The sequence below is a fragment of the Palleronia abyssalis genome (genome assembly GCF_900302445.1).
GTDB classification, from domain to species: domain Bacteria; phylum Pseudomonadota; class Alphaproteobacteria; order Rhodobacterales; family Rhodobacteraceae; genus Palleronia; species Palleronia abyssalis.
Window position 1 is genome coordinate 224,117 of record NZ_ONZF01000001.1, and the last position, 55,169, is coordinate 279,285.

Here is a 55,169-nt window from a genome sequence, read left to right on the forward strand (position 1 = left end):
AAGCTCGGCCACCGTTCCATCCATGAAATCCGCCGCCTTCAGTGCTTCGACGATCTGCCACGACGTCACGCCCTCGGCCACGGCCACGCGATACCGGGTGTCGGACTGATCGCGCACCTGCGTGTAGGCTTCGGGAACCTCAACCTCTTCGGCCATCGGATCGAAGGCCGCTTCTTCGACAAAGCGCCCCGTCGCCGGATCCAGCTCGCGGATTTCGACTTCGGCGCTACGCACGCCGATGCGATAGACCACCTCGGTCCCGCAGGTCGATTGCCCACCGCGGGTCACGATGTCCACGATCTCTTCCATCGAGGCTTCTTCGGGCACCAGGAACGACCCGGCCTTCAGCGCACCGGATTTCTTGGTGTAATCCGCCCCCATCCGCAGGATCTGCGCAGACCCGACGGCACCCTGGCTCTCCAAGTCGCGCGATACCGCGTTGAACGAGGTTCCGGGCTCCACTCGCAGACAGATCGCCTGCGACAGCGGCCCAGGTTCGCGATACTGGTTCACACCCCATCCGATCACCCCGGCCACCGCGACCAGCGCGACGACCAACATGGTCAGTCCGTTCGAGGCGAGATGTTTCCACATCAGCCTTCGACCTTGCGCAGCAGAAGCGCCGCGTTGGTGCCCCCGAACCCGAACGAGTTGGACAACGCCACGTCGATCTTCCGTTCGACCTTCTTCAGGGGGGCCAAGTCGATCACTGCATCGTCGGGCGGGGTTTCAAGGTTCAGCGTCGGCGGCGCCACCTGATCGCGGATCGCGAGGATCGAGAAGATCGCCTCGATCGCCCCCGCGGCCCCCAGAAGGTGCCCGGTGGCGGACTTGGTCGAGCTCATCGTCGCCTTCGCGGCCGCATCGCCCAAAAGCCGCTGCACCGCTCCCATTTCGATCGTGTCGGCCATGGTCGAGGTGCCGTGCGCGTTCACATAGTCGATCTCCGACACGTCGATCCCGGCGCGCTTGACGGCCGCGCGCATCGCGCGCTCTGCCCCCTCATGGTCGGGGGGCGGGGCGGTGATGTGATGCGCGTCACCCGACAGACCATAGCCGATCACCTCGGCATAGATCGTGGCGCCGCGCGCCTTCGCCCGCTCGTAATTTTCCAGAACGACGACGCCGGCGCCCTCGCCCATCACGAAGCCGTCCCGATCGGCATCCCAGGGGCGCGATGCAGCCTGGGGGTCGTCGCGATGCTTGGTGGACAGCGCCTTGCACGCGTTGAAGCCGGCGATCCCGATCTCGCAGATCGCGGCCTCGGCGCCGCCGGCAACCATCACGTCCGCGTCGCCCCACTGAATCAGACGCGAGGCGTCGCCAATGGCGTGTGCGCCCGTCGAACAGGCCGTGACTGGCGCGTGGTTGGGTCCTTTGTAGCCATAGCGGATCGACACCTGCCCCGAGATCAGGTTGATCAGCGATCCGGGAATGAAGAACGGCGATACGCGCCGCGGCCCCTTTTCCTTGATCATTACGGCGGTATCGGCGATCGAACTCAGGCCCCCGATCCCCGAGCCGATCATGACGCCGATGCGCTCAAGCTCCTCGGGGCTTTCGCCACCCAGCCCCGCGTCGCGGATCGCCTGGTCGGCGGCGGCCATGCCGAACAGGATGAACTGGTCCACCTTGCGTTGTTCCTTCGGCTCCATCCAGTCGTCGGCGTTGAACGTGCCCTCGGACCCGTCGCCCTTTGGCACTTCGCAGGCATAGTTGGTCGTCAGGTGATCCGCGTCGAATTGCGTGATGGTACCGGCCCCTGACACACCGTCCAGAAGGCGGCTCCAGCTTGCCTCGACGCCGCTCGCCAGCGGCGAGACCATGCCCATTCCCGTGATGACTACCCGCCGCATCTTCATTCCCCGCTCGGTGTTCTGCTCAAATCGGTGTTCTGCTCATGGACCGTTGACCCGCAGGCCTGATACACAAGCCGCCCCCCGGTTGAAAGAGGGACGCGGCCGTTCGGCGGTCCTTCGCGGCGCGCCAAACGGAACGGGCGCACCCCCGGCAAGGAGGCACGCCCGAACGTCGTCCTGATGGGACGGAAAAGCGGCCTCAGACGGCCTGCTTGATATAGGACACGGCATCGCCGAAGGTCTGGATGTTCTCGGCGGCATCGTCGGGGATCTCGATCCCGAACTCTTCCTCGAAGGCCATGACCAGCTCGACCGTGTCGAGGCTGTCTGCGCCGAGATCGTCGATGAACGAGGCGTTCTCGGTCACCTTCTCCTCTTCGACGCCCAGATGCTCGACGACCTTGTTCCGGACGCGCTTTTCGATGTCGTTGTCGCTCATGGTCTTTCCTTCTCTAGCTTCGGGCAGGCCCGAAAAACCGTGCCCCTCTGGGCGAAATCTGATCCGTCGCCGTGTCATTTACAAGGCATCGCCGCGCAGGCGACCGGCGCGGCGAGCAATAAAGTTCGCCGCCTATAGCATACAGCCCCGGCACCGCAAACGAAAACGCCGCACCCCTCAGAGCATTGCCATACCGCCATTCACATGAAGCGTCGTGCCGGTGACGTAGGATGCCTCGCGGCTGGCCAGATAGACCACGGCGGCCGCAACCTCGTCGGCTTCGCCCATGCGACCGACCGGAATCTTGTTCAGAAGCTGGGTCTTCTGGTCGTCGGTCAGCTTGTCGGTCATGGCCGTGGCGATGAAGCCCGGCGCCACGCAGTTGACGGTGATTCCGCGACTGGCCACCTCTTGCGCAAGCGACTTGGAAAAGCCGACCATCCCCGCCTTGGCAGCCGCGTAATTCGCCTGCCCGGGGTTGCCGATGGCGCCCACGACGGACGAGATATTGACGATCCGCCCCCATTTCGCCTTCATCATCGACCGCAGGACCGCTTGGCTGAGCTTGGCGACCGCACCGAGGTTCACGTCCAGGACCGCCTGCCAATCGTCGTCCGACATGCGCAGCATCAGCTGATCGCGCGTGATCCCGGCATTGTTCACCAGGATATCCAGAGACCCCATCGCCTCGACCGCCTGTTTGGGCAGTGCCTTCAGCGCTTCGGAATCGCCAAGGTTGCACGGCAGAACATGAGCACGCTCGCCCAGTTCCTCGGCCAGCGCCCGCAGCGGATCCTCGCGCGTGCCCGACAGGCCGACCGTCGCGCCCGACTCGTGCAGCGCCCGTGCGATATCGGCCCCAAGTCCCCCCGACGCGCCCGTTACGAGGGCCGCCTTTCCCGTCAAATCGAACATCTCACTCTCCCTTGCCCAAAGCTGCCTTGACGTCGGACGACGTGCCCACGGCGCGCAGCGCGATGCTGCGGTCGATCCGTTTGACCATGCCAGACAACGCCTTGCCGGCGCCCACCTCCCAGATCTCGGTAACACCTGCGGCCGCCATCGCCGCGACCGACTCGCGCCAGCGGACCGCGCCGGTGACCTGTTGCACCAGCAGGCGCTTGATCTCCTCAGGGTCGCTTTGAGGCGCGGCGGTCACGTTGGTCACCACCGGCACCCGGGGCCGTCCGATGCGCACATCGGCGATCGCCTCTGCCATGCGGTCGGCGGCAGGCTGCATCAATGCGCAGTGGAACGGGGCGCTGACGGGCAGCATGACCGCCCGCTTGGCACCCGCCTCCTTGGCCAGTTCCACCGCCCGCTCGACCGCCGCGCGGTGACCCGAGACGACGACCTGCGAGGGATCGTTGTCATTCGCCGCCTGACACACCTGATCGCCGGCGGCCTTCTTCGCCACCGCATCCGCCTGGGCGAAATCCAGCCCCAGCAACGCCGCCATGGCCCCTTCGCCCACCGGAACGGCCTCTTGCATCGCCTGCCCGCGCAGGCGCAGCAGCCGGGCGGCGTCGGGGATCGACAGCGCCCCTGCGGCGGCCAGTGCGGAATATTCACCCAGCGAATGGCCCGCCACGAATTCGATACGGTCGATATCGAAGCCCTCGGCCTCGAGCGCGCGCAGCGCGGCCAGCGACGTTGCCATCAGCGCAGGTTGCGCGTTCGCGGTCAGGGTCAGCGTCTCCTGGTCGCCCTCCCAGATCGTGCGCGACAGATCCTCACCCAGGGCCGCATCGACCTCGTCGAAGACCCCTTTTGCCTCGGGATAGGCGTCCGCCAGATCGCGTCCCATGCCGATCGTCTGCGCCCCCTGCCCGGGAAACACCAATGCCAACGCCATTCCAACCTCCGCTTTTTCGTTCCGACGGTCCATATAACCCGCGACAGCGACTGGCAAACAGCGCACAAAATCTGCGCGGCCCCGCGCGTATCGGCCGCGGCGATCCCGCCGTAGGGTAAATACGACGAACCGGAGGATCCCGACGTGCCGATGACGAACACTGCCCGCCGCTACGGCACCGTGACGAAGACGTTCCACTGGCTGACCGCCCTGCTGATCTTCGCCAACATCGCGTTGGGCCTGATCGCACAGGATCTTTCGCCCGAGACGCAACTGGCGCTGAAGGCGCAGGTCTTCACCATCCACAAGACGCTGGGCCTCGCGATCTTCGCAGTCGCGATCCTGCGCATCCTCTGGGCCGTGACGCAGCAGAAACCGGCCCATCTGCATCCCGACCGCACGGCCGAGACCTTCGCCGCCGAGCTTGTGCATTGGGTCCTCTACGCCTCGCTTGTGGTGATCCCGTTGTCGGGCTGGATCACCCATGCGGCCACCGAAGGGTTCGCGCCGATCTGGTGGCCATTCCCGCAGAACCTGCCCGGCCTGGTCGAGAATGAGGCCGTCGCCGCCATCGCCTCGACCGCGCATTGGCTGGCGAACTGGATGCTGGCCATCGCAATTGTCCTCCATATCGCGGGCGCGCTGAAGCACCACGTCCTCGACCGCGACCCCACGCTGAGACGCATGTGGTTCGGCCGGACGGAGGCCGGCGGCGCCGCGCCTCATCGCACCGGGCCCGCCCTGCCCGCGGCGGCGGCCCTCTATACCCTGGCGGCCGTCGCGGTGGTGGGTCTGTCGGCCGATTCGCTGGTCCGGCCCGAGGCGCAAGCGTCCGGCCCCACGGCCGGAGCGGGCAACTGGACCGTGCAATCGGGGTCGTTGGCGATCGAGGTCATGCAGTTTGGCAATGCCGTCGACGGCGGCTTCGGCCAATGGTCCGCCGATATCGATTTCTCCGAGGAAACCGGCGAAGGGCAGGTCACGGTGCGGGTCGATGTCTTCTCCCTCACGCTGGGGTCGGCCACCGAACAAGCGCTGGGTCCGGCGTATTTCGCGGCCGAAGACCACCCGGAAGCTGTGTTCGAGGGGGCGATAACGCCAGACGGTGACGGATACGTGGCCACCGGCCCCCTGTCCCTCGCCGGGGAAAGCACCGACGTCACCCTGCCCTTCACCCTGACCATCGACGGCGACACCGCCCGGATGGAGGGGGAGACGACCCTCGACCGCCTGTCCTTCGGCATTGGCGAGTCGCAGGATGCCGGTACGCTGGGGCTGGACGTGCCGGTGCGGGTCACCCTGACGGCCACGCGCGCCGAGTGACACCCTGGCGGACGATCGCTTCCATTGCCCGCCCCCCGGTGAGACCGTACCGGCTTCCGGGACTTCTGGTTCAAGAGCTGTTGTGCTGCCTCCCCGCGCTAGAACCAGTCGTCTGGATCAATGGCGTTCGGCCAGGCCGTCTCCCTCCTCGTGAAAACAGTGACAGTCTGATGGGCTTTGGGTCCGGAAACACCGAAGAGGCGGAAGGTGAACAAGCTGAAGATCCTGCATTCCGCAGCATGTCAGGGCTTTCCAAGGTCAAGGCCCGGTCATATCAGTCCGGCCGAGAACCTCCTGCACCCAGGCTTCGGCCTCATAGCCACGGGATGACGATTGCTGCCAGAACGGTCGGAGAGAAGACTACCTTTGTGCAGCGGCCATAACGGCTCGCCAACCGTCACCAGTCCCCCAAACGACCCCACACGGTCTCGATGCGCCGCGCCGTTTGTATCCGCGTTTGTCGTATTTCAGGGCTGTCTTGCGTTGCTATCGGCCGGGGATGCAGGCGGAACCGTAGATACGGTCTCCGACAGTTATTCGACATTTGGTGGGCTACTGAGTGTGCGCTCTAATGGGAGTGCTGCCCTGCCTGGCGGTAACAAACAGGTCAAACGGACGCCCCTGGCTGCCGATGATAGCATGAAGTTTGGTGTTCAAGCCGCCCTCGGCTCTGCCGATCAGGCGGTCACTGCCCCTTTACGAAGCCCATGCTGGACGCCGTTCGGTGGGCCTTCAGGTGGGCGGCGTCGATCATGACCGTCTTTCGGCGGACCAAACAACCATCCCGACCAGCATCGGGATGAAAACGCCCTCTTCAGAAAAGCGCTTCCGGCGGGTGTCGAGCTTTCTGTGCGGTCCGCAGTACGAAGGCGCATTCCGTCGAAGCAGGCCATTGCGGTCGTCACGGCAATTCTGTTCAGGGCACATCGGGTATCACGATCAGGTCCCCCGTCGGCCTTCAGAAAATATGGCTTCAGACGCCCCATCCGTGTGTCCCTCAGACAGACAGATCAGATACGCCGCCGCTTTGATTTTCCCGCGGTGAATCATTCCCTCAGATCGTTGGATCCTGAGGCCAGAGTTACGAAAGAACCGCCTACGCGATCCACCGTGTAATATCTGCAGATCGCGCCTAGCGGGTGATGTCGAGGATAAGCAGGACGCTCCCCGGCACGCCAGGCAGAATCCGACCCGTTCCGAAGCCCGGATCTTATCGCGGACGACGCGCAAATGGGCCCGCAATGTCCACGCGGGAAAAAGTGCTGAATTATTATCTGAAGTAAAGCAGTCCCGCGGTGCGAGCCCGGGTTGGGCGCCGTCGGTCATGACAATCTGACCGCATTTTACATCGGTCGTACAAGGGTCAGGGGTTCGGGCGGCCGGCCATCCGGCGGCCGCCCGTCCGAAATCAACCGTCGGCCTGCGTGGCCTCTCCAGCCTCGATCGAGATGTCGATTTGCACCTCGTCCGATACGGCGGGTGCGAAGCCGCCGACGTTGAAGTCCGAGCGCAGGACGGTGGTCGTCGCCGTCAGGCCGATCCAGGGCTTGCCTTCCATCGGGTGCTGCGCGTCCTGAAGGAGGGTGGCGTCCAGAACGACTTCCTGAGTGACGTCGTTCATCGACAGATCGCCGGTGATCAGCGCCGTGTCTTCGCCCGTCACTTCGATCCCGGTAGAGGTGAAGGTGACCATGTCATCCTCGGACGCGCCGAAGAAATCGTCGGACATGAAATGTTCGAACCTGGCTTCCCAGCCTGTCAGCATGGAGCGGACGGGAAACGCGACTTCGACGGAGGAGGCCGCCGGATCCTCGGCGTCGTATTCGATGGTGCCGTCGAAGCCGGAAAACATGCCGTATCCGGTCGAGAAGCCCAAGTGGTTGTAGGAGAACACGATCTGGGTGTGGCTCTCGTCCACGTCATAGGTGACGGGGTCGGCAGTGGCGGGCAGTGCAAGGGCCAGCGTTCCGGCAAGTGCTGCGGCGATGGTCAGGCGGGTCATGGGCAATTTCCTGGAGTTGGTTGCATTGCCCAATGGTTTAGTTGACTGGTACCGTGCGTAAATCGCAAGCCACCGAACAGGATTGGTGCGCAATCGAACAGTCAGGCCCCCACCACGTCACGATTGCGGTGCGCAGCCCGATTTGGCCGGCGGGGCATGACTTGGGGCGAGGGGATATGGCTGATGGCGGCCACGATCTGGGCATGGACACGCTCCAGCACAACAGGCGGGGCCGTCCCGATCTCCACGCAGGTGCCATTGGGCAGCCGCGCCATCAGGTGGGCGGCGACACCCTCCGCGCCGCGCTTGATGAACACGCTTTCGATCCCGTCCATGGGAATGCGGCGTATGACACTGACCCGACCGCGCGCGGTCACCCGATGCTGTCGCAATTCCCGGTCGAGGGAATCTATGACCGTCTCGCGGCGCATCCCGAGGTAGCCGATCCGCGCCAACACCGCCGCACCGGCAAAGCTGCACAAGCCCACCGACAGGATCATGCCCGGATCAAGGGCACGCCCCCCACCGGACAGCATTACGGCGATCAGGCCGGCCCCCGACACCATCGCGGTAGCGCCCACAAGGCATCCCCCTTCGATCACGCGTGCCATCGCCCCGGACGGACCACCGCTGCCGATGACGATAAGCCCCGGCATCTGGGTCATGCGCCGAACCTTCGGCGCCCGGAACGCGTCCGTCAAATGCTGGAACACGCCCATGGAAATCCCCTAAATCAATGTAGGACCAACTCTCGACGATGATCTTGGCGCAATCGGGGCGGCCCCGGGACGGTTTGCGGCCCATTTCCGGGCGGCTTGCATGCCAGCGCGATAGACTGTATGGCCCGCCCACTTCCGCGACGCATCTTCGAACGGCGCAGACTCTCGTGACCGGGACGCGGAAGATCACGCCCGGTCTTTGAAATGCGCCCTGAACATAAGGAAAAGCCATGCCGCTTTACGAGCATGTCTTCATTTCCCGCCAGGACCTGTCGAACACGCAGGCCGAGGGACTGATCGAACATTTCGGCGCCATCCTGACCGACAACGGCGGCAAGCTGGTCGAGCAGGAATACTGGGGCGTCAAGACGATGGCCTACAAGATCAACAAGAACCGCAAGGGCCACTATGCCTTTCTGCGCACCGACGCCCCTGCCCCCGCGGTGCAGGAGATGGAGCGCCTGATGCGCCTGCATGACGACGTCATGCGCGTCATGACCATCAAGGTCGATGAGCACGAGGAAGGCCCCTCGGTGCAGATGCAAAAGCGCGACGATCGTGACGATCGCCGTCCCCGCCGCTAAGAAGGAGACCCCGAAATGGCCGCAAAACCGTTTTTCCGCCGTCGCAAGGTCTGTCCCTTCTCGGGCGACAACGCGCCGAAGATCGACTACAAGGACACCCGTCTGCTGCAGCGCTACATCTCCGAGCGTGGCAAGATCGTGCCCTCCCGTATCACCGCCGTGTCGGCGAAGAAGCAGCGTGAACTCGCCCGTGCCATCAAGCGCGCCCGGTTCCTCGCCCTTCTTCCCTATGCCGTGAAGTAAGGAGTCAGACCAATGGCAATGAACGTCATCCTACTGGAACGCGTCTCCAAGCTTGGCAACATGGGCGAAGTCGTCACCGTCAAGGAAGGCTACGCGCGCAACTATCTGCTGCCGCAGAAAAAGGCGCTGTGGGCCTCGAAGGCCAACGTCGACGCTTTCGAAGCGCAGAAAGCCAACCTCGAGGCTCGCAACGAAGAGACCAAGCAGGAAGCGCAGGCCCTGGCCGAGCAGCTTGAAGGTCAGCAGTTCGTCGTGATCCGCGCCGCCTCCGATGGCGGGGCGCTCTACGGCTCCGTGTCGACCCGCGACGTGGCCGAGGCCGCGCAGGAGCAGGGCTTCGACGTGGACCGCCGCCAGGTGGCGCTGGGCGCACCGATCAAGGATCTGGGCCTGCACAAGGCGACCGTGACCCTGCACCCCGAGGTCGAGGTCGAGATCGAGCTGAACGTCGCTCGGTCCCCCGAAGAGGCCGAGCTTCAGAAGCAGGGCAAATCCATCCAGGAGCTTGCCGCCGAGGAAGAAGCCGCGGCAGAGTTCGAGATCCAGGAACTGTTCGACGATATCGGGGCCGCCCAGCTGGACGAAACCGAGACCGAGGTCGAACAGCGGACCGACCAGCCCGCCGTTCAGGAAAAGTCCGACCTTCAGGACTGATCCCGGATAAGGGATCATGGTTCAGGCCCCGCTTCGGCGGGGCCTTCTTCGTCTTTGACGTATGGCAATGCGGCCGAACCGCACAGGTCGAGCACCGCGGTTTGCATGCCCCGCCATGCTTTGAGATACTGTTAATCATTGCTAGTCCTGACCTTTCTCAGACCCGGAGCGCGAAATTTGCGTGCCAATGCCCCTTCCGACGAATACACCACGCCATCCGATGTCGAGGACATCCAGTCGATCGCGCAGGTCCCGCGCCTGCTGCAGGTGTGCATCGCCACGACTGGCATGAAATTCGCCGCCATCGCGCGCGTGACCGATACACGCTGGGTCGCCTGCGCCACCCAGGACGAGACCGGCATCGGCCCCAGCACCGGCGACGCCCTGGATCTGCGCGAAACGATCTGCGAGGACGTGGACCGTTCGGGCAAGACCATCGTCATCGACGACATACGCGACCACCCCGACAAGGCCAGCAAGGCTGTGGTCGGGACCCACGGCTTCCGCAGCTTCATCTCGGTTCCGATCACCATGTCGGACGGATCGCTTTTCGGCACGCTATGCCTGATGGATCCCCAGGCGCGCGCACTTTCGGACGGGCCGTTCGCGGATATGCTCGGTCTGTTCACCGACCTCATCGCTTCAGAGATCGGCGCCAATCGCCGCGCCCGTGCGAACGAAAGCGAGATGTCGCAAGTGGTCGAATCCAGCCGCCTGCGCGAGGAGTTCATCGGCGTCATCGGCCACGACCTGAGGAACCCGGTCTCCGCCCTATCCGCGGGTCTGCGCATGCTGCCCCGCGCCGACGCGGCCCGTCAGGAACAGATCATCGCCGAGATGCAGAAATCCGTGCTGCGGATGTCGGCCCTGATCCAGAACCTCATGGATTTCACCCGGGGTCGCCTTGGCGGGCGAATCCAGCTGGAGCGGACCCCGGAAGTGGACTTGGCCGAAATGCTGACCGATCTGGCGCACGAGATCGAGATCGGGATGTCACGCCGAATCGAGACATCCATCGACATCCCCCAGAAGGTCCATTGCGATCCGGGCCGGATCGGGCAACTGGTCTCGAACCTGCTGGCCAACGCAACCACCCATGGTGCGTCCGACTCGCCCGTTCGTCTGATGGCCCATACCGTCGACGGTATGCTCCGGATCGAGGTCGGCAACAGCGGCGAGCCGATCCCGGAACACCGGATACAGCGCCTTTTCGAACCCTACAGCCGCGGCGGAGAAACCACGCGCAGCCAGGGCCTTGGCCTGGGTCTGCATATCGCGTCGCGCATCGCAGAGGCGCATGACGGCAGCCTCACCGCGCGCTCCTCGCCGGCCGAGACGGTCTTCACCTTCGAGATGCCGCTTGCCCGGGTCTGAGCCCCCTCGGCATTTGTGGCAAAATTGCGACGACGCGATGTGAATTGACGGGGCCACTTCGGTTTCCCGCAGAAGAGGCGCACGATGGGGCTGTCCATTTGGACAGTTCTCCGATTCCCCAAGGTAAGTTCCATGTCACGCATTCATTCAGTTCTCCGCACGACCGCTCTTCTGGGGGCTTCGGCTGCCGCGCTGCCTGCTCTGGCCCAGGAAGAACCCTTGTCCTTCAGCAACGGGTCCGGCACCACGATCGAGCTTTACGGCTATTTCAAGCTGGACGCGGTCCTCGATTTCGGGGCCGAACTGGGCAACACCACCTTCCCGCTGGTCGGCATCACCGACGATGACGGTGACACCTACTTCAACGCCACCGCGCAGCAGACGCGGATCGGCGTGCGCTCGACCACGGAAACGAGCCTTGGCGATTTCGGCACCCAGATCGAGGTCGACTTCTACGGCGGCGCCGGAGCCTTCGGCACGGAAAACCCGTTCGAGCCGCGCGTGCGCCACGCCAACTTCACCTATCTGGGGTTCCTCGTCGGCAAGGACTGGACGACGTTCATGCCGATCAGCTCGTACCCCATTACGCTTGACTTCCAGGGCGTCGCCGGAATCCCCTTCGCCCGGCAGGAACAGATCCGCTATACCCACGAGTTCGGCAACTACCAGCTGCAACTGGCGCTGGAGGAGCACAACGACGAGGTTTCGAACGATCCGGTCGCCATTGCCGCCATCGCCTACGACACCGACCCGCTTCTGCTGCGCCTGTCGGGACTGTACGGCAGTGTCGAGACCGGGGATGACGACGATGAGGACATCTACGGCTTCAACCTCTCGACCACCGTTCAGCTGTGGGAAGGTGCGACGCTGGACGCCGCGTATACCTACGGCGAGGGGATCGCGTCCTACCTGGTCTTCCTGGGCGCGGACGTTGATTCCGACGGCGATGCAATCGAACAGCAATCCGCCTATGTGGGCTTGGCCCAAAGCATCGGCGACAAGCTGACCGTGCGCGCGATCTACGGCTGGCGCGACAACGAGCGTGGGGGCGATGCGGATACCGAGAACCTGAGCTCGCTCCACCTGAACGCCGATTACGAAGTGGTCGAGGATACGGTGATCGGCCTGGAATACTTCCACGGCACCCGCGACACCTTCGGCAACGGCGATTTTGACGTGGACCGCCTGCAAGCCTCGGTAACGTATACGTTCTGAATACTGGTCGGGCGGCTTCGGCCGCCCTACCCTTGCGCCCATGCGCGCGCTTCTTCTTCTGTTTCTCGTTCTGTCCCAGGCCGCTGTCGCGACCGAGCGACCGCGCGCCCGACCGCCGCAGGAACGCTGCGCCGCCGACGGCAGCGCCTGCATTCGCCTCGACAGCTATACCGACGACGTCTGCCGCGAGATCGAAGGCGCCGCCGACAGTGCCGATATCGACCCTGGGTGGTTTGCGCGCTTGTTGTGGCAGGAAAGCCTGTTCGATGCGGCGGCGGTCAGCCCGGCGGGAGCGCAAGGCATCGCGCAGTTCATGCCCGGCACGGCGGATCTGCGCGGGCTGAAGGATCCGTTCAACCCGGTGGACGCCATCCGGGCCTCGGCCGACTACCTGGCGGACTTGACACGGATGTACGGAAACGAAGGGTTGGCCGCGGCCGCCTACAACGCGGGCGAGGCGCGTGCGGCCGATTTCGTCGCGGACGACCGCCCCCTGCCGGGGGAGACGCGGGCCTATGTCCAGATCATCACCGGCCACCCTGCGCGTAGCTGGCGCGACAGCCCGCCCGAGGATGTGGACTATGCCCTGGCCCCCGACACGCAATTCGGAGAGGCCTGCCGCGCCCAGGCCGCAACCCGCACCTTCAAAAGCTTCGCCCCTGCTGTCCCGCCGCCGCCGGAATGGGGCGTCATCGTCGCCGCCGGCCGCCGCCGCGCAACGGTCGAGAATTTCGTCGACAAGGTCCGGCGTGAAAATGGCGGTGTGATCGGTACCCGCCGGATCGAGATCGTCGAGAAGACCCTGCCCGGCTTTGCCAGCCGCGCCCGTCTGTCGGCCCTGATCGTCACCGCCGACGGCGCCGAAGCGCGCGCGCTGTGCCGCCAGTTGCAGGCCCGCAGCGCGTTCTGCCGGGTGACCGGACCGGGCACCTAGAACAGCGAAACGCCGCGCGCGGCCCGCCTTCATCAGCATGCATGGATCAAGCCGATCGGACTTGAGGCTCGAACGGCCCTTGATCTCATGCGCCTGTGTCCCATACTGCGCATGCCGTGACGATTCTTCCGAAAGTACGGAAATTATGCAAGATCTTGCAGAGTCTCTCTCGCTGGCGATCGCACTAGTTTTGTCGGGCGACGCAGATCTGATCGAGATCGTGGCCCTGTCGCTGCGCGTCAGCCTGTCGGCCACGATGCTGGCCTGCGTGCTGGGCCTGCCCCTGGGTGCGCTGGTGGCTATCGGACGTTTCCCGGGCCGCGGGGCCGTGTTGGTCGCGATGAACGCCCTGATGGGGCTGCCCCCCGTGGTCGTGGGGCTTCTGGTCTATCTGCATCTGTCGCGTTCCGGGCCGCTGGGATTCCTTGGCCTGCTTTATACCCCCACGGCAATGATCATCGCGCAGACGATCCTGATCACCCCCATCGTCGCAGCGCTGGCCCGGCAGGCGTTGGAGGATCTGCACAGCGAATATGCCGAACAATTCCGGTCCCTGTGCCTGACGCGGATGCAGACAGTGGGCGCACTTCTGTGGGATGGACGTTTCACCCTTCTGACCGTGGGTCTGGCGGGGTTCGGCCGCGCCGTGGCCGAGGTCGGCGCGGTCATCATCGTTGGCGGCAATATCGACCACCTGACGCGGGTGATGACCACAGCCATTGCCCTGGAAACCTCGAAGGGAGAACTGGCGCTGGCCCTGGCGCTGGGGATCGTGCTGCTGGCGCTGTCTTTCGCCGTGAATGCGGGGGTGCAGGGACTGCGCGTTTCGGCCGCTGCGCGGGGGGCCCATGTCTGACCTCACCATGGACATGGCCGGCATCAGCGACGCGCCCCGGCCCCTGCTGCCCCTGTCGGTCACCGGCCTGCGCCTGTCGCTGGGCGGGGACGCCGTGCTGGACGGGATCGACCTGCGCCTGACGGCGGGCGGATGCACCGTGGTGATGGGACCCAACGGGGCCGGCAAAAGCCTGCTTCTGAAGGCTTTGCACGGGCTGTTGACGCCCGACGCGGGCGAAGTTTCGTGGAACGGCACCCGTGCCCCGGCAGCCACGGCGCGCCAAGCGCTGGTGTTCCAGACGCCGGTGCTTCTGCGCCGGTCGGCTGCGCAGAACCTGGACTTCGTGCTGCGCGCCCGGGGCGGGGATCGAGGCCGCGTGGTCGAGCTGCTGGATCATGTGGGCCTTGCCGACAAGGCACGCACCCCCGCACGGCGGCTATCCGGGGGCGAGCGGCAGCGGCTGGCGCTGGCCCGCGCTCTGGCTACGGACCCCGAGGTGCTGCTGCTGGACGAGCCGACGGCCAGCCTCGATCCCGCATCGACCCTGGCGATCGAGCGGATCGTGGCGGAAGCCCGCGATCGCGGCATGCGCATCCTCTTCGTTACCCACGACACAGGCCAGGCCCGGCGCATGGCCGATGACGTGGTGTTCCTGCATCGCGGCCGCGTGGCCGAACACGCCCCCGCCGACCGCTTCTTTCCCACCCCAAGCTCACAGCCCGCGCGGGATTTCCTCGCCGGGCGGATCGTCGTCTGACCCCCAAAGGAGGAACGCATGTCCCTGAAACTGGTCCCCGCCCTGATCCTGATGGCCGCGCCTGCAATGGCGCAGGAGGGGTCCATTATCGTGCAATCGACCACCTCGACCGCCAATTCCGGCCTTTACGACTACTTGCTGCCGATGTTCGAGGAGCAGACCGGGATCGACGTGAACGTCGTCGCCGTGGGCACGGGCCAGGCGATCCAGAACGCGCGCAACTGCGACGGCGACGTGCTTCTGGTTCACGCGAAACCGGCCGAGGAGGCGTTCGTCGCCGACGGGTTCGGGACCGAACGGACGGACCTGATGTATAACGATTTCATCATTGTAGGCCCTGCTGACGATCCCGCTGGCGTGGCGGGGATGACCGACGCGCAAGACGCGATGACGCAGATCGCCGAAGAGAACGCGATGTTCGCCTCGCGCGGCGACGATTCCGGCACCCACAAGAAGGAACTGGCGCTGTGGTCCGACACCGGCGTCGACCCCGCCGCCGCCTCGGGTCAGTGGTACCGCGAGACCGGGTCGGGCATGGGCGCGACGTTGAACGCGGGGATCGGCATGGGCGCATACGTGATGACAGACCGCGCGACGTGGATCAGCTTCGGCAACAAGCAGGACTACGAGATCGCGGTCGAGGACGATGAGGATCTGTTCAACCAGTACGGCGTGATCCCCGTCAGCTCCGAGGCCTGCCCCAGCGTGAATGCCGACGCGGCCCAGACCTTCACGGACTGGCTTCTGTCGGCCGAGGGACAGGAGGCCATCGGCGCCTACCAAGTCGACGGGCAACAACTGTTCTTTCCAAACGCCACGGACTCCAATGCCCCCGACGACAATGGCTGATGCCCCCGAATTCCTGACCGTCAAGGAACTGGCCGAGCTTCTGCGTGTGAAGGAGCGCAAGGTCTATGACATGGCCGCGAACGGGTCCGTCCCCTGTTCGCGCGCCACCGGAAAGCTTCTGTTCCCCCGGGCCGAAATCCGGGCCTGGATCGAAGGGGCCAGCAGCGGTGCGCCCGCCCCTGCGCCAACTGCCGCGCGGCCCCCGATCGTGCTGGGCAGTCACGATCCGCTTCTGGACTGGGCGATCCGGGCCTCGGGGTCGGGGCTGGCCACGTTCTTCGATGGCTCGGGCGACGGGCTGGCGCGGTTCGTGCAGGGCGAAGGCGTGGCGGCGGGGCTGCATCTTTACGACCAGGACAGCGACGACTGGAACGTGCCGTCGGTCGCGCAGGCCTGCGCCGGGGCCAACGCGGTCCTCGTTGGGTTCGCGCGGCGCAGCAAGGGGTTGGTGATCCCGAAGGGATCGGGGATCGCGGGCATGGCCGACCTGGCCGGCAAACGCGTCGCCCCCCGGCAGGACGGGTCCGGAACAGCCCTTCTGTTCGCCGCGCTGGCGGCGCGCGACGGGCTGGCCCCAGACGCGCCGATCCTGACCGATACCGCAAGGACCGAGACCGAGGCGGTCGAGGCCGTCGCGCGAGGTGACGCCGATGCCACGCTGGGTCTGGCCGCGATCGCGCAGCTTCACGATCTGTCCTTTGTGCCCCTGACCGAGGAGCGGTTCGATCTTCTGGTCGACCGCCGCGCCTGGTTCGACGCGCCGATGCAGGCTTTCATGGCCTTCTGCCGCGGCCCCGTCTTCCGCGACCGGGCCAAGGCGATGGGGGGCTATGACGTCGCGGGCGTCGGGTCGGTGCGCTGGAACGCTTGATGTGCGTCGCGGATCCCGTCAGCCAGTGTGGATAGCTGACCGGCCAGCGGGGTGCTACGCCGCCAGATCATGCCGATGGTGCGCGTGGGCTCGGGCGGGGCGAACCGGGCGACGGCGATGGGGGCGCTGCGGGTTTCGACCCCGACCGCCATTTCGGGGATCAACGTCACCCCCATCCCCGCGCCGACCATCTGGACCAGAGTCGACAGCGATGTTGCATCCAGCCCCCGGGTCGAGCTTCCGGCGTCGATCTCGCAAAAGGACAGCGCCTGATCGCGAAAGCAGTGGCCTTCCTCCAGCAGCAGAAGCCGCATTTCTCTTAAGGTAGCCCGGTCTGGCATGGGCCGATCCGCGTCGGCCTCGGGGCGGACGAGGACGAAGGATTCCGAGAACAGCTCGACCTCCTCGATCGCGGGTTCCGACACCGGAAGCGCCACGATGGCGGTGTCGATCCGCCCCTCTTTCAACTCGTCCAGAAGCTGAGCGGTCGTGGTTTCGCGGATATCGACCTCGATCTGGGGGAAATGGCGCGACAGGTACCGCATGATGTGCGGCAGAATGTAAGGCGCGACCGTTGGGATGATACCCAGCCGCAGGCTTCCCTGAAGCCCGCCCTTCGCGACGCGGGCCAGATCCGCAAGATCGTCCACCGCGCGCAGGATCTCGGCCACGCGGGGGCGGAAGGCTTCGCCGAAGGCCGTCAGACGCAGCGTGCGCGGCCCCCGCTCGAACAGCGGGGTGCCGAGGGTCGCCTCAAGCTCCTTGATCTGCACGGAAAGCGCGGGCTGAGAGATCGCCGAGACCTCTGCCGCGCGACCGAAATGCCCGTGCCGGGCCAGCGCCTCGAAATAGCGCATCTGCTTCAATGTGGGTGTCGCCATAACCTTTGATTATCGCAATCATAGGCAGACGCAACTTAAACTGATCGCACTCACAGGTTATAACGATTCCAAACCGGCCACGACCGTGGCCTCATACCTTGGGAGAACGAACATGATGGACGGATCCGACAATCCCGGCGGCTGCCCCGTGATGCATGGCGCGACCAGCCACGTGACCAATCGCGGCCGGTCCAACCGCGAATGGTGGCCGAACCAGTTGAACCTGAAGATCCTGCACCAGAACCTGCCGCAGACGCAGCCGATGGACCCGGACTTCAACTATCGCGAGGCGTTCTCGAAACTGGACCTGAAGGCCATGAAGGCCGACCTTGCCCAGCTGATGACCGACAGCCAGGACTGGTGGCCGGCCGATTACGGGCATTACGGCCCCTTCTTCGTGCGCATGGCGTGGCACAGCGCGGGCACCTACCGCACGGCCGACGGGCGCGGCGGCTCGTCCAGCGGCTCGCAGCGCTTCGCGCCGCTGAACTCTTGGCCCGACAACGGCAACCTGGACAAGGCGCGTCGCCTGCTGTGGCCGATCAAGAAGAAATACGGTGATTCCATCAGCTGGGCCGACCTGTTCATCCTGACCGGTAACGTCGCGATGGAGACGATGGGCTTCAAGACCTTCGGCTATGGCGGCGGTCGCGAGGACATCTTCGAGCCCGAGGAAGACATCTACTGGGGCATGGAAGACACCTGGCTGGACGGCAAGGCGCGTTATGGCGACCAGTCCGAGGGACGGTACCTGGAAAACCCCCTGGCCGCGGTGCAGATGGGCCTGATCTACGTGAACCCCGAAGGCCCGGACGGCGATCCGAACCCCGAGAAGTCGGCGCATGACATCCGCGAGACCTTCGGCCGGATGGCCATGGGCGACGAGGAGACCGTCGCGCTGATCGCCGGTGGCCACACCTTTGGCAAGGCCCACGGCAACGGCGACGCCACTATCCTGGGCGCCGAGCCCGAGGGCGGCGCGATGGAAGACATGGGCTTCGGCTGGAAGAACCCCTACGAGACCGGGCATGGCGAACACACCGTGACCTCGGGGCTTGAGGGTGCGTGGACGGAAAAGCCCACCGCGTGGGACAACGGCTATTTCGCGACCCTGTTCAAGTACGAATGGGAGCAGACGAAATCCCCCGCCGGCGCCGTGCAGTGGAAGCCCAAGGGCGATGCGGGTGCGGGTACCGTGCCGGACGCGCACAACCCCGGCAAGTCGCATCAACCGATGATGTTCACCACCGACCTCGCGCTGCTGGCCGATCCGATCTATCGCGAGATTTCCGAGCGGTTCCGCGACGACCCACAGGCCTTCGCCGACGCCTATGCCCGCGCGTGGTTCAAGCTGACCCACCGCGACATGGGGCCCAAGGTTCGCTATCTGGGCGACGAGGTGCCGTCCGAGGACCTGATCTGGCAAGACCCCGTTCCCGCGTGGGAGCACGAGGTGATCGGAGACGCCGACGTGAAGGAGCTGGCTGACCAGATCCTGTCCAGCGGGCTGCCGCTGAAGGATCTCGTCCACGCCGCGTGGTCCTCGGCCTCGACCTTCCGCGGGTCGGACAAGCGGGGCGGTGCCAACGGCGCGCGCATCCGTCTGGCCCCCCAGAAGGATTGGGAGGTGAACGATCCCCAACGCCTGGCGAACACGCTTCAGGTTCTGGACGGCATCCGGTCGAAATTCGGCAAGCCGGTTTCGCTTGCCGATATGATCGTGCTGGGCGGCACCGCCGCGGTCGAGAAGGCCGCGAAGGACGCCGGGTATGACATCGAGGTGCCCTTCACCCCGGGCCGTGCCGACGCCACCGAGGCGCAGACCGATGCCGAAAGCTTCGAGCCGTTGGAGCCGAAATCCGACGGGTTCCGCAACTATCAGGACAAAAGCTACACGGTCTCGCCCGAGGAGCTTCTGGTCGACCGCGCGCATCTTCTGACGCTGACCGCGCCCGAGATGACGGTGCTGGTGGGCGGTCTGCGTGCGTTGGACGCGAACACGGATCATTCGCAATACGGCGTGTTGACGGATCGTCCGGGGCAGCTGACGAACGACTTCTTCGTCAACCTCTTGGACATGGGGATCGAGTGGAAGCCCGAATCCGAAGGCGCCACCACCTATGTCGCGCGCGACCGCAAGACCGGCGAAGAGAAATGGCGCGGCACCCGCTGCGACCTGGTCTTCGGCTCGAACTCGCAACTTCGGGCGATCTCGGAGGTCTATGCGCAGGACGGCCATGGCGAGAAATTCGTCCGCGACTTCGTCGCCGCTTGGACCAAGGTCATGAACGCCGATCGGTTCGACCTGATTTAAGGGCATCCGGTCCATCCACGGCCCCCGCCACCCTGACGTGGTGGGGGCCTTTTTTTATTGGCCAAAACGCACGCGCGGTGTTGTCGCACCCGTAGCCGTTCCAGCCATTTGACCTAGTTTGAAAGCCAATGCCAATCGGGATGAACGCACGTCCCCTCCGGCCCTGACCTGACCAATCCAAGGACATTTCCGACATGAAAGATCATGCAGCTACACCGGGCGCGTGCCCGTTCCGCGGCACGCGCATCGGTGGGGCTCTGGGCTCCGAGCCGCAGCTGGACCATTGGTGGCCGAACCGCCTGAAGGTCGAGCTTCTGCACCAGAACCCTGCGCAAGCGAACCCGTTCGGGCCGCATTTCGACTACTCGAAAGAGTTCGAGAAGGTTGATTTCGACGCGCTGTGGGAAGACATGCGCGCGCTTCTGCACACCCCCATCGATTGGTGGCCTGCCGACTACGACGATTACGGCCCGCAGATGGTGCGGATGTCGTGGCACTCGGCCGGGACCTACCGGATCGCCGACGGGCGCGGCGGCTCGGGCGAAGGGATGCAGCGCTTCGCGCCGATCAACTCGTGGTGGGACAACGGCAACACCGACAAATCGCGCCGCCTGCTGGTGCCCCTGAAGCAGAAATACGGCGCGGGCGTCAGCTGGGCCGACCTGATGATGCTGGCCGGCACCGTCGCGCTGGAGGACATGGGTCTGCCGATCCAGGGCTTCGCGTTCGGCCGCCTCGACGCTTGGGAGCCTGACCGCGCCACCTATTGGGGGCCCGAGGGCTGGATGGGCGAGCTGCCCACCGAAACGCCAGCCGATCCCCGCGCCGGCCACCCCGAGGAGATGGTCAATCGCGGCATCCGCTGGGAAGGCGACGTACAGGAGGAATACTACGACCTCGAGAATCCCCTGGGCGCGTCCCATCAGTCGATCATCTATGTTGACCCCGAAGGCCCGAACGGCAACGGAAACCCCTACGACAGCGCCCGCGACATCCGCGAGACATTCTCGCGCATGGCGATGAACGACGTGGAAACCGTTGCCCTGATCGCCGGAGGGCACGCCTTCGGCAAGTCGCACGGTGCGGTATCCGCCGACAAGATCGGCGCGGCGCCGGAAGGTGCCAAGATGTCCGAGCAGGGCCTGGGCTGGCACAATCCCGAAGGTCCCGGCAATGCCGAGTTCACCATGACCAACGGGATCGAGGGCTCGTGGACGCCGAACCCGACGCGCTGGGACAACGACTATCTGGAAAACCTGTTCAAGTTCGAATGGGAGAAGACCGAAAGCCCCGCCGGATCGGTTCAGTGGCAGCCCACCGACCCGAACGCCCCCAAGACACCCGACGCCCATGTCGAGGGGAAGATGAACCCCCTGATGATGATGACTTCGGATATCGCGTTCAAGGTCGACCCCAAATACCGCGAGATCTGCGAGGCGTTTTTGAAGGACTTCGACTACTTCACCGAGGAATTCTCGAAAGCGTGGCACAAGCTGATCCACCGCGACATGGGACCGACCGATCGCTGGATGGGTCCGCGCAAGGGCGGCACCTTCATCTGGCAGGATCCCGTGCCCGACGTGGACCACCCGCCGGTCGACGACGCGCAGGTGGCCGAGCTGAAGCGCGCGTGTCTCGACACCGGTCTGCCCGCGCGCGAGCTGATCGCGGTGGCTTGGGCCTCGGCCTCGACCTATCGCGATTCCGACAAGCGCGGCGGGGCCAACGGTGCGCGCATTCGTTTCGCGCCGCAGAAGGACTGGGACGTGAACGACCCCGCCATGACCGCCCGCGTTCTGGAAACGCTGGGCCGAGTGAAGTCCGACTTCGACGCCAAGGGGGCTGCGAAGATCTCGCTGGCCGACCTGATCGTGCTGGCGGGTTGCGCAGGAGTCGAGGCGTCCGCGAAGCCCGCCGGGTACGACGTCACCGTGCCCTTCATCCCCGGGCGCACCGACGCCAGCGAAGAATGGACCGATGCCGAAAGCTTCAACTGGCTGAAGCCCGTGTCGGACGGCTTCCGCAACTATCACGACACCCGTGTCGGATATAACGTGGCGCCCGAGCACATCTTCCTCGACCGGGCGGCGCTGTTGAAGCTGAACGCGCCGGAATGGACCGCGCTGACCGGTGGCCTGCGCGTGCTGAACCAGAACTACGACGGCGGCGCGCATGGCGTCTTCACCGACCGTCCAGGCACCCTGTCGAACGACTTCTTCAAGGTGCTGGTCAGCATGGATTACGAATGGGCGCCGCAGGACGCGCGCGAGATGCTGTTCGACATCAAGGACCGTAACACGGGTCAGGTGAAGTTCACCGCCACGCGCTGCGACTTGGTGTTCGGGGCCAATTCCCAGCTGCGCCAGATCGCCGAGGTCTATTCCGCGGCCGATGGCGAGGAACGCCTGGTCAAGGATTTTGTCGCCGCGTGGCACAAAGTGATGATGCTGGACCGGTACGACGTGGCCGAGGACCGCGCGAAGGTGATGTCGATCTGCTGATCGGACCTCCATGCGTCTTACGAAGGGCGTCCCCACCGGGGCGCCCTTTTTTCGTTCCCGGGGCGGCGGGTTTCAAAACGGGGGGGGGGAAATACAGTTCAGTTCGGGTAGTTCCGCCCTGCATGGCAGGTCGTCAGATCAACCCGCGGAATTGGACCGTAAAACTGGCCTGCCCTTTGGATCGCCTCATCCCGCGCGATTTCAGTCAAGGCGCGGTTGGCCAAAAAAAAGGGGGCCCCGCGAAGGGGCCCCTTTCAGTTTAGCCGGTCGAGCTTCCATTGGTTCACTGCTCGGGAAAACTGTCTCTGCCTGTGTCTCGACCAGCACCTGGAGCGGGCGCACCCGCTCCGGGACTCTTGGAACAGTCCGCATGAACCGTTCCAATTAAAAAACTTCGATTACTTCTTGTTCGGCCTTTGGGTCAGGGCCGAAGCGGCAGCGGACATTGCTGCTTTTGAAGATCGAGGGTTAGATAACACTTTGGACGCTGCCGAGGCGGCCTTCGCGCCTATAACTTCACCATTGGTCTTCCTAGCCACAAAGTTCTCCTTTGGGTTATCCACCCTTTATCCCCATGATCGAGATTAGCTGTGGACGGTCAGAAGCGCCGTATTGGTAAGCGCTCAAGTTCACCTAAGCCTTTTCAGCGTCCGCAATATTCCTTCGAAAGCTTCGCCTCAAGTTGCGCTATCAGCTTGAGGCTTGCGGGGGCCGGTGCTGGAACACCGGTCCCCAACCTTCAATCTCTCAGCTACACCCGGACGTCCCGCCGCAGGTGTTGCACTTCATGCAGGTGCCGTTGCGGACCAGCGTGTAGTTGCCGCATTCGCCGCAGGGATCGCCCTCGTAACCCTGCATCTTCGCCTTGCTGCGGGCATCCGCCACCGGCGCGGGCGTGTCCACGGTCTGGACGGCCACCGCGTCGGACTGGCTGACCGTCACGGTCTCGGACTTGTGGCCCTGCAAGATGACCAGCTCTTTCGGGGCGCGGCCGCGCAGATAGCCGGTGGAGGCCACCTGACGCAGCACGTCCAGCGGGGACGAACCGCCGCTGTCGGGCAGGTCGCGGAAGTTGCGCTTGCCCTCTTCCTCGCCCCGCCCAAGGTCGTCGAAGGCCTGACCTTCGGGCTTCACATGGGCAAGGTCGCTGCGGTCCAAGTACGACACGGCCAGTTCGCGGAAGATGTAGTCGAGGATCGAGGTCGCGTTCTTGATCGCCTCGTTGCCCTGCACCATGCCCGCGGGTTCGAAGCGGGTGAAGGTGAAGGCGTCCACGAACTCTTCCAGCGGCACGCCATATTGCAGGCCCACCGACACCGCGATGGCGAAGTTGTTCATCATCGCGCGGAAGCCGGCGCCTTCCTTATGCATGTCGATGAAGATCTCGCCCAGGCGACCGTCGCGGTATTCGCCGGTGCGCAGATAGACCTTGTGGCCGCCGACGATGGCCTTCTGGGTATAGCCGCGGCGGCGTTCGGGCATCTTCTCGCGACCCTTGGCGACCTCTTTCAGGACGATCTTCTCGATCACCTTCTCGGCCAGGACCTGCGCCTTTTCGTGCGAGGACCCGGAGGCGAGGATTTCCTCTGCCTCGTCGTCATCCTCGATCAGGGCGGAGGCCAGTGGCTGCGACAGCTTCGAGCCGTCTCGATACAGCGCGTTGGCCTTGGTCCCCAGCGACCACGACAGTTCGTAGGCGCGCTGGCAATCCTCGACCGTGGCGGTGTTGGGCATGTTGATCGTCTTCGAGATCGCGCCCGAGATGAAGCTTTGCGCCGCCGCCATCATGTGGATGTGGCTGCCGACCGACAGGTAGCGCTTGCCCAGCTTGCCGCAGGCGTTGGCGCAGTCGAACACGTGATAGTGCTTGGGGTCCAGGTGCGGGGCCCCTTCCAGGGTCATGGTCCCGCAGACATGGGCGTTGGCGGCCTCGATCTCCTTGCGGGTGAAGCCCAGGTGACGCAGCAGGTCGAAGCTGGGATCGTTCAGCTTGGCCGCCGGGATGCCCAGCGTGCCGGTGCAGAACGCCTCGCCCAAGGTCCACTGGTTGAAGACGAAGCGGATGTCGAAGGCCGAGGGAAGCGCGGCCTCGATCTTGCGGATCTCCTCGTCGCCGAAGCCGTGGCCGATCAGGGCCGAATGGGTGATCCCCGGTGCGTTGCCAAGGCTGCCGTGGCCGACGGCATAGGCCACGATCTCCTCGACCTGGGCAGAGGTATAGCCCAGGTTCTCCAGCGCGGCGGGGACAGAGCGGTTGATGATCTTGAAGTAGCCGCCACCCGCGAGCTTCTTGAACTTCACCAGGGCGAAGTCCGGCTCGATCCCGGTGGTGTCGCAATCCATGACCAGGCCGATGGTGCCCGTGGGGGCGATCACGCTGACCTGCGCGTTGCGATAACCGTGGCGTTCACCCAGACGCAGCGCCTCGTTCCAGCTTTGCACGGCCATCTCAACCAGCTGCTGGTCGGGGCAGTTCGCGTGGTCGAGGGCGACAGGCTTGACCGCCAGCCCCTCGTAGCCGTCGGTCTGCCCCATGGCGGCCGTGCGGTGATTGCGGATGACCCGCAGCATGTGGCTGGCGTTTTTCTCGTAGCCCGGGAAGGCACCCAGCTCGCCCGCCATCTCGGCCGAGGTGGCATAGCTGACGCCCGTCATCAGCGCGGTCAGCGCACCGCAGAGCGACCGGCCCTCGTCGCTGTCGTAGCCGATTCCGAGGGTCATAAGAAGGCCGCCGATATTGGCATAGCCCAGACCCAGCGTCCGGAAGTCATAGCTGCGTTGCGCGATCTCCTTCGAGGGGAACTGCGCCATCATCACGCTGATCTCGAGCGTGACGGTCCACAGGCGCGTGGCGTGCATGTAGTCCTGGGCCTGGAACTGGCCGTCCTTGAGGAAGGTCAGCAGGTTCATGGAGGCCAGGTTACAGGCCGTGTCGTCGAGGAACATGTATTCCGAGCACGGGTTCGAGCCGCGGATCGGGCCGTCCTCGGGGCAGGTGTGCCACGCGTTGACAGTGTCGTGGAACTGGATGCCGGGATCGGCACAGGCCCAGGCGGCATGGCCCACCTGATCCCAAAGGTCGCGGGCCTTGATCGTCTTGGCGACGCCACCGTCCGTGCGGCGGATCAGCTCCCAATCGGCATCGTCCTTGACGGCCTTCAGGAACGCGTCGGTCACGCGGATCGAGTTGTTCGAGTTCTGCCCGGAGACCGAGCTGTAGGCTTCGGAATCCCAGTCGGTGTCGTAGGTCGGGAACTCGATCGAGGTGTAGCCCTGCCGCGCATAGTCGAGGACGCGCTTGATATAGGTTTCCGGGATGGCGACGGATTTCGCGGATTTCACGGCTGCCTTCAGGCCAGCGTTCACCGTGGGATCGCAGGCGTGCTGGATGTCGCCCTCATAGGCGGCGATGGCGGCGAAGATCGCGTTCAGCTCACGCTCGTGCAGCTTCGAGCCGGCCACGAGGGAGGCGACCTTCTGCTCTTCGATGACCTTCCAGTTGATGAAGTTCTCGATATCGGGGTGGTCGGCGTCGCAGATCACCATCTTGGCCGCGCGGCGCGTGGTGCCGCCCGACTTGATCGCGCCCGCCGCGCGGTCGCCGATCTTGAGGAATCCCATCAGGCCCGACGACTTGCCGCCGCCCGACAACGGCTCGCCCTCGCCGCGCAGCTGGCTGAAGTTGGATCCGGTGCCCGAGCCGTACTTGAACAGCCGTGCCTCGCGGACCCACAGATCCATGATGCCGCCGTCGTTCACCAGGTCGTCCGAGACGGACTGGATGAAGCAGGCGTGGGGCTGGGGATGCTCGTAGGCGCTGTCGGACTTGGTCAGCTTGGCCGTTTCCGGGTCGACGTAGAAATGGCCCTGACTGGGGCCGTCGATGCCGTACGCCCAGTGAAGGCCGGTGTTGAACCATTGCGGGCTGTTCGGTGCGGCCATCTGGGTGGCCAGCATGAAGCGCATCTCGTCGAAATAGGCTCGGGCGTCTTCTTCAGAGGTGAAGTAGCCGCCCTTCCAGCCCCAGTAGGCCCAGGCGCCGGCAAGACGATTGAAGACCTGCTTGGCGCTGGTCTCGCCCACTTTCTCGCACTGACCGTCGGGGACCGAGCGCCACAGGAACTCGGGCACGCCTTTTTCCTTCACGCGCTTGAGCTTGGCGGGCACGCCGGCCTTGCGGAAGTATTTCTGGGCGATGACGTCGCTGGCGACCTGGCTCCAGATGCGGGGGACTTCGACCTGATCGTTACGGAAGACCACGGTACCGTCGGGATTGCGAATCTCGCTGACCGTCGTGGTGAAGGCGAGATCGGCATAGGCGTCCTGCCCGGCCTTGGTAAACTTGCGATCGATCTTCATCTGCGTGCCCTTAACATCAATTGAGTGGCTCCGGTGCCGCGTGGGGACCGGAGGGGGCCGTCTGCTTCGGCCCGAACTCGGCTACAAGATATGGTGTTGCACCCTTGGTGCGCCCACAAAATAGAAGCGCAATCGCGGCCATCGTCAACAATCTCTTTAGACTTGACGGCGAATTTCCGGACCTGCCCGGGGGCAGATTTCCGAACACACTGATTTTTAGGGGTTTCCCGCTTGGGTTGCGAATCGGCGCTGGGGGCGGAGTACGAAAAAGATGCGGCAGATGCACACCATGTGGGCGGAAAGCTCCACAAGATATCAACATCTGGGCACGAAAGCTGTGGGTATCTTTTTGATGGTCGGGGCGAGAGGATTCGAACCTCCGACCCTCTGCTCCCAAAGCAGATGCGCTACCAGGCTGCGCTACACCCCGACTGGGGCCTTCCTATCGCGCGACGGATCGGATGGGAAGGGCGACCATCACCGCCCGGTTCGCTTACTCCGCGCAGGGCCAAGCCGCGAGGCTTTGTGGGAGGCTCGGATGGCGCAGCACAGTCCCCTCGTCGATGCCAAGCCGGGCGGCCATACCGCCATTGATTTCGAGCACCGCGCGCACCGAATCCCCGCCGGGGATCGGCGTCTCGTCCAGGGGAACGGCGTTCTCGTGGATGCGGGTGACGGTTCCGGTCTGATCAAGGAACAGCATGTCGAGGGGGATCAGGGTGTTGCGCATCCAGAAACTGGCCGGTTGGGAGCGTTCATAGATGAACAGCATCCCCTCCATCGTCGGCATGTCCTCGACGAACATCAGGCCCTGGGCACGTTCGGCGGGGTCATCGGCAACCTCTACCGCAAACCGCGCCCTGCCCCAGTCGCCCCGCATCTCGACACTCGTGTCTGCGCAGTCGGCCCATGCAGGAACCGCACCGAGCAAGAGGAAAAGCGCTACTCGGCCGCTTCCTTGGTATCCCATGATGGCACCAGTTCAATGTTGCTGCGGTCGTCATCCGCCGCGCGGGGCGCGCCGGTATCCGCAACAGCAGTTTCCCAGAGGAGAACCTGCGTTGCAAGCCGCCCCCGCGCGCCTTCGGCAACCCGAATGGCGATCGCCTCGCCCGGTTGAAGATCGGCCAGTGCGGACCGACGCAGAACCTCGACATGAATGAACACGTCGTCAGCCAGGCCGAAGACATTCGCAAACCCGAATCCCTTGGACCGATCGAACCACTTCACGCGCGCCGGCTCGAGATCTCCTCCGACGACATCCTCGTCGAACGGAAGCGCACGCATGCCATCCTCGTCGCCACCAATCTCGGGCGGCAGAATCTCCAGGACCTCCTGGGCCTGTATCCCGCGATCCGTCTCGATCACGCGGATACGGATACGGCTGCCGTCGGCGACGCTGTTCTGCCCGTAATTGCGCAGCACGTTGGCGTGCAGAAGGATGTCGCGCGGAACGCTCGATACAACGACGAAGCCGTAGCCCTTCGCAGTATCGAACCACTTCACCTGACCGGTAAAGACTTGGTGCGTGTCTTCATCCTTGTCGAACATGTATCCCCTGGCCAGGCTTTCTTCACCCGCTTTGCCGTATCCCATTTTTTCGCCTCGGCTTCGGAACCGATCCAGACATCCAACGTTTCACGCGTTGGATCCGGTCGCACAATACCCATAAGGCATAGGCGGCTACGGAGAAAGTCTTTTTACATCCCATTCACGCGATCCACCTGAGTGTGTCCAGATTTCCCGGTCATGCAACCGGTGCGCTCCGTCTTGCCAGAACTCGATGGACACGGGCGTCAGGCGGAACCCGCCCCAGAACGGTGGGCGCGGCGGAGCATCTCCGAAGCGATCCCTCATCTGCTCGACCTGCGCCTCTAGGGTTGCGCGATCCTTCAAGGGGCGAGACTGCCGGGACGCCCACGCGCCCAAGCGAGATCCCAGGTCGCGCGAGGCGTAATAGGCATCCGCCTGCGGACCGTCCTCGCGCCGGACCGACCCGCGCACGCGGACCTGACGGCGCAGGGACTTCCAGTGCAGCGCGAAGGCCGCCTTGCCGGATTGCGTCAGCTCGACACCCTTGGTGCTGTCGTAGTTCGTATAGAAAACAAAGGCGTCTTCCTCGATCTCTTTCAGAAGGACGATCCTGACATTCGGCATCCCGTCCGGATCGACCGTCGCCAGCGAGATGGCGTTGGGATCGTTCGCCTCACTGATCTCGGCCTCGGACAGCCACGCGCGGATCAGGTCGAACGGGTCATTCGCGCCGAAGATGCTGGTGGTGGAAGTCATGCGGTGCCCCCTGCACGTCTTGATGGTCTTGCGACTATCCCCTAAAGCCTCCGGACGGATAATGGAATTGATGGGGCGGATACCATGGCGGGATTGATGGCGGGCAAACGCGGCCTGATCATGGGGTTGGCCAACGACAAGTCCATCGCCTGGGGCATCGCCAAGGCCCTGGCCGACCAAGGGGCCGAACTTTGCTTCTCGTACCAGGGCGACGCGTTGAAGAAGCGGGTCGTGCCTCTGGCCGAAAGCTTGGGCTCGGACTTCATGGTCGAGTGCAACGTGGCCGACATGGACAGCCTCGACAGCTTGTTCGAAGCGGTCAAGGACCGCTGGGGCAAGCTGGACTTCGTGGTTCACGCCATCGGGTTCTCGGACAAGTCGGAACTGCGCGGCCGCTACGTCGACACCAGCCGCGAGAACTTCCGGATGAGCCTGGATATTTCGTGCTATTCCTTTACGGCCGTCATGCAGCGCGCCGAGAAACTGATGACCGACGGCGGATCGGCCCTGACGCTGACCTATTACGGCGCCGAGAAAGTGATGCCGCATTACAACGTGATGGGCGTCGCCAAGGCCGCGCTGGAGGCATCGGTGCGCTATATGGCCGAGGATCTGGGCCGCGACGGCATCCGCGTGAACGCGATCAGCGCGGGTACGATCAAGACGCTGGCCGCTTCGGGCATTGGCGACTTCCGCTACATCATGAAGTGGAACGAGTACAACTCGCCCCTGCGCCGCACCGTCACGCAGGAAGAGGTTGGCAAGTCGGCCCTGTACCTGCTGTCCGATCTGGGCAGCGCGGTCACCGGCGAGGTTCTGCACGTCGATTCCGGGTATCACGTCGTCGGCATGAAGAACCCCGACGCACCGGACATCACCCGGGACTGAGGGGGTGGAGGGCGCGCACCTCCTCGCGTTCAACGCGACCCTTCTGGCGGCGATCCTGTCGCCCGGCCCTGCCCTGATCTACGCGCTGCGAGTTTCGATCGTCGAAGGGCGCATGGCCGGCATGCTGACGGGCGCGGGCCTTGGCCTGGTCGCCGCGATGTGGACGGGCCTTGCGCTTCTGGGCCTCGACCAGGTGTTCGCGGCCGTGCCTTGGGCTTACGGAGCGCTGAAGATCGGCGGTGCGCTGTATCTTCTGTGGATTGCGGCGCAGACTTGGCGCGATGCGAAGGAGCCCATCGGTCCGCTGGCGCGGCCGGTCCGTCCGGGGCGGTTCGTGCTTCACGGCGCGCTCATCAACTTGGCGAACCCGAAATCGGTCCTGTTCGCTGCGGCCGTGCTGCTGGTGATCTTTCCGGCGGACCTGAGGGGGGCCGAGATGGCGTTGATCGTCGGCAATCATCTGGCGGTCGAGGTCGCGTTCTACGCAATTCTGGCCACAGTTCTGTCGCGCCCGGCGGCCCGATCCGCATATTTGGGGGCGAAACCGCTGCTCGACCGCATCGCAGGCGCGGTTCTGGCTGTCCTTGGCCTGAAGCTGCTGTTCACCCGCGCATGAGCATCGCCGCGATCATCGGCGTGGCCATCGCGCATCTTCTGGCAGCGATCTCTCCGGGGCCGTCCTTCGTGTTGTCGATCCGCACCGCCGCGTCCGAGGGGTTTCGTCCCGCGGCCGGTCTGGCAATGGGGTTCGGGCTGGGCGCCATGATCTGGGCGTTCGCGGCACTTGCCGGTCTGGCGCTGTTGTTCGAGATCGTGCCGCCCCTGTTCCTGGTGCTGAAGATCGGTGGCGGGCTTTTCCTTCTTTGGCTGGCGTACAAGATGTGGGCCCATGCAGATGACCCGATGCCCACAGTGGCCCCGGATGCGCCCCCGCGCGGACTGATCTCGGCCATCCGGCTGGGCACGCTGACGCAGCTGGCCAACCCAAAGCCCGCGATTTTCTTTGGCGCGGTCTTCGTCGGCCTCGTCCCGCCCGAGGCCAGCTGGACAGTCAAATCCCTGATCCTGTTCAATATCCTGTGGGTCGAAACGCTGTGGTACCTGGTCACCGCACGCGCCTTTTCGTTGCCGAAACCCCGGGCGGCCTACGGCGCGGCGAAAGGATGGCTGGACCGTGGGATGGGCACAATACTGGGCGGGCTCGGCCTCAAGGTTGCGCTGGGCTGATACGAGGAAAGGAACGCTGCCATGACCGATCGACTGCCCCATGAAAAGGGGTTCCACGTCAGCTGGGACCAGTTGCACCGGGATGCCCGCGCGCTGGCGTGGCGCCTGGACGGGCTGGGCCCCGAAGGCGACGCCGGGGACCGCGGGGGCGGCTGGCGCGCGGTCGTGGCCATCACGCGCGGCGGCATGGCGCCCGCGATGATCGTGGCCCGCGAACTCGACATTCGTGTCGTGGATACGATCAGCGTCAAAAGCTACGACCACCAGTCGCAGACCGAGGCGCGCGTGCTGAAAAGCCCCGACACCGAGATGATGGGCGACGGTACCGGCATCCTGATCGTCGACGATCTGGTGGATTCGGGTCGCACGTTGGAAATCGTACGGGCGCAGTTCCCGATGGCCCATTTCGCCACGGTATACGCCAAGCCAAAAGGCCGGCCGCAGGTGGATACCTACATCACCGAAGTCAGTCAGGACACGTGGATCTTTTTCCCCTGGGACATGGGGTTGCAATACGTGCCCCCCTATCGTGGAACGGATTGAGCCACGAAAAAGGGCGCGTCACGGCGCGCCCTTTCAAACTTGACACTGATGAACGGAGCATCGGCTAGGCCGCGTCCAGCTCATCTTTCAGGATCTTCTCGATATCGTCGAGATTGTGGTTCGTCAGGGTCTTCGGGACCTCGGCGACCACCTTGTGCTCGACCTCCTGATGCATCTTGGATCGCAGTTCACCCAACACACCGGGGGACGCGACCAGCACGATATCCTTGAACGCCCCCTTGTGGGCCTTCTTGTACAGCATATCGGCCAGATCATCGGCAAAGCGATCCTTCGCCAGCTGGTGCCAGTCCGTGTCCTCGACGGCCGAGCGATGCACGCTTGGGCCGTCATTGAACCGCCCGCGCCGGTTGGCGGATTGGGCGTGGTCGGGCGGGTTCTCTTGCTCTTCCTTGCTCAGAACGGTCAGATATGGGTTTTCGTGATCGGTCTGGTTTTCCAGGATCAACGCCTTCTCGCCGTCCGCGATCAGGACCCATGTTCCTTTTGTCAGTCGTGCGCTCATCTCAGCTGCCCTTCCCGTCTTCGTCGCCCGTGCCGTGAAGACCGCCAAGGTTGCCTTCGCCCTTCTCGTCCTGCTTCGTGACGCGGGTCGCACCTTCACCGTGCTCGGTCTGCCGGCGCTCGTCCCGCGTCCCGACCGAGCGTTCCAGCTCGCCCTGCGCGCGGCCCGAATGACCGGGCGTGCCAACCTTGTCGTCGACATATTGTTCGGTTTCGCTCGTGCCGTCCTTGGATCGCTTGCGTTCGGCCATTGGGAGGCTCCTGTTTATCGTTGAACTCTGAAAATCAACGAGCGGCCCCGGGTCGCGGTTCCTCAAGCCTGGTTGCGTGCGCGGTCCAGAAGCCAGGTCAGCGCGGCAGGTTCCCCGACCCTCGCCTTGGTGCCGGCTACGGTCATGACGACGGGAACCTCGTCCTCGATCCGTTCCCAAAGCCACTCGGCGGCCGTCTCGGTCCGGACATCTTCGGTCAAGACAAGGCTCAGCGTCAGGCGATATCCACTCTCCGTGCCCAGGCTGGTCTGCATGTCGACCGCTTGGCAAGCGACCCCGGCCGGCGTGCGCATTGGCGCGCGCAGGATCGCGGCTGTTTCGGCGTCGATGTCGTCCAGAATGACCAGCATGGCACCCCCAAAAGAAAAAAAGCCCCGCCGAAGCGGGGCCTTGCGTTCAGTTCCTCAAGTCACATGCGCGATGCGACAGCTTCCCAATTCACCAGCTTGTCGAGGAAGTTCGACAAGTAGGCAGGGCGCTTGTTGCGGAAGTCGATATAATACGAATGCTCCCACACGTCGCAGCCTAGAAGCGCGGTCTGGTCGAAGCATAGCGGGTTCACGCCGTTCTCGGTCGAGGTGACCTTGAGGCCGCCGGTGGAGTCCTTGACCAGCCAGACCCAGCCCGAGCCGAACTGGCCGCCGCCCTTGGTCGCGAACTCTTCCTTGAACGCATCGACCGAGCCGAAGCTGTCGGCCAGCGCGCTTTCGACTTCGGACGGCATCTTGCTGTCGCCGGGCGTCATCCACTCCCAGAACTGGACGTGGTTCCAGTATTGCGAGGCGTTGTTGAACAGCCCCGACTGGGCAACCGCGCCCTTGTCGTAGGTGCCCTTGACGATCTCTTCAATCGACTTGCCCTCCCACTCGGAGCCCTTGACCATGTCGGCGGTCTTGTCGGCATAGGCCTTGTGGTGGATGTCGTGGTGGTATTCCAGCGTCTCGCGGCTCATGCCCTTGTCGGCCAGCGCGTCGTGGGCATAGGGTAGATCGGGAAGTTCGAATGCCATGTCGGAGGTCCTCCGTTCGGATAAGAATGTCTCGCGGGCGGAATGCCACGTTGATCACGCGGCCTTCGCTCACTTGTGACACGACATAGGCCTAATGGGGCGCGCGAAAACCCTGGAACGCACCGACTTCGCCGCCTTTTCTGCTGCTGATCGCCAGGACGTCGAACGCATAGCGCCCGACTGACCGGAAGCAGAGGACATGCGCGGTCCGCTCGTCGGACAGCCAAACGGCGGCCGGGATCTGCGACAGCCGCGTGCGGCGGAAGGTGCCGGGGGTCATCGTCGCCATGTCGATCGGCGTGACCTTCGCCAGAACCTCGCGCACCCCTGCGCCCTCTAGCCGGATCGCCGCGCGCATATCGCTGACGTCGAGCGCAAGGTGATGCGCGTCCCCCAGGGCCTCGGACAACTGCGACAGGGTTCCTGCCGCGGCATCGGGCGATGTCAGCAGCAAAAGCTCGTCCGGGGACATCCAGGCCACAGCACCCCGGTCGCCCGTCGCGATGGCCAGCGGATCGGGCACCCCGCAGCCGATCGCGGCCTGCAAGGCGTCGCGCAGGCTGCTGCTGTCCAGATCGCCCCTCAGCTGGATCATGCCCCGGGGTTCGTCTTCGGAAACGGTGACATACCCGGCGAAGCTGTCACCCTGCAGCGCGGTCATCGGTTCAGACATCCTGCTTGGTCCCTTCCTTGTCGTAGAAGACCGGATCGACGATCCGCGCCTTGTACACCCGACCGTCGGTTCCCGGGAACTCCAGCACCTCGCCCATGCGGTCCGGGCCGTTCAGGACAAGGCCCATCGCGATGCCGTGCCCCAGCGTGGGCGAATGGTAGGTCGAGGTCACGCGGCCCTGGGTGTTGCGCTGACCGTTGGCGTTCGTTCCCTCGGCGACCGCATAGGCCCCGTCGGGCAGCTTGCCGCCATCCAGGGTCTGCAAGCCCACCAACGTCCAGCGCTTCGGATCGGTCATGTGGATCCGTTCCTGCCCGCGCTTGCCGATGAAATCCTCCTTCTTCTTCGAGATCGCCCACTGCATGTTCAGATCCTGCGGGATCACCGTGCCGTCGCTTTCGTCGCCGATCATGATGAAGCCCTTCTCGGCCCGCAGGACGTGCAAACCTTCGGTGCCGTAAGGGGTTACGCCAAATTCTTCACCTGCCGAAAGAAGTTTTTCCCACAACTCGCGGCCGCGATTGGCTGGCACGGCGACCTCGAAGCTCAGCTCGCCGGAGAACGAGATGCGGAAGACCCGCGCCGGGATGCCGGCGATCTGCCCATCGGCCCAGTCCATAAAGGCCATGGCCTCTTTCGAGACATCCATGCCCCCCAGCTTCTCCAGCGTTTTCCGCGCGTTGGGGCCCACAACCGCGATCTGGGCCCACTGCTCGGTCACGTTCGAGGTATAGACCTTCATGTCCCACCATTCGGTCTGCAGCCATTCTTCCATATGGGCGTGGATGCGGTCCGCACCGCCGGTCGTGGTGTGGCACAGGAAGGTATCGTCGCTCAGCCGCGCGACGACGCCGTCATCCATGAGGAACCCGTTTTCCGAGCACATCAGGCCATACCGACAGCGCCCGACCTTCAGGGTCGACATCATGTTGGTATAGAGCAGATCCATGAACCGACCGGCATCCGGCCCCTTCACGATGATCTTCCCCAGCGTGGAAGCGTCAAGCAAACCAAGGCTTTCGCGGGCGTTCTTTACTTCGCGGTTCACCGCCGCCTCGCGATCCTCACCCTCTTTCAGATAGGTATAGGGGCGGCGCCAGTGGCCCACGGGCTCCCAATCGGCGCCGTTCGCCTCGTGCCAGTCGTGGATCGGCGTGCGGCGCAGGGGCTGGAAAATCTTGCCCCGCGCCTCGCCCGCGATGGCGCCCATACTGATGGGCACGTAAGGGGGGCGGAAAGTCGTGGTGCCGACTTGCGGAATGGGACTGCCAACCTCGCCCGCAAGGACTGCCAGGCCGTTGATGTTGCTTAGTTTCCCTTGATCCGTCGCCATGCCTAGCGTGGTATATCGCTTGGCATGCTCGACGCTGACGAAGCCCTCGCGCGCTGCCAGTTGCACGTCAGAGACCTTCACGTCGTTCTGGTAATCGAGGAACATCTTCGACCGCAGCTCAGGGCCCGCGCCGGTGGGCATGATCCAGACGGGGCGCATGGCATGTTCATTCAGCGTCACCTGCCCCAGCACCCCGGACTCCGACAAGGTCAGATCGCCCGCTGCGGCGCCGACGGCGGCGACCATGCCCTTGCCATCGGCCCCCAACGGCGGGCGGTCGGGGTCGGGGTAGAAGAACGCGCGCTCCTCGTCCCACAGCAGCTTGCCGCCGCAATGGGACCACAGGTGCGGCACGGGCGACCACCCGCCCGACATTGCCACGGCCGCGCAGCGCAGCGTGCGGGTCGGCGTCCCATCGCCGTCGATGTCGCAGACCTTCACCTCGGACACCTTCTTCCCGCCAAGCGCCTTGATCCCCGACGCGGTCAGGATCTCGATCCCGGCGTCGCGGACGCGGGCGGCCAGCGGGCCCTTCACCTCGGGGCGCGCATCGACCACGGCGGGCACCTCGACGCCGGCGCCGTGCAGCGCCAGCGCGGTGCGGTACGCGTCGTCGTTGTTCGTCACCACGACTACACGCTTGCCGGGCGAGACGGCATAGTCGCACACGTAATCGCGCACGGCCGAGGCCAGCATCACCCCGGGAATGTCGTTGCCCGCGAAGGGCAGCGGACGTTCGATCGCGCCGGTGGCGGTGACGATCAGCCCGGTCCGGATCCGCCACAGGCGATGGCGCGGCGCATCGGCGCCGGGGCGGTCGTCGGTGACCCATTCATAAGCCGTGAGGTACCCGTGGTCATACACGCCCGAGCCTTGCAGGTTCAGCCGCAGGGTCACGTTCTCCATCGCGGCAAGCTCGGCGATCCGATCCTCGACCCAAGCCTCGGGCGACTGCCCGCCAAGCTCGATCCCGTCGATCCCGGCATCGGTGATCGTACGTCCTCCCCAGACGCGGTCCTGCTCCATCAGCAGGACGCGCTTGCCCTCGCGTGCGGCGTTCAGCGCCGCTTCGATCCCGGCGACGCCGCCGCCGACCACGGCCACGTCACAGTGAAAGTGGAAATGCTCGTAGCGGTCTGCATCCTCGCCCTCGGGCGGGCGGCCCAGACCGGCGGATTGACGGATGAAGGGCTCGTAGACCGATTTCCAGAACGACGCGGGCCATAGGAACGTCTTGTAATAGAAGCCCGCCGGCAGGAACCGCGACAGCTTGGCGTTCACCGCGCCGATGTCGTTCTCTAGCGTCGGGAACCGGTTTTGCGACACGGCGGTCATGCCCTCGTGCAGCACGGCGGCGGTCGCGCGCTGGTTCGGCTCGAACCGGCTGCCCTGCCCGATGCCGACCAGCGCGTTCGGCTCTTCGTGCCCGGCCGAGACGGGGCCGCGGGGGCGGTGATACTTGAACGACCGGCCCATCAGGACCTGCCCGCCCGCCATCAGCGCCGAGGCGAGCGTATCGCCCTGCACCCCCTCGCGGGCCTTGCCGTCGAAGGTGAAGTTCAGGCGGCGTGACCGGGTCAGGCGGCGCCCGCCGGTGGGAAGACGGTGGCTCATGTGCGGTCTCCGTAGCTGCGCCACGACCAGCCCGGGTGGGCTTCGCTGATGCGGTCGAGGATCTCCTGCGGGGGTTCGACGGTCTGGGCGGGATAGGTGCCGAAGACTTGCATCGTCACGGTGTGGCGCGCGGCGTGAAACCACTTGCCGCAGCCCGCCGCATGGCGCCACCGTTCGAAATGCGGGCCCTTGGGGTTCTCGCGCATGAACAGGTAGGTCTCGAAGTCGACGTCTTCCGACCCGGGGCCATGGCGCGTCAGGTGCGCCTCGCCGCCGGCGGTCAGCTCGGTTTCGTCACAAGTCGCGCCGCAATAGGGGCAATCGAGGATTAGCATCAACGCGGCTCCTTAATCTCGAGTTCATTTGCCGGGAACTTATCCCCGTACGCCTTCCGACCATGCTCAATATAGTCTCGGACAATATCTACGATCTTTACTCGATCCTCGTCCAAAGACGCTATGACATCAGAAATAAGCAAGTTCATTCTGCCGATTTTAATTTCAGCCTTCTTCGCATTCACCCCCTTCAGCTCTGCGCCTGCAATCTCTCCGTCGACCTTTAGAGCGATTTCATCAAGAGAAATCATAAAATTATCGTAATCATTCTTGAGATCATTATACTTATTAACGAAATGTAAATCGTTTCTGATGCGTCGCTGGATTTCAGATATATCTTGAATTAAGTCGTTAGAATGACCCACCAAGAAACGCATCTCATCTTGTTCAAGAAAAACAACAGTGTCTGGCGCCCCTACAATTTGGCGGATAAACAAGGCTGGCTCGTTAATTTCTTCATTACCTTGCGCTCGACGAAACTCACTATCAAGGTGTCTCGCTAGGTTCTCGACTGCATTCAGGTCATTCATCAACTTCTGAAGACCACGGTAGGCCGCCCAAGCGGCAGCAGCTTCAGTCTCTTGAAGCTTCTTCTTGCGTTCGAGGTGATGATTGATGCTGAGAACAATCAAGGCTCCGAACAGAGAAAGTAAGCCACCGATCGCTGCGCCGATAAACGCACTTGATACAGCAATTTGAGACGCCTCTTCCAGAGAAGTCCACCAGTCTATCAATGCGCCACCCCGGCTGCCACGGATTCGTCGATGAAGCGGCCTTGGCGGAAGCGGTCCATGCTGAATGCCTCGGCCAGCGGGCTGTGCCCCTTGGCCATCAGTTCCGCGAAGGCCCAGCCCGATCCCGGCGTCGCCTTGAAGCCGCCCGTGCCCCAGCCGCAGTTGATGAATATACCCTCCACCGGCGTCTTCGACAGGATGGGCGACCGATCGCCGGTCATGTCCACGATCCCGCCCCATTGCCGCAACATCTTCAAACGGCTGATCATCGGGAAGGTCTCGACCAAGGCGCGGACCGTTTCCTCGATATGGTGGAAGCTGCCGCGCTGGGTATAGGCGTTATAGCTGTCGGTGCCGCCGCCGATCACCATCTCGCCCTTGTCGGACTGGCTCATGTATCCGTGGACGGTGTTGGCCATCACCACGATGTCCATGCAGGGCTTGATCGGTTCCGACACAAGCGCCTGCAGCGGCACCGATTCGACCGGCAGGCGGAAGCCCGACATCTCGGCCAGGCGGCCCGAGTGGCCCGCGACCACGATCCCCAGCTTGCCGCAGTCGATATGCCCGCGCGTGGTGTCGACGCCGGTCGCCTTGTCGCCGTCACGGATGACGCCGGTGACCTCGCACTGTTCGATGATGTCCATGCCCATGTCCGAGCACGCCCGCGCATAGCCCCAGGCCACGGCATCGTGGCGCGCAGTACCGGCCCGGGGCTGCCACAAACCGCCAAGAACCGGATAACGCGGCCCCTCGATATTCAGGATCGGACAGATCTCCTTGACCTCGCGGGCGGACAGAAAGCGCGTGTCGACGCCCTGCAGCTTGTTGGCGTGAGCCGTGCGGAGATAGCCGCGGACCTCGTGCTCGGTCTGGGCGAGCATCAGTACGCCGCGAGGCGAATACATGACGTTGTAGTTCAGGTCCTGGCTCATCGTCTCGTAGAGGCTGCGCGATTTCTCGTACAGCGCGGCCGACGGGTCCTGCAGGTAGTTCGAGCGGATGATCGTCGTGTTGCGGCCCGTGTTACCGCCGCCCAGCCAGCCTTTCTCCAGCACCGCGACATTGGTGATGCCGTGGTTCTTGCCCAGCCAGTACGCCGTCGCCAGACCATGCCCCCCCGCGCCCACGATCACGACGTCGTAACGGCGCTTGGGGGACGCCGCTTTCCAGGCGCGGCCCCAGCCGGTGTGGTGGCGAAGGGCCTCACGGGCGATGGCGAATGCGGAATAGCGTCTCATGGGCGTCCCCTGTGGCCTTTGGCCGGTCATAGGCCCGGGCGGGGCCCACTAGATGCGTGGCAGCGTCATCTTCAACCGTTTTTGCGACATGGCGCCTGCGGCAGCCTGTCCCGCCGCCTTTCCCCCGAGGCCGGTTGCGGCTAGACGAAGGGGCGCCCGGACCAAGGAGGGGACATGCTGTTCTGGATCGCTGCCATTGTGATTGCCGCGCTCGGCGCGCTGCCGATCATCGGCGCCGTGTTGCGTGGCGCCGGGGACGCGTCCGGCCGCACTGACATGGCGATCTACCGCGACCAGCTGGCCGAGGTCGAACGTGACCTGGCCCGCGGCACCCTGACCGAGGCCGAGGCCGAGCAGACCCGCGCCGAGGTCGCACGCCGCCTGCTCGACGCCGACCGCCGCCAGGCCCCGACGACGGCGCTCGCACCACGGACCGCGCGGATCGTGGCCGCGGCGACTGTCGCGCTTGCGGTCATGGCGGGCGGCGTCGCGCTTTACATCACCCAGGGCGCTCCGGGCTATCCCGATTTGCCCCTGCGCACCCGCCTTGCGCAGGCTGAGGACCAGCGCGCCAACCGTCCCAACCAGGCCCAGGCCGAAGCCGAGGCGCTGTCGTCCCTACCCGAGCCGCTGACACCCGAGCCCGAGTTCGCCGCCCTGCTGGACCGGCTGCGCCGCACGATGGAGGAACGCCCCGACGATTCTGAAGGCTGGACGCTTCTTGCCCGGAACGAGGCGCGGATCGGCGATTTCCGCGCGGCCGCCCGTGCCCAGGAACGGGCGGTCGCGTTGCTGGGCGAAGACGCTGCCTCCGCCGACATCGCCCTTCTGGGCGAGTTCATGGTCCTGGCCGCGGGCGGGTTCGTGTCACCGCAGGCCGAGTCGCGGTTCGACGCCGCCTTGGCGCGTGATCCAAACAACGGCCGCGCACTTTATTTCAAGGGCCTGACACTGGCGCAGACCGGCCGCCCGGACCGGGCCTTCGGCATCTGGCGTGCCCTGCTCGAAGCCACGCCCGGCGATGCGCCGTGGAACGGCCCGATCCGCGCGCAAATCGGCCAGGTCGCCGCCCGCGCCGGGATCGATTACGTCCCACCCGGCCCCGACGCCGCCCCCGGCCCAACAGCCGAAGACATGGAAAACGCGGCCGGCATGACCCCCGAAGCGCGGGAAGAGATGATCCGTGGCATGGTCGAAGGGCTGAGCCAGCGCCTCGCCACCGAAGGCGGCCCAGCCCCGGACTGGGCGCGCCTGATTTCGGCGCTCGGGGTCCTGGGTCAGACCGATCGTGCGGCGGCCATCGCCGACGAGGCGCGGCAGGTCTTCGCCAACCAGCCCGACGATGTTGCCCTGATCGAGGACGCAGCGGCCGCTGCCAGTGCCGAATGACCGCATCAACCTGCCCCCAGCCCTTCACCCTTGGACAAATACCCTCGGGGGGGACCGCGTCAGCGGTCGGGGGGCCGACGGCCCTCCTCGACAAGGCCACCCCATGATCCACGACCAAATCGAAGACTTTGCCGCCGCCCTGCCCCCGATGTCGGCCTTGATGGGCCTCGACCTCGGCACCAAGACCATCGGCGTTGCCGTCTCGGACCGAATGCGCTCCATCGCGTCCCCGCTCGAAGTGGTGCGCCGCAAGAAGTTCACCTTGGACGCCGCGCGTCTGGCCGAGATCGCAAAGGGCCGCGAGATTGGCGGCATCGTTCTAGGCCTGCCGCGCAACATGGACGGGTCCGAGGGGCCGCGCGCCCAATCCACCCGCGCCTTTGCGCGCAATCTGAAGGGCCCGCTTGACCTGCCGATCTGCTTCTGGGACGAACGGCTTTCGACGATGGCGGCGGAACGCGCGCTTCTGGAGGCCGATACCAGCCGTGCCCGCCGGGCAGGCGTCATCGACCAGGTCGCGGCCGCCTACATCCTGCAAGGCGCGCTCGACCGCCTGACACGACTTTGAGGACGCGCATGGAAGATGAGACGACAACGGCGCCGCCGATCGAAACCCCCTGCATCAACGTCTGTGTGATCCACCCGGCCGCCCGGCTCTGCACGGGATGCCTGCGCACCATGGACGAGATTACGTCCTGGCGCAAAATGACTCCCGCCGAACGCAGCCGTATCATGGCCGAACTCCCCGGCCGGCAGGGCCAACTGCACCAGCGCCGCGGCGGCCGGGCCCGCAACGCCGGCCAGCGCGACTGAGGGTCAGGCCGCCCGCGCCTGCTCCACGGCCCCCATCGCGTCGCGCAGAAGCCCGGCATCGGCCCCGGTCCGATGCGCCCCTTCGCTCAAGATGCGGCGCCACTGACGCGCCCCGGGCAGCCCGGCGAACAAGCCCAGCATGTGACGCGACACCTGATGCAGGCGTCCGCCCCCGGCGATATGACGTTCGACATACGGGATCATCGCTTCCACCGCCTCGGACCGGGTCAAGGGCGGCGCGGAAGACCCGAATATCCGGCGATCCGCGTCGAGCAGGATATCGGCGGGCCGGTGATAGGCGGCGCGTCCCACCATCACGCCATCCATGACGGTCAACTGGTCTTCGACTTCGTCCAGCGTCTCGATCCCGCCATTGATCGTCAGTTGAAGCCCGGGAAACGCGGGTTTCATGCGGTGAACCAGCGCATAGTCCAGCGGCGGGACCGTGCGGTTCTCCTTCGGACTGAGGCCTTGCAGCCATGCCTTCCGGGCGTGGATTGTCACGTCCTTCACACCCGCCGCGGCGATCTTTGACAGAAAATCGGGCAGCACGATTTCAGGGTCCTGATCGTCCACCCCGATCCGGCATTTCACGCTGACCGGTCGTGACTGGGCATGGATCATCTCGGCTACGGCCTCGGCGACCAAATCCGGCGACCGCATCAGGACCGCACCGAAGGTGCCGGACTGCACCCGATCCGACGGGCATCCGCAATTGAGGTCGATCCTGTCGTACCCCGCTTCCGCGCCCATCTTCGCAGCCGCCGCAAGCTCTTTCGCGTCCGACCCGCCAAGCTGCAGAGCGACCGGATGCTCGCAATCATCGAACGCCAGAAGATGCCGCGCCCCGCCCCGGACCAGAGCGGGCGCGGTAACCATCTCGGTGTAGAGCAATGTATGCCGCGACAAAATCCGGTGGAACACGCGGCAATGCGTGTCCGTCCAGTCCATCATCGGCGCAATAGACAATCTAGCATGTTGTTTTATTTGCATTTTTTGTGTATCTTCAAAATGTTGATGCCGGTTGCCCCTACGCCAGACTACGCCTCGATATCCGGCAATCCGACCCTCTACGACGACTCAGTGCACACGGAGCGCACACGCCAGATGGCCACCATAAACAAACTCCCGTCGGGTGCCTACCGCGTCCAGATCCGGCGCAAGGGGCGCTATGCAAGCGAGACGTTCTTGCGCCGCGACGACGCCCATCGTTGGGCTCGGCAGGCGGAAACTCGGGTGGATCAGGGTCTTGCGCCCAACAAGTCGTCGGTCTCTCGTCTGACCACGTTCGGCGATCTCGTCGACCTTCATATCGCCGACATGTGCGCCGTCGGAAAGCCGCCGTTGCGGAGCAAGGCAGCGACGCTTGCAGCGCTGAAAGCGCAACTCGGACACTCCAAAATTGGCCACCTAGATCGTCAAACACTGATCGACTTCGGACGGTGCCGCGCGGCCACTGGGGCAGGACCTGTCACGCTCAGCATCGACATCGGGACGATCCGCATGATCCTGACCCATGCGGCCGCCGTCCATGGCCTCGACATTTCCCCGGAGCCGGTCGATCTCGCGCGCGTTGCCCTGAAGCGTTTGGGACTGGTCGGCAAGGGCAAGGAGCGGGACCGAAGACCGACACAGGATGAATTGATGCGCCTCGCGCGGTTCTTCGACTCCATCGAACGCCTGACCATCCCCATGACGCGCATCGTCGAATTCGCCGTCGCAACGGCAATGCGGCTCGACGAAATTTGCCGGGTCGAATGGAAGGATCTCGATCCCGAAAAACGAATGCTATTGATCCGGGATCGAAAGGATCCTCGAAACAAGGATGGAAACGACCAACGTATCCCTCTGTTCGCAGCGAACGGATATGATGCGTGGGCAATCGTCTGTGCCCAAGCGCCAAGGTCTGGAAGGATCAGCGGCCGGATTTTTCCCCACAATCCCAAGTCGGTCGGCACTGCCTTCCGGCGAGCCTGCCGTGCTCTTGAGATCAAAGACCTGCATTTTCACGACTTGCGCCACGAAGGAACGAGCCGCCTTTTCGAAGCTGGCTTCGCCATTGAGCAGGTGGCGCTGGTGACCGGCCACAAGGATTGGAAGATGCTACGGCGATATACCCATCTGAAACCCGACGACCTTCATGCTCTCGCCGCCTCGAATTCCCGGGGTCCTGCGTTGAGATTGGCGGCTGAATAGAGACAGGGGCCTGCGGCTGTCGCCGTGACGGGTCTGGAGGTCGGGAGAGTTCCTCGCGGCCGCCCGTCACGGAGAACACGACATGACCGATATCGAACTTCAGGACGGCCCTCGCGACGCGTCGAGCGGCTACAGGGTGGATGTATCCCGCGGAGGCCATGACGGCCGCGTCTCATCGGAATGGTTCGCGCGACCCGACGACCAGCGCTACCTGTCGCTGTCGGCGCTGCAGGCGGCGGTCAAGGGCCGCGCGGAGCGGAGCCGGACGCGCATCGTCGAGAGTGCTGCGATCCGCGTCGACGACAGTCGCGACGATCCGGAGGCGCTGGCGCTGATCGCGCCGGGAGCCGACGGGCCCGTTGCGCCGACCCACTGGAGCTTCGGCCAGCTCACGAGCCTCGTGGGTGCACCGGCGACCTATCTGCGCCAGCTTCCTGCGGCACTTGCGGGGATCAATCTGCAATACGGTCTGACCTCGCATCGGGCCGAACAGGTCAAGATGCTTGAGACCACCGACGGACGCGCTGAACTGCGCGCCGTGACCGGTCCCGACTATGGCCGTATCTACGACTTTGAGCTGGTCGCGGCGGTCCAGCGCATCGCGGGCGATGGCGTCGGTGATACGCGCTGGAAGGTCCCCGGCGTGCTCGACTGGTCGACGGGCGTCTACAATCCGATTGTCGACGTGACCAAAGAGACGACGACGCTCTACGCCTCGGACCGCGACGTGTTCCTGTTCCTCGTCGACGATCGCAATCCGATCGAGGCCGGGACATTGCCGGACGGCTCGCCCGACCTGTTCTTCCGGGGATTCTATTGCTGGAACTCGGAGGTCGGCGCGAAGACGCTCGGAATCGCCAGCTTCTATCTCCGGGCCGTCTGCCAGAACCGCAACCTCTGGGGTGTCGAGGACTTCCAGGAGATCAGGATCCGGCATTCCAAGCACGCCGCGAACCGCTTCGCCCGTGAAGCGGCCCCCGCCCTCGCGAGTTTCGCGGACTCCTCGCCCGTGCCTTTCGTCCACGGCATCCGGGCCGCGCGGGAGCAGATCGTGGCACGCACCGACGAGGATCGGACCGACTTTCTGCGCAAGCGCGGCTTCGGTAAGGCGGAGTCCTCGAAGATCGTCGAGACGGTCTTGGCTGAGGAAGGCCATCCGCCGGAAAGCGTCTTCGACTTCGTGCAGGGCATCACGGCGGTCGCGCGACGCAAGACGCAGCAAGATGCACGGCTCGCGATGGAGGGGCGGGCGAAAGCGCTGCTCGAACGCGCAAGCTAGAAATCGACACCATCAGGTGAATCGCTCTTCTATCCTCGGCTCGCCGCTCTGAGGCGTCGCCCTTTCGGCTGGGTCAAGAGAAAGAGGGTGGAGGAGGTTTTCGTGACGGGTTCGGAAGGTCGGGAGAGTGGCTCCCGGCCGATCCGTCACGGAGACGACCCATGACCGCCAAGACCAAGATCACCCTCAGCGCCTCGCGCGACATCCCCTTCGACAAGCTCCGTCTCAGCCAGGCCAATGTCCGGCACATCAAGGCCGGCGTCTCGATCGAGGAGCTGGCCGAGGACATCGCGCGTCGCACGCTGCTCGCCAGCCTCACCGTGCGGCCCCTGCTCGACGACAACGGCGCCGAGACCGGCCTCTACGAGATCCCCGCAGGAGGGCGGCGCTTCCGGGCGCTGGAACTGCTCGTGAAGCAGAAGCGCTTGAACAAGACTGCGCCCGTGCCCTGCATCGTGCGTCTGGACGGCATCGCGGAGGAGGACAGCCTCGCCGAGAATATCCAGCGCGCGCCGCTGCATCCGCTCGACCAGTTCCGCGCCTTCCAGGCCATGCGCGAGCGCGGCACCGGCGAGGAGGAGATCGCCGCCGCGTTCTTCGTCTCGACCGGCGTCGTGAAGCAGCGGCTGAAGCTGGCCGCGGTCGCCCCTGCCCTGCTCGATCTCTATGCCGACGATGCCATGACGCTGGAGCAGCTGATGGCCTTCACCGTCAATCCCGACCACGAGCGGCAGGAACAGGTCTGGGCGGCGATCGCGCAGGGCTATTCGAAGGAGCCCTACACGATCCGGCGCATGCTGACCGAAGCGACGGTGCGCGCGTCCGACAAACGGGCTCGCTTCGTCGGATTGGAGGCCTACGAGGAGGCCGGAGGCGCGATCCTGCGCGACCTGTTCCAGTCGGACGATGGCGGCTGGCTGCAGGATACGGGGCTGCTCGACCGGATGGTCGCCGAAGGGCTGAACGACGCCGCGGCCGAGATCGCGGCCGAAGGCTGGAAATGGGTCGAGACGGCACCGGACTTCGCCTATGGCCACAGCTTCGGCTTGCGCCGGTTGATCGGCGATCCCGTGGAGCCGACCGACGCGGAAACCGCCGCCTACGAGGCGCTGAAGGCGGAATACGATCGGCTCGAGGATGAGTACGACGGAGCCGAAGAACTGCCCGACGCGATCGATGCGCGCCTGGGCGAGATCGAGGACGCGATGGAGGCCTACCGGACCCGTCCCCTGACCTTCGATGCCGAGGAGATGGCCCGCGCGGGGGCCTTCGTCAGCATCGACCATGACGGCACCCTGCGGATCGAACGTGGTTACGTGCGGCCGGAGGACGAGGTGCCGATCGAGCAACCGGAGACAGGTGGCGACGATGCCGGGGCGCTGGAGGCGGACGGAGACGCGGCGATGTCGAACGGCACCACGTTAACCGAGCCAGACGACGCGCCCGAGGAGGACGGGATCAAGCCGCTGCCGGACCGGCTGGTGGCCGAGCTGACCGCGCATCGGACGCTGGCCTTGCGCAACGCGCTGGCCGGCGATCCGGACCTCGCGTTCCGCGCCGCGCTGCACGCGATGTGCCTGAAGCTCTTCTACCGCTACGCGCCGGACACCTGCCTCGAGATCGACGCGAAGTCCGTCGGGTTCGGCGTACAGGCACCCGGCCTCGCCGAAAGTGCATCGGCGCAGGCGATCGATGCGCGGCATGAGAGCTGGGCCGCGCAGCTGCCGAAGGCGTCCGGTGATCTTTGGGACGCGTTGGCGGATTTCGATGCGGAAAGCCGGAGCGCGCTCTTCGCGCATTGCGTTGGGCTGACGGTGAACGCGGTCGACGAGGCCTACCATCGCCGTCCCGGCGCGCTCGCCCATGCCGACCGGATCGCGCAGGCCACCGGTCTCGACATGGCGGCGGCGGGGTGGCGCCCCACCGTGGACACCTATCTCGGCCGGGTGACGAAGGCGCGCATCCTGCAAGCGGTGGTGGAGGCGAAGGGCAGCGCCCAGGCGCAACTCATCGATCACCTGAAGAAGCCGGAGATGGCTGCCGAGGCGGAAACGCTGCTCGCCGACAGCGGCTGGGTGCCGGAGCCGCTGCGCACGCCGATTGCCCCTGCGGAAGCGGCGGAGGCGCCGGCGACCGGTCCGGACGTCCGGTCCGATGATACCGATCGATCCACCGTCGCAGAAACGGCGGCGGACGACGGCGAACGGGCTATCGACCCTGCCGCGGAGGACGGCGACGATGGGGGCGAGCCCAAGGATGCGCTCCAAGCGGCGGAGTAACGCCTCTCCCTCCCACTCCCCTTGGGCCCGCCGTCACCGACGGTGGGCCTCTTTTTTCTGGACAGGAGGCATAGCCATGCAGAGCACATCAGACCTTGCCGCCGATCTCGCGGCCCACGCCGAGGAGGTCTGCCGGGAATACCTGTCGAACGGCCGGCGTCAGGGCTCCTATTGGCTCGTCGGCAATCTCGACAACGATCCGGGCCGATCCCTCTTCGTCCGGCTGACGGGGCCGACCTCCGGCGCGGGCGCGGCGGGACGCTGGAGCGATGCCGCGACGGGACAGCACGGCGACCTTCTCGACATCATCCGCGAGACCTGCCGACTGACCGACTTCGCCGACGTGGCCGACGAGGCGCGGCGCTTCCTGCACCTGCCGAGGCCGGAGGGCAGACCGACCACCGAGCGCGCCGCGCCCGGTTCACCCGATGCCGCGCGACGTCTGTTCGCCATTGCGCGTCCGATCCGGGGCACCCTGGCCGAGAGCTATCTCGCCGCGCGCGGCATCGCCGATCGTTCGCGCACCGATTGCCCGCGTTTCCATCCGACCTGCTACTATCGCCAGGACCGACACAGTCCGACCGAGACCTGGCCCGCGCTGATTGCAGCCGTCACGGATCCGACCGGCACAATCACCGGCGTGCATCGGACCTGGCTCGACCCGGACGGGTTCACCCGCGCCAATCTCGGAAAGGCACCCATCGATACGCCGCGACGCGCCATGGGGCGCCTGCGCGGAGGCGGCGCCCGGTTCGGCGTCGCGACCGATATCCTGGCCGCGGGCGAAGGCATCGAGACCGTCCTGTCGGTGCGACAGGCCCTTCCCGACCTGCCCACCATCGCGGCGCTCTCCGCCGCGCATCTCGCCGCCATTGACCTCCCCCCCGCGCTCCGCCGCCTCTATGTCCTGCGCGATGTCGATCCGGCGGGCGACGCCGCTCTGAAGGCATTGACGGATCGCTCCAGGAGCCTTGGCATCGATGCAATCCCGCTCACGCCGTCGCGGGAGGATTTCAACGAGGACCTAATGGCGTTCGGTGCGGACGGGCTGCGGCACCACCTGCGAAGCCATCTCGCGCCCGAGGATGTCGCGCGCTTCCTGCCGATCGGCGTCCAGCGCGACAGGACCGGCTGAGCGAAAAGCGCCGATTTCGGCACGTTCACGGTGTGGCGGCACCGGGTCGAAGAGAGCCGCGCCCACGGCCTTCCAAGAGGGCTTTGGTTTGCGGCAAGCGGGCCGGTCCGGCAACGGCGGGGGCCGCCTCTTTTCCGCCGCGCGGCCACCGGGGCCGCGCTTTGCATCGCGAGGCAAAAGAGCCGCCCCCCCCCCATCCTCCGCTGCGCTCCGGCCGACGAGGCCATGGGGTAACCGCGAAGCATCCCTTCGGGGGCATGCGCCGGTGACCTGCCCCCCTCGAGATCCCTCAGTCTGATGTAGAGTCTGCTCAACCGCGAAGGAGCAGACGAATGAGGAAGAGCCGTTTCACCGAGGCGCAGATAATCGGGATGATCAAGGAGCAGGAGGCGGGCATGCCAACAGGTGATGTGTGCCGCAGGCACGGGCTGAGTCCGGCGACGTTCTACAAGCTGAAAGCCAAGTATGGTGGTATGGAGGTCTCCGAGGCTGCCAGGCTCAAGACGCTGGAAGACGAGAACGCTAAGCTCAAGCGCCTGCTGGCCGACACCATGCTCGACAATGTCGTCCTGAAGGATCTGCTGGGAAAGAACTGACGACATTGACCAGGCGGCGAGAGGCGGCGCTCAGGGCAATGCGGGATCATGATATCTCGCAGCGCCGGGCCTGCCAGCTTGTCGGTGTCGATCCCAAAACGGTCCGGCGCACACGCCCGCCGGACTGCCCCGAGATCCGCGAGGAAATGAAGGAGATCGCTGGGAAGCGGCGCCGGTTTGGTTATCGCCGGATCGGTATCCTGCTCGAGCGCAAGGGCATGCTCATGAACCACAAGAAGCTTTATCGGCTCTACCGGGAGGAAGGGCTGTCGGTGAAGCGACGGCGCGGACGCAAGCGGGCCCGTGGGTCACGCACGCCGATGCCAAAGGCGGCGCATCCCAATGCCCGCTGGTCGCTCGACTTTCTGGCCGACAGCTTCGGCGCCTCGCGCAAGTTCCGGATACTGGCGGTGATCGACGATTGCTGCCGGGAGAACCTGTGCCTGACCGCCGACACGAGCATCTCGGGCGCTCGTGTCGCCCGCGAGCTGGATGCACTGGTGCGGATCTACGGAAAGCCCGCTTGCATTGTCAGTGACAACGGCACCGAGTTCACCAGCCGCGCCATCCTGAAGTGGGCCGACAAGACCGGGGTGCCCTGGCATTACATCGACCCGGGCAAGCCCCAGCAGAATGCCTTCATCGAAAGCTTCAATGGCAGCTTGCGCGACGAGCTCTTGAACGAGGAGATCTTCGACACCCTGGACGATGCCCGGCGCAAGCTGGCGCTCTGGCGCTACGATTACAACGCCGTCAGGCCGCACTCGTCTCTGGGAAACCAGACGCCGCTCGAAGCGCGCCGGACGCTTGAGCAATTTGAGGGCTCCGCGCCCGGCGCGCTTGCCCAGAAAGACCGCCCAGACTACCAATCTCAAACCCGCAGACTCTCGTTATGAACGAGGGACCCAAGGGGGGCAGGTCAATCGCGATCCGTCGAACTGACTGATGCGGGTGTGGCACATCTAACAATGAGGCGTTTCAAAGAGTCCGCTTCGTTGAGGCACAAGTTCTTCGAGTGACAGTCCGCTATCGGCCCTTCGCGAAGACGCCAGGCGCAGCGACCTCTCGATTTGGTGCGGTGCGTCCGAGGTCGGGGAAGAGCCCATCTTGCCGAATTTCTGCGTTGCGGCCAATGGCGGCTTTTCCAATAACCACAGCGGTCCCTGCTCAAACGCGCACCCGTTTACGCGTCGAGTAAAGCGTCGATCACAGCACATTCCGGCGCGGAATCGCCGGTGCATCGCGCGACGGTGTCCGACAAAACACGCTCAATGCGTTTCAGGTCTGCAATCTTGGCCTGAACATCAGTCAAGTGATCTTCCGCAATGATCTGAACCTCGGCGCAGGTGCGCGACTGCTCATCGACCAGCCCGAGCAGCCCGCGAACCTCTTCTAGAGAAAACCCGAGGTCGCGCGACCGCATGACGAATTTCAACCGTTTGACATGGGCGTCGTCGTAGCTGCGATAGCCTTTCACGCTGCGCGGCGGGTCCGGCATGATGCCGATTTTTTCGTAGTAGCGGATGGTTTCGAGGTTGCAGCCCGTGGCGCGGGCCAGATCGACCCGCCGGAGTGAAGTCACGCGTCCGTTATTCATTTCGTAGAAAAAACCCCTTGAGCCTGTATCAACTACAGACCCTAGAACGATGGAAATACCGGTTCAAGGACGATTCGATGGAACGACATTTGGCAGAGGTGCGGCAATCTCGGTCGCAGCAGTCTGGCGATGAAATCACTAAGGCATGGGGTGCGACCGGCCTCGGTGTGCTCGGCGCGCTGGCGATGACCTCGTGCTGCATCCTGCCGCTTGTTCTGGTCAGCTTTGGCGTGACAGGCGTGTTCATCGCGCAGCTCGGGGCGCTCTACGCTTACAAGTGGTACACCTTCGCGCTGTGCGCCGCGTCTTTAGGATACGGCTTCTACAAGGCTTACAAGCCTGTAGATGCCGAGGCCTGTGCCGATGGCACCTGCGCCCGCCCCATCGACCGCCGCATCATGCGCGCAACCCTTTGGGCCGCTTCCGCGATTGTCGCTGTCGCCATGATCTTTCCCTACATCACCCCCTTCATCCTGAAATTCTGAACGAGGACCATGACCATGAAGCACCTCCTGCTATCTGCCCTGACCATCGCCGCACTCTCGACTCCGGCCATTGCCGAAGAGCGCCAGGTCGAGATCGCCGTCAGCGAACTGACATGCCCGTCCTGTTCATTCATCGTCGCCAGCTCGATGCGCGGTGTTCCGTCGGTCGAGATCGCCGCATTCGAGGACGGCCCCGAATACGAACAGGGTGTTTACAGCGTGACCTACGATGACGCCGAGACTTCCATCGAAAGCATCATCGGCGCGGTGACAGCCAATGGCTATCCGGCGCAGGTGCTGCCCGACGCAGCCTCCTGAGCCGTCTGCAATGCGGGACAATCTGATGGGTGGCCTGCTGGCCTTCGCGGTAGCAGCTCCGGTCGTGGTTGTCTGCTGCGGCGGCGGCACTGCCGTGCTTGCGGCGTTGTTCGGCGGCATTGGTGCCTGGCTCTCCGGGGTAAACGGCATTGCCGTGCTGGTTTTGGCGGGTCTGACCTACCTGATCGTCCGCGCACTTCGCCGTGCCGAGACAAGCCACTCGTCCAGCCCCGAACCATCACAAAGAAAGACGGCCCCATGACCGCAACATCCGAAAATTCTGACCGCCTGCTGAAATGGGGACTTGGCGGCGCGCTCTTCGCCGCGCTCTGCTGCTTTACGCCGCTTCTGGTCGTCATCGTCGCTGGCGTCGGATTGTCGGCCCTTACGGGTTGGCTCGATTACGCCCTGTTCCCACTGCTGTTCTTCAGCCTCGCCGCGGTCGCGCAGGCCCTTTGGCTGCGCGCGGGCAAACCGGGACCGGCCCCGAAGCTTTGGGCCACCGGTCTCGCGGCGGCCCTGTCGATCCTGATCATTCTTCTCGAATTCAGGTTCGCGATACGGATCACGGTCGGCGCTTTCGCCGCCATAGCCCTCTACGCGGTTCTCCTGAACCGCGCGCAAAAGAAAGGATCGCTCCCATGATGATGGGATGTTGCACCGCCACAGGCATGGTCTTCGGCCTCCTCGGCATGCTGACACCGCTGATCGCCATCGGCGCGGTCGGATATCTGTTCGTCGCCAGACCAAAAGACCCCCGGACATGGCGAGGCGCGCTGAGATGAAAGACCTGAACAAAAACGACGATGAACAGGGCGGCTATGACCTGATCGTTCTTGGGGCCGGATCGGCGGGTTTCTCCGCCGCTATCACGGCCGCGGATGCCGGAAAGCGTGTTGCTCTCGTGGGGCATGGCGCCATCGGCGGAACCTGTGTCAACGTGGGATGCGTGCCGTCCAAGGCAATGATCCGCGCTGCAGAGGCCGTGCACGGTGCGGGAGCTGCCAAACGGTTCCCCGGTCTATCAGGCCACGCGCAAGTGGATGATTGGCACACACTCATCCAGTCCAAGGACGATCTGGTCGCGACCCTGCGCCAGAAGAAATACGCCGATCTTTTGCCGGAATATGAGGGTGTCGATTACATCGATGCCGGTCCCGCACGGCTGATCGAAGGTGGAGTGACAGTCGGTGAGCGAACGCTGACAGCGCCGAAGACCATCATCGCCACGGGCGGGCGTCCCGTCCTGCCGACCATCGACGGGATCAAGGACATCGGCGCTCTCGACAGCACCAGCCTTCTGGAACTCGAAACCCTGCCGAAAAGCCTGATCTTCATCGGCGCGGGCTACATCGGCGCGGAACTGGCTCAGATGATGAGTCGCATGGGTGTGAAGGTCACGCTTGTTGCGCGGTCGCATGTGCTGCCCGGCGCGGAGCCTGAAGTGTCCGAGGCGCTGGCGGAGGCGTTCGTGGCCGAAGGCATCACCCTTCTGACCGGATTGAGCTACGACACTGTGCGCCGGAACGACGCGGGCGTGACACTGCGCGTGATCCAGGACGGGAAGCCTGTCGACGTGACGGCGGATCACCTCGTGTCGACCGCGGGCAGGCGGGCAAATACCGAAGGTATGGGGCTGAACGAGATCGGTGTTGAAGCCGACGCGCGTGGGTCCATCACCGTCGGCGAGGACATGCAGACATCGGTGCGCGGCATCTATGCAGCGGGTGATGTGACCGACCGCGACCAGTTCGTCTATATGGCGGCCTACGGTGCGAAGCTCGCCGCTAGAAACGCGGTTCTCGGCGAGGATCATCGCTACGACAACGCCGCGATGCCCTGGGTGGTGTTTTCCGACCCGCAGGTCGCGGGCGTCGGTCTCGGTGAAGCCCAGGCGCGCGACGCGGGCTTCGACGTAAAGACGTCCATCGTACCGCTTGATCAGGTGCCGCGTGCGCTGGCCGCACGTGACCCGCGCGGATTGATCAAGCTGGTGGCGGACAGAAAGTCCGACCGATTGCTTGGTGGCCAGATCATCGCGCCCGAGGGGTCCGATACGATCCAGACTCTCGTCATGGCGCTGAAGTTCGGCATGACCACAAAGGCCCTCGGGGAGACGATCTTCCCGTATCTGACAACGGCGGAAGGGCTTAAGTTGGCGGCGCAAACCTTCGACATGGACGTGGCGAAGCTGAGCTGCTGCGCCGGATGAAGATCAGGACAAGGACCAGCAAATGAATGAAGACTACGACCTGGTCGTCATCGGGGCAGGCATGGCGGGCGTGGCCGCGGCCAACAAGTGTGGCGCAGCAGGATGGCGTGTAGCCATCGTCGATGCGCTGCCCTACGGCGGCACCTGCGCCTTGCGCGGCTGTGATCCGAAGAAAATCCTGCGGCGAGGTGCGGAAATCATCGATGCGGCGCGGCTCATGCAGGGCAAGGGGATCGACACCGGCGATCTGTCGATCAACTGGGCCGATTTGATGGCGCACAAACGGGGCTTCACCGATCCGGTGCCGGACAAGATGGAAAAAGGCCTGTCGGGCAACGGCGTCGAAACCCTGCATGAAGCTGCGCGCTTCACCGGAGAAAACATGCTGGAGGTCGACGGGACGCCATATCGGTCGAAACGGTTTCTCGTCGCCGCCGGTGCCATGCCCAGGCCGCTCGGCTTCAATGGGGCCGATCTCGTGATCGACAGCACGGATTTCCTGAACCTCGAAACCCTCCCCGACCGCATCCTCTTCATCGGTGGCGGCTTCGTGTCCTTCGAGTTCGCGCATATCGCCGCACGGGCCGGAGCCAAACCCATCGTTGTGGATCGCGGGGCCCGCCCATTGGGCGGCTTCGATCCCGATCTGGTCGAAATGCTGATCAAGCGCGGCAGCGGTATCGGCGTGGACCTGATGCGCGAGACGGAAATCGTCTCGGTGGCGGAAGCCGAAGGGGCATTCAAGGTCGAAGTGAAATCGGACGGTGAGACCAGGACAATCGAAACCGATCTGGTGGTGCATGGCGCAGGCCGCGTAGCTGCCCTCACCGACCTGGATCTGGAGGCCGCCGGAGTCGATTATGGCGACAAGGGCATCGTCGTAGCCCCGCATCTGCAAAGCACGACGAACGGCGCGGTCTATGCCGCCGGAGATTCCGCCGACACCGATGGCATGCCGCTGACGCCAGTCGCAGTGATCGAAGGGAAGGTCGCGGCCTCCAACATGCTCAAAGACACTCAGACCGCACCGGATTATGCCGGTATTCCGACAGCCGTCTTCACCGTCCCGGAAGTGGCACGTGTCGGAATGTTGGAAAATGAGGCTAGAGATGCCGGTCATGACGTTGACGTCCGGTTCACCGACACTGGCGGTTGGTATTCGAACTACCGGATCGGCGAGACCTCCGCCGCCGCGAAGATTCTCGCGGACAAGTCGAACGGCAAGATCCTTGGCGCGCACCTGTTCGGCCCGGAATACGGCGAGCTTATCAACTTCTTCGGACTGGCGATCAAGCTGGGCCTGACCGCAAAACAGCTTAAGTCGATGACGGCGGCCTATCCAAGTGTTGGATCGGATTTGGGATCGCTGCTTTAGCGTAAGCGCCCCCTACTCGTCCTTCAGATCGTTCCTCGCGTCGCGGATGATCATCCATGATGAATGCAGGAACAGTCCGGCGATGGCGAACGCGACGATGAGGTCCGGCCAGGCACTGCCAAGCCATGCAACCAGCCCGGCGGCGATCACCACGGCAAGGTTGCCAATGGCATCGTTGCGTGAGAACAGCCAGACGGCGCGCATGTTGGCATCGCCTTTGCGGTGCTTCAGCAGCGGCAGGACC

The 55,169-nt window shown here is 64.6% G+C and carries 56 protein-coding genes, 1 tRNA gene and 1 pseudogene (2 of these 58 running past the window's edge); 32 read left to right on the plus strand and 26 right to left on the minus strand.

The genetic code is table 11. From position 1 onward, the window contains the following. The 5 genes from mltG to fabD all read right to left on the minus strand — a co-directional run. Positions 1-594: the 5' portion of an endolytic transglycosylase MltG gene (gene mltG / locus PAA8504_RS01125; RefSeq protein ID WP_108892331.1), read on the minus strand. It extends 570 nt beyond the left edge of the window; the window shows 594 of its 1,164 coding nt (coding positions 1-594); its start codon is at positions 592-594; its stop codon lies beyond the left edge, outside the window. Further along, positions 594-1,856 carry a beta-ketoacyl-ACP synthase II gene (fabF, locus tag PAA8504_RS01130; RefSeq protein ID WP_108892787.1) on the minus strand — a complete coding sequence of 421 codons (1,263 nt, stop codon included), beginning with the start codon at positions 1,854-1,856 and terminating at the stop codon, positions 594-596. Before fabF ends, mltG begins: the two co-directional genes overlap by 1 nt. Positions 1,857-2,058: 202 nt before the next feature. After that, a complete protein-coding gene (locus PAA8504_RS01135; protein WP_108892332.1) occupies positions 2,059-2,298 on the minus strand; it encodes an acyl carrier protein in 240 nt (79 codons plus the stop codon). A 177-nt stretch (positions 2,299-2,475) separates the two neighbouring features. Next, on the minus strand, positions 2,476-3,213 hold the full coding sequence (fabG, locus tag PAA8504_RS01140; RefSeq protein ID WP_108892333.1) for a 3-oxoacyl-ACP reductase FabG: 738 nt from the start codon (positions 3,211-3,213) through the stop codon (positions 2,476-2,478). A gap of 1 nt (position 3,214) precedes the next feature. Continuing rightward, positions 3,215-4,153 carry an ACP S-malonyltransferase gene (gene fabD / locus PAA8504_RS01145; protein ID WP_108892334.1) on the minus strand — a complete coding sequence of 313 codons (939 nt, stop codon included), beginning with the start codon at positions 4,151-4,153 and terminating at the stop codon, positions 3,215-3,217. A 150-nt stretch (positions 4,154-4,303) separates the two neighbouring features. Between fabD and PAA8504_RS01150 the strand changes: the two genes are divergently transcribed. Further along, complete coding sequence (locus tag PAA8504_RS01150; protein WP_245897475.1) at positions 4,304-5,476, plus strand: bifunctional cytochrome b/YceI family protein; 1,173 nt, start codon at positions 4,304-4,306, stop codon at positions 5,474-5,476. A gap of 313 nt (positions 5,477-5,789) precedes the next feature. Here the strand turns inward: PAA8504_RS01150 and PAA8504_RS01155 are convergent. From PAA8504_RS01155 to PAA8504_RS01165, 3 genes and pseudogenes are all read right to left on the minus strand, one after another. Next, positions 5,790-6,462, minus strand: a pseudogene (locus PAA8504_RS01155) (transposase family protein). Positions 6,463-6,884: 422 nt separating this feature from the next. Further along, entirely contained in the window at positions 6,885-7,478 is a 594-nt protein-coding gene (locus tag PAA8504_RS01160; protein WP_108892336.1) for a YceI family protein, read from the minus strand. Positions 7,479-7,579: 101 nt separating this feature from the next. Continuing rightward, entirely contained in the window at positions 7,580-8,197 is a 618-nt protein-coding gene (locus tag PAA8504_RS01165) for a hypothetical protein (RefSeq protein WP_108892337.1), read from the minus strand. 230 nt (positions 8,198-8,427) lie between these two features. Between PAA8504_RS01165 and rpsF the strand changes: the two genes are divergently transcribed. The 10 genes from rpsF (at position 8,428) to PAA8504_RS01215 (ending at position 16,516) form a co-directional block, all read left to right on the plus strand. Then, a complete protein-coding gene (rpsF, locus tag PAA8504_RS01170; RefSeq protein WP_108892338.1) occupies positions 8,428-8,781 on the plus strand; it encodes a 30S ribosomal protein S6 in 354 nt (117 codons plus the stop codon). Positions 8,782-8,796: 15 nt separating this feature from the next. Beyond that, positions 8,797-9,024 carry a 30S ribosomal protein S18 gene (gene rpsR / locus PAA8504_RS01175; RefSeq protein WP_005982441.1) on the plus strand — a complete coding sequence of 76 codons (228 nt, stop codon included), beginning with the start codon at positions 8,797-8,799 and terminating at the stop codon, positions 9,022-9,024. 18 nt (positions 9,025-9,042) lie between these two features. Further along, positions 9,043-9,678 carry a 50S ribosomal protein L9 gene (rplI, locus tag PAA8504_RS01180; protein ID WP_108892788.1) on the plus strand — a complete coding sequence of 212 codons (636 nt, stop codon included), beginning with the start codon at positions 9,043-9,045 and terminating at the stop codon, positions 9,676-9,678. A 177-nt stretch (positions 9,679-9,855) separates the two neighbouring features. Next, positions 9,856-11,052 (plus strand): sensor histidine kinase, encoded by a 1,197-nt coding sequence (locus tag PAA8504_RS01185; protein ID WP_108892339.1) that lies wholly within the window; start codon positions 9,856-9,858, stop codon positions 11,050-11,052. 132 nt (positions 11,053-11,184) lie between these two features. Further along, positions 11,185-12,267, plus strand: coding sequence for a DcaP family trimeric outer membrane transporter (locus PAA8504_RS01190; protein WP_108892340.1), 1,083 nt, complete (start codon positions 11,185-11,187; stop codon positions 12,265-12,267). Positions 12,268-12,307: 40 nt separating this feature from the next. Beyond that, positions 12,308-13,201 (plus strand): lytic transglycosylase domain-containing protein, encoded by an 894-nt coding sequence (locus tag PAA8504_RS01195; protein WP_108892341.1) that lies wholly within the window; start codon positions 12,308-12,310, stop codon positions 13,199-13,201. A gap of 145 nt (positions 13,202-13,346) precedes the next feature. Then, positions 13,347-14,057 carry a TupB family ABC transporter permease gene (locus PAA8504_RS01200; protein ID WP_108892342.1) on the plus strand — a complete coding sequence of 237 codons (711 nt, stop codon included), beginning with the start codon at positions 13,347-13,349 and terminating at the stop codon, positions 14,055-14,057. Next, positions 14,050-14,796: an ATP-binding cassette domain-containing protein gene (locus tag PAA8504_RS01205; protein ID WP_108892343.1), complete on the plus strand. Its 747-nt coding sequence runs from the start codon at positions 14,050-14,052 to the stop codon at positions 14,794-14,796. Before PAA8504_RS01200 ends, PAA8504_RS01205 begins: the two co-directional genes overlap by 8 nt. An 18-nt stretch (positions 14,797-14,814) precedes the next feature. Further along, positions 14,815-15,645 carry an ABC transporter substrate-binding protein gene (locus PAA8504_RS01210; RefSeq protein ID WP_108892344.1) on the plus strand — a complete coding sequence of 277 codons (831 nt, stop codon included), beginning with the start codon at positions 14,815-14,817 and terminating at the stop codon, positions 15,643-15,645. Beyond that, positions 15,623-16,516 carry a substrate-binding domain-containing protein gene (locus PAA8504_RS01215; RefSeq protein ID WP_245897476.1) on the plus strand — a complete coding sequence of 298 codons (894 nt, stop codon included), beginning with the start codon at positions 15,623-15,625 and terminating at the stop codon, positions 16,514-16,516. The genes PAA8504_RS01210 and PAA8504_RS01215 overlap by 23 nt, the downstream gene beginning before the upstream one ends. On the opposite strand, the gene PAA8504_RS01220 is transcribed toward PAA8504_RS01215, so the two are convergent. Beyond that, positions 16,474-17,397, minus strand: coding sequence for a hydrogen peroxide-inducible genes activator (locus PAA8504_RS01220; RefSeq protein ID WP_108892346.1), 924 nt, complete (start codon positions 17,395-17,397; stop codon positions 16,474-16,476). The two genes, PAA8504_RS01215 and PAA8504_RS01220, sit on opposite strands and share 43 nt — an antisense overlap. Before the next feature lie 115 nt (positions 17,398-17,512). On the opposite strand from PAA8504_RS01220, the gene katG (PAA8504_RS01225) reads away from it, so the two are divergent. Continuing rightward, complete coding sequence (gene katG, locus PAA8504_RS01225; protein ID WP_108892347.1) at positions 17,513-19,711, plus strand: catalase/peroxidase HPI; 2,199 nt, start codon at positions 17,513-17,515, stop codon at positions 19,709-19,711. A gap of 194 nt (positions 19,712-19,905) precedes the next feature. Next, positions 19,906-22,212 carry a catalase/peroxidase HPI gene (gene katG, locus PAA8504_RS01230; protein ID WP_108892348.1) on the plus strand — a complete coding sequence of 769 codons (2,307 nt, stop codon included), beginning with the start codon at positions 19,906-19,908 and terminating at the stop codon, positions 22,210-22,212. A 747-nt stretch (positions 22,213-22,959) separates the two neighbouring features. Here katG (PAA8504_RS01230) and PAA8504_RS01235 read toward each other — a convergent pair. The 5 genes from PAA8504_RS01235 to pdxH form a co-directional block, all read right to left on the minus strand. Further along, entirely contained in the window at positions 22,960-26,571 is a 3,612-nt protein-coding gene (locus tag PAA8504_RS01235) for a vitamin B12-dependent ribonucleotide reductase (RefSeq protein ID WP_108892349.1), read from the minus strand. A 353-nt stretch (positions 26,572-26,924) separates the two neighbouring features. After that, positions 26,925-27,001 (minus strand) — tRNA-Pro (locus PAA8504_RS01240). Between the two features lie 63 nt (positions 27,002-27,064). Continuing rightward, positions 27,065-27,451: a DUF192 domain-containing protein gene (locus PAA8504_RS01245; RefSeq protein WP_306419510.1), complete on the minus strand. Its 387-nt coding sequence runs from the start codon at positions 27,449-27,451 to the stop codon at positions 27,065-27,067. A gap of 62 nt (positions 27,452-27,513) precedes the next feature. Continuing rightward, positions 27,514-28,167: a cold-shock protein gene (locus PAA8504_RS01250; RefSeq protein ID WP_245897477.1), complete on the minus strand. Its 654-nt coding sequence runs from the start codon at positions 28,165-28,167 to the stop codon at positions 27,514-27,516. 87 nt (positions 28,168-28,254) lie between these two features. Continuing rightward, the gene (gene pdxH, locus PAA8504_RS01255; RefSeq protein ID WP_108892351.1) at positions 28,255-28,860 is read right to left on the minus strand and encodes a pyridoxamine 5'-phosphate oxidase; all 606 of its coding nucleotides are present in this window, start codon (positions 28,858-28,860) and stop codon (positions 28,255-28,257) included. Between the two features lie 84 nt (positions 28,861-28,944). Between pdxH and fabI the strand changes: the two genes are divergently transcribed. The 4 genes from fabI to gpt are packed head-to-tail and all read left to right on the plus strand — an operon-like array spanning position 28,945 to position 31,518. Further along, a complete protein-coding gene (gene fabI / locus PAA8504_RS01260) occupies positions 28,945-29,748 on the plus strand; it encodes an enoyl-ACP reductase FabI (RefSeq protein WP_108892352.1) in 804 nt (267 codons plus the stop codon). Between the two features lie 4 nt (positions 29,749-29,752). Further along, positions 29,753-30,364 carry a LysE family translocator gene (locus PAA8504_RS01265; protein ID WP_108892353.1) on the plus strand — a complete coding sequence of 204 codons (612 nt, stop codon included), beginning with the start codon at positions 29,753-29,755 and terminating at the stop codon, positions 30,362-30,364. Then, entirely contained in the window at positions 30,361-30,975 is a 615-nt protein-coding gene (locus PAA8504_RS01270) for a LysE family translocator (RefSeq protein WP_108892354.1), read from the plus strand. The genes PAA8504_RS01265 and PAA8504_RS01270 overlap by 4 nt, the downstream gene beginning before the upstream one ends. A gap of 21 nt (positions 30,976-30,996) precedes the next feature. Next, positions 30,997-31,518: a xanthine phosphoribosyltransferase gene (gene gpt, locus PAA8504_RS01275; protein ID WP_108892355.1), complete on the plus strand. Its 522-nt coding sequence runs from the start codon at positions 30,997-30,999 to the stop codon at positions 31,516-31,518. A 64-nt stretch (positions 31,519-31,582) separates the two neighbouring features. Here the strand turns inward: gpt and PAA8504_RS01280 are convergent, their stop codons facing one another. The 9 genes from PAA8504_RS01280 to PAA8504_RS01320 all read right to left on the minus strand — a co-directional run bounded on the left by PAA8504_RS01280 (position 31,583) and on the right by PAA8504_RS01320 (position 39,251). After that, the gene (locus PAA8504_RS01280) at positions 31,583-32,041 is read right to left on the minus strand and encodes a host attachment family protein (protein ID WP_108892356.1); all 459 of its coding nucleotides are present in this window, start codon (positions 32,039-32,041) and stop codon (positions 31,583-31,585) included. 1 nt (position 32,042) lies between these two features. After that, positions 32,043-32,291 carry a hypothetical protein gene (locus PAA8504_RS01285; protein ID WP_108892357.1) on the minus strand — a complete coding sequence of 83 codons (249 nt, stop codon included), beginning with the start codon at positions 32,289-32,291 and terminating at the stop codon, positions 32,043-32,045. 62 nt (positions 32,292-32,353) lie between these two features. After that, on the minus strand, positions 32,354-32,662 hold the full coding sequence (locus PAA8504_RS01290) for a hypothetical protein (RefSeq protein WP_108892358.1): 309 nt from the start codon (positions 32,660-32,662) through the stop codon (positions 32,354-32,356). A gap of 59 nt (positions 32,663-32,721) precedes the next feature. Beyond that, positions 32,722-33,321 (minus strand): superoxide dismutase, encoded by a 600-nt coding sequence (locus tag PAA8504_RS01295; RefSeq protein ID WP_108892359.1) that lies wholly within the window; start codon positions 33,319-33,321, stop codon positions 32,722-32,724. A gap of 91 nt (positions 33,322-33,412) precedes the next feature. Beyond that, positions 33,413-33,982 (minus strand): sarcosine oxidase subunit gamma, encoded by a 570-nt coding sequence (locus tag PAA8504_RS01300; protein WP_245897478.1) that lies wholly within the window; start codon positions 33,980-33,982, stop codon positions 33,413-33,415. A gap of 4 nt (positions 33,983-33,986) precedes the next feature. Further along, complete coding sequence (locus tag PAA8504_RS01305; RefSeq protein ID WP_108892361.1) at positions 33,987-36,941, minus strand: sarcosine oxidase subunit alpha family protein; 2,955 nt, start codon at positions 36,939-36,941, stop codon at positions 33,987-33,989. Further along, a complete protein-coding gene (locus PAA8504_RS01310) occupies positions 36,938-37,276 on the minus strand; it encodes a sarcosine oxidase subunit delta (RefSeq protein WP_108892362.1) in 339 nt (112 codons plus the stop codon). Before PAA8504_RS01310 ends, PAA8504_RS01305 begins: the two co-directional genes overlap by 4 nt. Further along, entirely contained in the window at positions 37,276-38,010 is a 735-nt protein-coding gene (locus PAA8504_RS01315) for a hypothetical protein (protein WP_108892363.1), read from the minus strand. Before PAA8504_RS01315 ends, PAA8504_RS01310 begins: the two co-directional genes overlap by 1 nt. Further along, complete coding sequence (locus PAA8504_RS01320) at positions 38,007-39,251, minus strand: sarcosine oxidase subunit beta family protein (protein WP_108892364.1); 1,245 nt, start codon at positions 39,249-39,251, stop codon at positions 38,007-38,009. Before PAA8504_RS01320 ends, PAA8504_RS01315 begins: the two co-directional genes overlap by 4 nt. 174 nt (positions 39,252-39,425) lie before the next feature. Between PAA8504_RS01320 and ccmI the strand changes: the two genes are divergently transcribed. From ccmI to PAA8504_RS01335, 3 genes are all read left to right on the plus strand, one after another. Then, a complete protein-coding gene (gene ccmI, locus PAA8504_RS01325) occupies positions 39,426-40,640 on the plus strand; it encodes a c-type cytochrome biogenesis protein CcmI (RefSeq protein WP_108892365.1) in 1,215 nt (404 codons plus the stop codon). 103 nt (positions 40,641-40,743) lie between these two features. Beyond that, positions 40,744-41,208: a Holliday junction resolvase RuvX gene (gene ruvX, locus PAA8504_RS01330; protein ID WP_108892366.1), complete on the plus strand. Its 465-nt coding sequence runs from the start codon at positions 40,744-40,746 to the stop codon at positions 41,206-41,208. Positions 41,209-41,216: 8 nt separating this feature from the next. Further along, positions 41,217-41,453 (plus strand): DUF1289 domain-containing protein, encoded by a 237-nt coding sequence (locus PAA8504_RS01335; RefSeq protein ID WP_108892367.1) that lies wholly within the window; start codon positions 41,217-41,219, stop codon positions 41,451-41,453. 3 nt (positions 41,454-41,456) lie between these two features. Here PAA8504_RS01335 and dusA read toward each other — a convergent pair whose 3' ends face one another. Continuing rightward, the gene (gene dusA / locus PAA8504_RS01340) at positions 41,457-42,407 is read right to left on the minus strand and encodes a tRNA dihydrouridine(20/20a) synthase DusA (RefSeq protein WP_245897507.1); all 951 of its coding nucleotides are present in this window, start codon (positions 42,405-42,407) and stop codon (positions 41,457-41,459) included. Between the two features lie 21 nt (positions 42,408-42,428). Between dusA and PAA8504_RS01345 the strand changes: the two genes are divergently transcribed. From PAA8504_RS01345 to PAA8504_RS01365, 5 genes are all read left to right on the plus strand, one after another. Further along, positions 42,429-43,649 carry a site-specific integrase gene (locus tag PAA8504_RS01345; RefSeq protein WP_245897479.1) on the plus strand — a complete coding sequence of 407 codons (1,221 nt, stop codon included), beginning with the start codon at positions 42,429-42,431 and terminating at the stop codon, positions 43,647-43,649. A gap of 82 nt (positions 43,650-43,731) precedes the next feature. Continuing rightward, positions 43,732-44,928 carry a DUF932 domain-containing protein gene (locus PAA8504_RS01350; protein ID WP_108892370.1) on the plus strand — a complete coding sequence of 399 codons (1,197 nt, stop codon included), beginning with the start codon at positions 43,732-43,734 and terminating at the stop codon, positions 44,926-44,928. A gap of 161 nt (positions 44,929-45,089) precedes the next feature. After that, complete coding sequence (locus PAA8504_RS01355) at positions 45,090-47,207, plus strand: ParB/RepB/Spo0J family partition protein (protein WP_108892371.1); 2,118 nt, start codon at positions 45,090-45,092, stop codon at positions 47,205-47,207. 70 nt (positions 47,208-47,277) lie between these two features. Further along, positions 47,278-48,342, plus strand: coding sequence for a DUF7146 domain-containing protein (locus PAA8504_RS01360; protein WP_370739671.1), 1,065 nt, complete (start codon positions 47,278-47,280; stop codon positions 48,340-48,342). Between the two features lie 332 nt (positions 48,343-48,674). Next, positions 48,675-49,834, plus strand: a protein-coding gene (locus tag PAA8504_RS01365; protein WP_108892373.1) for an IS3 family transposase whose coding sequence is annotated in 2 segments (ribosomal slippage) — positions 48,675-48,924 and positions 48,924-49,834 — 1,161 coding nt in all. Because the reading frame shifts where the segments join, the coding sequence is not laid out codon by codon here. A 287-nt stretch (positions 49,835-50,121) separates the two neighbouring features. Here the strand turns inward: PAA8504_RS01365 and PAA8504_RS01370 are convergent. Next, positions 50,122-50,535: a MerR family transcriptional regulator gene (locus PAA8504_RS01370; protein WP_181375659.1), complete on the minus strand. Its 414-nt coding sequence runs from the start codon at positions 50,533-50,535 to the stop codon at positions 50,122-50,124. A 77-nt stretch (positions 50,536-50,612) separates the two neighbouring features. Between PAA8504_RS01370 and PAA8504_RS01375 the strand changes: the two genes are divergently transcribed. From PAA8504_RS01375 to PAA8504_RS01400, 7 genes are read left to right on the plus strand one after another with little or no spacing between them, the layout of a single operon-like run. Continuing rightward, the gene (locus tag PAA8504_RS01375; RefSeq protein WP_245897480.1) at positions 50,613-51,020 is read left to right on the plus strand and encodes a mercuric transporter MerT family protein; all 408 of its coding nucleotides are present in this window, start codon (positions 50,613-50,615) and stop codon (positions 51,018-51,020) included. Between the two features lie 15 nt (positions 51,021-51,035). Next, complete coding sequence (locus PAA8504_RS01380; protein WP_245897481.1) at positions 51,036-51,338, plus strand: heavy-metal-associated domain-containing protein; 303 nt, start codon at positions 51,036-51,038, stop codon at positions 51,336-51,338. Positions 51,339-51,363: 25 nt separating this feature from the next. After that, positions 51,364-51,600, plus strand: a complete 237-nt coding sequence (locus PAA8504_RS01385) for a hypothetical protein (RefSeq protein ID WP_146190433.1) — start codon at positions 51,364-51,366, stop codon at positions 51,598-51,600. Further along, positions 51,597-51,983, plus strand: coding sequence for a mercury resistance system transport protein MerF (gene merF / locus PAA8504_RS01390; protein ID WP_108892376.1), 387 nt, complete (start codon positions 51,597-51,599; stop codon positions 51,981-51,983). Before PAA8504_RS01385 ends, merF begins: the two co-directional genes overlap by 4 nt. Beyond that, a complete protein-coding gene (locus PAA8504_RS21945; RefSeq protein WP_181375660.1) occupies positions 51,980-52,123 on the plus strand; it encodes a hypothetical protein in 144 nt (47 codons plus the stop codon). The genes merF and PAA8504_RS21945 overlap by 4 nt, the downstream gene beginning before the upstream one ends. Next, positions 52,120-53,550, plus strand: coding sequence for a mercury(II) reductase (gene merA / locus PAA8504_RS01395; RefSeq protein WP_219928884.1), 1,431 nt, complete (start codon positions 52,120-52,122; stop codon positions 53,548-53,550). Before PAA8504_RS21945 ends, merA begins: the two co-directional genes overlap by 4 nt. 22 nt (positions 53,551-53,572) lie before the next feature. After that, complete coding sequence (locus tag PAA8504_RS01400) at positions 53,573-54,925, plus strand: dihydrolipoyl dehydrogenase family protein (RefSeq protein WP_108892378.1); 1,353 nt, start codon at positions 53,573-53,575, stop codon at positions 54,923-54,925. Between the two features lie 12 nt (positions 54,926-54,937). Here the strand turns inward: PAA8504_RS01400 and PAA8504_RS01405 are convergent, their stop codons facing one another. After that, on the minus strand, positions 54,938-55,169 hold the end of the coding sequence (locus PAA8504_RS01405) for a cation diffusion facilitator family transporter (RefSeq protein ID WP_108892379.1). It continues 617 nt past the right edge of the window; the window shows 232 of its 849 coding nt (coding positions 618-849); its start codon lies off the right edge, out of view; its stop codon occupies positions 54,938-54,940.

Coding starts and splice junctions, on each gene's coding strand:
- fabF (WP_108892787.1), bottom strand. CDS start 1,856: ATGCGGCGGGTAGTCATCACGGGAATGGGCATGGTCTCGCCGCTGGCG.
- PAA8504_RS01135 (WP_108892332.1), bottom strand. CDS start 2,298: ATGAGCGACAACGACATCGAAAAGCGCGTCCGGAACAAGGTCGTCGAG.
- fabG (WP_108892333.1), bottom strand. CDS start 3,213: ATGTTCGATTTGACGGGAAAGGCGGCCCTCGTAACGGGCGCGTCGGGG.
- fabD (WP_108892334.1), bottom strand. CDS start 4,153: ATGGCGTTGGCATTGGTGTTTCCCGGGCAGGGGGCGCAGACGATCGGC.
- PAA8504_RS01150 (WP_245897475.1), top strand. CDS start 4,304: ATGACGAACACTGCCCGCCGCTACGGCACCGTGACGAAGACGTTCCAC.
- PAA8504_RS01160 (WP_108892336.1), bottom strand. CDS start 7,478: ATGACCCGCCTGACCATCGCCGCAGCACTTGCCGGAACGCTGGCCCTT.
- PAA8504_RS01165 (WP_108892337.1), bottom strand. CDS start 8,197: ATGGGCGTGTTCCAGCATTTGACGGACGCGTTCCGGGCGCCGAAGGTT.
- rpsF (WP_108892338.1), top strand. CDS start 8,428: ATGCCGCTTTACGAGCATGTCTTCATTTCCCGCCAGGACCTGTCGAAC.
- rpsR (WP_005982441.1), top strand. CDS start 8,797: ATGGCCGCAAAACCGTTTTTCCGCCGTCGCAAGGTCTGTCCCTTCTCG.
- rplI (WP_108892788.1), top strand. CDS start 9,043: ATGAACGTCATCCTACTGGAACGCGTCTCCAAGCTTGGCAACATGGGC.
- PAA8504_RS01190 (WP_108892340.1), top strand. CDS start 11,185: ATGTCACGCATTCATTCAGTTCTCCGCACGACCGCTCTTCTGGGGGCT.
- PAA8504_RS01195 (WP_108892341.1), top strand. CDS start 12,308: ATGCGCGCGCTTCTTCTTCTGTTTCTCGTTCTGTCCCAGGCCGCTGTC.
- PAA8504_RS01200 (WP_108892342.1), top strand. CDS start 13,347: ATGCAAGATCTTGCAGAGTCTCTCTCGCTGGCGATCGCACTAGTTTTG.
- PAA8504_RS01205 (WP_108892343.1), top strand. CDS start 14,050: ATGTCTGACCTCACCATGGACATGGCCGGCATCAGCGACGCGCCCCGG.
- PAA8504_RS01210 (WP_108892344.1), top strand. CDS start 14,815: ATGTCCCTGAAACTGGTCCCCGCCCTGATCCTGATGGCCGCGCCTGCA.
- PAA8504_RS01215 (WP_245897476.1), top strand. CDS start 15,623: ATGCCCCCGACGACAATGGCTGATGCCCCCGAATTCCTGACCGTCAAG.
- PAA8504_RS01220 (WP_108892346.1), bottom strand. CDS start 17,397: ATGGCGACACCCACATTGAAGCAGATGCGCTATTTCGAGGCGCTGGCC.
- katG (WP_108892347.1), top strand. CDS start 17,513: ATGGACGGATCCGACAATCCCGGCGGCTGCCCCGTGATGCATGGCGCG.
- katG (WP_108892348.1), top strand. CDS start 19,906: ATGAAAGATCATGCAGCTACACCGGGCGCGTGCCCGTTCCGCGGCACG.
- PAA8504_RS01235 (WP_108892349.1), bottom strand. CDS start 26,571: ATGAAGATCGATCGCAAGTTTACCAAGGCCGGGCAGGACGCCTATGCC.
- PAA8504_RS01245 (WP_306419510.1), bottom strand. CDS start 27,451: ATGCGGGGCGACTGGGGCAGGGCGCGGTTTGCGGTAGAGGTTGCCGAT.
- PAA8504_RS01250 (WP_245897477.1), bottom strand. CDS start 28,167: ATGGGATACGGCAAAGCGGGTGAAGAAAGCCTGGCCAGGGGATACATG.
- pdxH (WP_108892351.1), bottom strand. CDS start 28,860: ATGACTTCCACCACCAGCATCTTCGGCGCGAATGACCCGTTCGACCTG.
- fabI (WP_108892352.1), top strand. CDS start 28,945: ATGGCGGGATTGATGGCGGGCAAACGCGGCCTGATCATGGGGTTGGCC.
- PAA8504_RS01270 (WP_108892354.1), top strand. CDS start 30,361: ATGAGCATCGCCGCGATCATCGGCGTGGCCATCGCGCATCTTCTGGCA.
- gpt (WP_108892355.1), top strand. CDS start 30,997: ATGACCGATCGACTGCCCCATGAAAAGGGGTTCCACGTCAGCTGGGAC.
- PAA8504_RS01280 (WP_108892356.1), bottom strand. CDS start 32,041: ATGAGCGCACGACTGACAAAAGGAACATGGGTCCTGATCGCGGACGGC.
- PAA8504_RS01285 (WP_108892357.1), bottom strand. CDS start 32,291: ATGGCCGAACGCAAGCGATCCAAGGACGGCACGAGCGAAACCGAACAA.
- PAA8504_RS01290 (WP_108892358.1), bottom strand. CDS start 32,662: ATGCTGGTCATTCTGGACGACATCGACGCCGAAACAGCCGCGATCCTG.
- PAA8504_RS01295 (WP_108892359.1), bottom strand. CDS start 33,321: ATGGCATTCGAACTTCCCGATCTACCCTATGCCCACGACGCGCTGGCC.
- PAA8504_RS01300 (WP_245897478.1), bottom strand. CDS start 33,982: ATGACCGCGCTGCAGGGTGACAGCTTCGCCGGGTATGTCACCGTTTCC.
- PAA8504_RS01305 (WP_108892361.1), bottom strand. CDS start 36,941: ATGAGCCACCGTCTTCCCACCGGCGGGCGCCGCCTGACCCGGTCACGC.
- PAA8504_RS01310 (WP_108892362.1), bottom strand. CDS start 37,276: ATGCTAATCCTCGATTGCCCCTATTGCGGCGCGACTTGTGACGAAACC.
- PAA8504_RS01320 (WP_108892364.1), bottom strand. CDS start 39,251: ATGAGACGCTATTCCGCATTCGCCATCGCCCGTGAGGCCCTTCGCCAC.
- ccmI (WP_108892365.1), top strand. CDS start 39,426: ATGCTGTTCTGGATCGCTGCCATTGTGATTGCCGCGCTCGGCGCGCTG.
- ruvX (WP_108892366.1), top strand. CDS start 40,744: ATGATCCACGACCAAATCGAAGACTTTGCCGCCGCCCTGCCCCCGATG.
- PAA8504_RS01335 (WP_108892367.1), top strand. CDS start 41,217: ATGGAAGATGAGACGACAACGGCGCCGCCGATCGAAACCCCCTGCATC.
- dusA (WP_245897507.1), bottom strand. CDS start 42,407: ATGATGGACTGGACGGACACGCATTGCCGCGTGTTCCACCGGATTTTG.
- PAA8504_RS01345 (WP_245897479.1), top strand. CDS start 42,429: ATGTTGTTTTATTTGCATTTTTTGTGTATCTTCAAAATGTTGATGCCG.
- PAA8504_RS01350 (WP_108892370.1), top strand. CDS start 43,732: ATGACCGATATCGAACTTCAGGACGGCCCTCGCGACGCGTCGAGCGGC.
- PAA8504_RS01355 (WP_108892371.1), top strand. CDS start 45,090: ATGACCGCCAAGACCAAGATCACCCTCAGCGCCTCGCGCGACATCCCC.
- PAA8504_RS01370 (WP_181375659.1), bottom strand. CDS start 50,535: ATGAATAACGGACGCGTGACTTCACTCCGGCGGGTCGATCTGGCCCGC.
- PAA8504_RS01375 (WP_245897480.1), top strand. CDS start 50,613: ATGGAACGACATTTGGCAGAGGTGCGGCAATCTCGGTCGCAGCAGTCT.
- PAA8504_RS01380 (WP_245897481.1), top strand. CDS start 51,036: ATGAAGCACCTCCTGCTATCTGCCCTGACCATCGCCGCACTCTCGACT.
- PAA8504_RS01385 (WP_146190433.1), top strand. CDS start 51,364: ATGGGTGGCCTGCTGGCCTTCGCGGTAGCAGCTCCGGTCGTGGTTGTC.
- merF (WP_108892376.1), top strand. CDS start 51,597: ATGACCGCAACATCCGAAAATTCTGACCGCCTGCTGAAATGGGGACTT.
- PAA8504_RS21945 (WP_181375660.1), top strand. CDS start 51,980: ATGATGATGGGATGTTGCACCGCCACAGGCATGGTCTTCGGCCTCCTC.
- merA (WP_219928884.1), top strand. CDS start 52,120: ATGAAAGACCTGAACAAAAACGACGATGAACAGGGCGGCTATGACCTG.
- PAA8504_RS01400 (WP_108892378.1), top strand. CDS start 53,573: ATGAATGAAGACTACGACCTGGTCGTCATCGGGGCAGGCATGGCGGGC.